The sequence below is a fragment of the Paenibacillus sp. WG02 genome (assembly GCF_055396115.1).
Genome location: NZ_AP036016.1, coordinates 8,401,030 through 8,451,396, shown reverse-complemented (window position 1 = coordinate 8,451,396; position 50,367 = coordinate 8,401,030). Strand labels below are relative to the sequence as shown.

The 50,367-nt window shown below is 44.8% G+C and carries 55 protein-coding genes and 1 tRNA gene (1 of these 56 only partly in view); 44 read left to right on the top strand and 12 right to left on the bottom strand.

The genetic code is table 11. The features are described from left to right. The first annotated feature begins 531 nt into the window (after positions 1–531). From rpmH to ACBP55_RS38235, 12 genes are all read left to right on the top strand, one after another. The gene (rpmH, locus tag ACBP55_RS38290) at positions 532–666 is read left to right on the top strand and encodes a 50S ribosomal protein L34 (protein WP_029196162.1); all 135 of its coding nucleotides are present in this window, start codon (positions 532–534) and stop codon (positions 664–666) included. A 146-nt stretch (positions 667–812) separates the two neighbouring features. Further along, the gene (rnpA, locus tag ACBP55_RS38285; RefSeq protein ID WP_173185094.1) at positions 813–1,172 is read left to right on the top strand and encodes a ribonuclease P protein component; all 360 of its coding nucleotides are present in this window, start codon (positions 813–815) and stop codon (positions 1,170–1,172) included. Positions 1,173–1,243: 71 nt separating this feature from the next. Continuing rightward, positions 1,244–2,011 (top strand): membrane protein insertase YidC, encoded by a 768-nt coding sequence (gene yidC / locus ACBP55_RS38280; RefSeq protein WP_029196160.1) that lies wholly within the window; start codon positions 1,244–1,246, stop codon positions 2,009–2,011. Further along, the gene (gene jag, locus ACBP55_RS38275; protein ID WP_464648869.1) at positions 2,008–2,625 is read left to right on the top strand and encodes an RNA-binding cell elongation regulator Jag/EloR; all 618 of its coding nucleotides are present in this window, start codon (positions 2,008–2,010) and stop codon (positions 2,623–2,625) included. Before yidC ends, jag begins: the two co-directional genes overlap by 4 nt. Positions 2,626–2,696: 71 nt before the next feature. After that, the gene (gene mnmE, locus ACBP55_RS38270) at positions 2,697–4,073 is read left to right on the top strand and encodes a tRNA uridine-5-carboxymethylaminomethyl(34) synthesis GTPase MnmE (protein ID WP_464648867.1); all 1,377 of its coding nucleotides are present in this window, start codon (positions 2,697–2,699) and stop codon (positions 4,071–4,073) included. Positions 4,074–4,118: 45 nt separating this feature from the next. Next, complete coding sequence (gene mnmG, locus ACBP55_RS38265; RefSeq protein ID WP_464648865.1) at positions 4,119–6,014, top strand: tRNA uridine-5-carboxymethylaminomethyl(34) synthesis enzyme MnmG; 1,896 nt, start codon at positions 4,119–4,121, stop codon at positions 6,012–6,014. Between the two features lie 3 nt (positions 6,015–6,017). Further along, positions 6,018–6,746, top strand: coding sequence for a 16S rRNA (guanine(527)-N(7))-methyltransferase RsmG (rsmG, locus tag ACBP55_RS38260; protein ID WP_464648863.1), 729 nt, complete (start codon positions 6,018–6,020; stop codon positions 6,744–6,746). A gap of 332 nt (positions 6,747–7,078) precedes the next feature. Then, positions 7,079–7,894, top strand: coding sequence for a nucleoid occlusion protein (gene noc, locus ACBP55_RS38255; protein ID WP_464648861.1), 816 nt, complete (start codon positions 7,079–7,081; stop codon positions 7,892–7,894). 161 nt (positions 7,895–8,055) lie between these two features. Beyond that, positions 8,056–8,814 (top strand): ParA family protein, encoded by a 759-nt coding sequence (locus ACBP55_RS38250; protein WP_029196154.1) that lies wholly within the window; start codon positions 8,056–8,058, stop codon positions 8,812–8,814. After that, entirely contained in the window at positions 8,811–9,683 is an 873-nt protein-coding gene (locus ACBP55_RS38245; protein WP_464648859.1) for a ParB/RepB/Spo0J family partition protein, read from the top strand. The genes ACBP55_RS38250 and ACBP55_RS38245 overlap by 4 nt, the downstream gene beginning before the upstream one ends. 171 nt (positions 9,684–9,854) lie before the next feature. After that, entirely contained in the window at positions 9,855–11,015 is a 1,161-nt protein-coding gene (locus ACBP55_RS38240) for an aminotransferase class V-fold PLP-dependent enzyme (protein ID WP_464648857.1), read from the top strand. Between the two features lie 15 nt (positions 11,016–11,030). Further along, complete coding sequence (locus tag ACBP55_RS38235; RefSeq protein WP_464648855.1) at positions 11,031–11,522, top strand: DUF4446 family protein; 492 nt, start codon at positions 11,031–11,033, stop codon at positions 11,520–11,522. Here ACBP55_RS38235 and yyaC read toward each other — a convergent pair. Next, complete coding sequence (gene yyaC / locus ACBP55_RS38230) at positions 11,497–12,120, bottom strand: spore protease YyaC (RefSeq protein WP_261303393.1); 624 nt, start codon at positions 12,118–12,120, stop codon at positions 11,497–11,499. The two genes, ACBP55_RS38235 and yyaC, sit on opposite strands and share 26 nt — an antisense overlap. 96 nt (positions 12,121–12,216) lie before the next feature. Here yyaC and ACBP55_RS38225 point away from each other — a divergent pair, with 96 nt between their 5' ends. The 6 genes from ACBP55_RS38225 to ACBP55_RS38200 all read left to right on the top strand — a co-directional run bounded on the left by ACBP55_RS38225 (position 12,217) and on the right by ACBP55_RS38200 (position 14,323). Next, a complete protein-coding gene (locus ACBP55_RS38225; RefSeq protein ID WP_082615209.1) occupies positions 12,217–12,453 on the top strand; it encodes a putative Se/S carrier protein in 237 nt (78 codons plus the stop codon). 18 nt (positions 12,454–12,471) lie between these two features. Continuing rightward, entirely contained in the window at positions 12,472–13,020 is a 549-nt protein-coding gene (locus ACBP55_RS38220; RefSeq protein WP_464648852.1) for a mechanosensitive ion channel family protein, read from the top strand. After that, positions 12,984–13,310, top strand: coding sequence for a hypothetical protein (locus tag ACBP55_RS38215; protein ID WP_464648850.1), 327 nt, complete (start codon positions 12,984–12,986; stop codon positions 13,308–13,310). Before ACBP55_RS38220 ends, ACBP55_RS38215 begins: the two co-directional genes overlap by 37 nt. A 47-nt stretch (positions 13,311–13,357) precedes the next feature. Continuing rightward, positions 13,358–13,573 carry a DUF951 domain-containing protein gene (locus ACBP55_RS38210; protein WP_029196148.1) on the top strand — a complete coding sequence of 72 codons (216 nt, stop codon included), beginning with the start codon at positions 13,358–13,360 and terminating at the stop codon, positions 13,571–13,573. Positions 13,574–13,642: 69 nt separating this feature from the next. Further along, positions 13,643–13,730 (top strand) — tRNA-Ser (locus ACBP55_RS38205). Positions 13,731–13,891: 161 nt separating this feature from the next. After that, entirely contained in the window at positions 13,892–14,323 is a 432-nt protein-coding gene (locus tag ACBP55_RS38200) for a hypothetical protein (protein ID WP_464648848.1), read from the top strand. A gap of 96 nt (positions 14,324–14,419) precedes the next feature. Here the strand turns inward: ACBP55_RS38200 and ACBP55_RS38195 are convergent, their stop codons facing one another. From ACBP55_RS38195 to ACBP55_RS38185, 3 genes are all read right to left on the bottom strand, one after another. Next, positions 14,420–15,790, bottom strand: coding sequence for a right-handed parallel beta-helix repeat-containing protein (locus ACBP55_RS38195; protein ID WP_464648847.1), 1,371 nt, complete (start codon positions 15,788–15,790; stop codon positions 14,420–14,422). Positions 15,791–15,932: 142 nt separating this feature from the next. Continuing rightward, a complete protein-coding gene (locus ACBP55_RS38190; RefSeq protein ID WP_173185084.1) occupies positions 15,933–16,205 on the bottom strand; it encodes a hypothetical protein in 273 nt (90 codons plus the stop codon). 33 nt (positions 16,206–16,238) lie between these two features. Then, positions 16,239–16,427 carry a YjzC family protein gene (locus ACBP55_RS38185; protein WP_464648845.1) on the bottom strand — a complete coding sequence of 63 codons (189 nt, stop codon included), beginning with the start codon at positions 16,425–16,427 and terminating at the stop codon, positions 16,239–16,241. 240 nt (positions 16,428–16,667) lie between these two features. Here ACBP55_RS38185 and rpsF point away from each other — a divergent pair, with 240 nt between their 5' ends. The 11 genes from rpsF (at position 16,668) to ACBP55_RS38130 (ending at position 26,656) form a co-directional block, all read left to right on the top strand. Beyond that, on the top strand, positions 16,668–16,955 hold the full coding sequence (gene rpsF / locus ACBP55_RS38180; RefSeq protein WP_029196141.1) for a 30S ribosomal protein S6: 288 nt from the start codon (positions 16,668–16,670) through the stop codon (positions 16,953–16,955). A 34-nt stretch (positions 16,956–16,989) separates the two neighbouring features. Next, positions 16,990–17,475, top strand: a complete 486-nt coding sequence (gene ssb / locus ACBP55_RS38175) for a single-stranded DNA-binding protein (protein WP_173185083.1) — start codon at positions 16,990–16,992, stop codon at positions 17,473–17,475. A 23-nt stretch (positions 17,476–17,498) separates the two neighbouring features. Then, positions 17,499–17,786, top strand: a complete 288-nt coding sequence (gene rpsR, locus ACBP55_RS38170; protein ID WP_029196139.1) for a 30S ribosomal protein S18 — start codon at positions 17,499–17,501, stop codon at positions 17,784–17,786. 81 nt (positions 17,787–17,867) lie between these two features. Further along, positions 17,868–18,206: a cupin domain-containing protein gene (locus ACBP55_RS38165; protein ID WP_464648843.1), complete on the top strand. Its 339-nt coding sequence runs from the start codon at positions 17,868–17,870 to the stop codon at positions 18,204–18,206. Between the two features lie 73 nt (positions 18,207–18,279). After that, positions 18,280–18,591 (top strand): MazG-like family protein, encoded by a 312-nt coding sequence (locus ACBP55_RS38160; protein WP_029196137.1) that lies wholly within the window; start codon positions 18,280–18,282, stop codon positions 18,589–18,591. A gap of 6 nt (positions 18,592–18,597) precedes the next feature. Next, on the top strand, positions 18,598–19,512 hold the full coding sequence (locus ACBP55_RS38155) for a DUF2232 domain-containing protein (RefSeq protein ID WP_464648840.1): 915 nt from the start codon (positions 18,598–18,600) through the stop codon (positions 19,510–19,512). An 18-nt stretch (positions 19,513–19,530) separates the two neighbouring features. Beyond that, the gene (locus ACBP55_RS38150; protein WP_464648838.1) at positions 19,531–21,501 is read left to right on the top strand and encodes a DHH family phosphoesterase; all 1,971 of its coding nucleotides are present in this window, start codon (positions 19,531–19,533) and stop codon (positions 21,499–21,501) included. Next, on the top strand, positions 21,498–21,947 hold the full coding sequence (gene rplI, locus ACBP55_RS38145; protein ID WP_056838752.1) for a 50S ribosomal protein L9: 450 nt from the start codon (positions 21,498–21,500) through the stop codon (positions 21,945–21,947). The genes ACBP55_RS38150 and rplI overlap by 4 nt, the downstream gene beginning before the upstream one ends. A gap of 793 nt (positions 21,948–22,740) precedes the next feature. Next, positions 22,741–24,105 carry a replicative DNA helicase gene (dnaB, locus tag ACBP55_RS38140; RefSeq protein WP_029196133.1) on the top strand — a complete coding sequence of 455 codons (1,365 nt, stop codon included), beginning with the start codon at positions 22,741–22,743 and terminating at the stop codon, positions 24,103–24,105. Positions 24,106–24,536: 431 nt separating this feature from the next. After that, entirely contained in the window at positions 24,537–25,823 is a 1,287-nt protein-coding gene (locus tag ACBP55_RS38135) for an adenylosuccinate synthase (RefSeq protein WP_029196132.1), read from the top strand. 170 nt (positions 25,824–25,993) lie between these two features. Beyond that, complete coding sequence (locus ACBP55_RS38130) at positions 25,994–26,656, top strand: hypothetical protein (protein WP_464648835.1); 663 nt, start codon at positions 25,994–25,996, stop codon at positions 26,654–26,656. Between the two features lie 21 nt (positions 26,657–26,677). Here the strand turns inward: ACBP55_RS38130 and ACBP55_RS38125 are convergent, their stop codons facing one another. Then, positions 26,678–26,938, bottom strand: a complete 261-nt coding sequence (locus ACBP55_RS38125) for a hypothetical protein (RefSeq protein ID WP_029196130.1) — start codon at positions 26,936–26,938, stop codon at positions 26,678–26,680. A gap of 270 nt (positions 26,939–27,208) precedes the next feature. Here ACBP55_RS38125 and ACBP55_RS38120 point away from each other — a divergent pair, with 270 nt between their 5' ends. From ACBP55_RS38120 to ACBP55_RS38095, 6 genes are all read left to right on the top strand, one after another. Continuing rightward, a complete protein-coding gene (locus ACBP55_RS38120) occupies positions 27,209–28,753 on the top strand; it encodes a peptidoglycan DD-metalloendopeptidase family protein (RefSeq protein WP_464648833.1) in 1,545 nt (514 codons plus the stop codon). Between the two features lie 219 nt (positions 28,754–28,972). Beyond that, complete coding sequence (gene yycF / locus ACBP55_RS38115; protein WP_464648831.1) at positions 28,973–29,692, top strand: response regulator YycF; 720 nt, start codon at positions 28,973–28,975, stop codon at positions 29,690–29,692. 2 nt (positions 29,693–29,694) lie between these two features. After that, positions 29,695–31,527 carry a cell wall metabolism sensor histidine kinase WalK gene (walK, locus tag ACBP55_RS38110; RefSeq protein ID WP_173185078.1) on the top strand — a complete coding sequence of 611 codons (1,833 nt, stop codon included), beginning with the start codon at positions 29,695–29,697 and terminating at the stop codon, positions 31,525–31,527. Continuing rightward, positions 31,524–32,813, top strand: a complete 1,290-nt coding sequence (locus ACBP55_RS38105) for a YycH family regulatory protein (RefSeq protein ID WP_464648829.1) — start codon at positions 31,524–31,526, stop codon at positions 32,811–32,813. The genes walK and ACBP55_RS38105 overlap by 4 nt, the downstream gene beginning before the upstream one ends. A gap of 35 nt (positions 32,814–32,848) precedes the next feature. Next, positions 32,849–33,676, top strand: coding sequence for a two-component system regulatory protein YycI (yycI, locus tag ACBP55_RS38100; protein ID WP_464648827.1), 828 nt, complete (start codon positions 32,849–32,851; stop codon positions 33,674–33,676). A 65-nt stretch (positions 33,677–33,741) separates the two neighbouring features. Continuing rightward, a complete protein-coding gene (locus tag ACBP55_RS38095) occupies positions 33,742–34,542 on the top strand; it encodes an MBL fold metallo-hydrolase (protein ID WP_464648825.1) in 801 nt (266 codons plus the stop codon). Here the strand turns inward: ACBP55_RS38095 and ACBP55_RS38090 are convergent. Next, positions 34,511–34,720: a hypothetical protein gene (locus tag ACBP55_RS38090; protein ID WP_029196124.1), complete on the bottom strand. Its 210-nt coding sequence runs from the start codon at positions 34,718–34,720 to the stop codon at positions 34,511–34,513. The two genes, ACBP55_RS38095 and ACBP55_RS38090, sit on opposite strands and share 32 nt — an antisense overlap. 332 nt (positions 34,721–35,052) lie before the next feature. On the opposite strand from ACBP55_RS38090, the gene ACBP55_RS38085 reads away from it, so the two are divergent. The 3 genes from ACBP55_RS38085 to rlmH all read left to right on the top strand — a co-directional run bounded on the left by ACBP55_RS38085 (position 35,053) and on the right by rlmH (position 37,364). Beyond that, positions 35,053–36,276 carry a S1C family serine protease gene (locus ACBP55_RS38085; RefSeq protein WP_464648823.1) on the top strand — a complete coding sequence of 408 codons (1,224 nt, stop codon included), beginning with the start codon at positions 35,053–35,055 and terminating at the stop codon, positions 36,274–36,276. Positions 36,277–36,437: 161 nt separating this feature from the next. Next, a complete protein-coding gene (locus ACBP55_RS38080) occupies positions 36,438–36,605 on the top strand; it encodes a CxxH/CxxC protein (protein ID WP_063860151.1) in 168 nt (55 codons plus the stop codon). A gap of 279 nt (positions 36,606–36,884) precedes the next feature. Beyond that, positions 36,885–37,364 carry a 23S rRNA (pseudouridine(1915)-N(3))-methyltransferase RlmH gene (rlmH, locus tag ACBP55_RS38075; protein WP_029196122.1) on the top strand — a complete coding sequence of 160 codons (480 nt, stop codon included), beginning with the start codon at positions 36,885–36,887 and terminating at the stop codon, positions 37,362–37,364. 94 nt (positions 37,365–37,458) lie between these two features. On the opposite strand, the gene ACBP55_RS38070 is transcribed toward rlmH, so the two are convergent. Together ACBP55_RS38070 and ACBP55_RS38065 are read right to left on the bottom strand one after the other, a co-directional pair. Beyond that, on the bottom strand, positions 37,459–37,845 hold the full coding sequence (locus tag ACBP55_RS38070) for a hypothetical protein (RefSeq protein ID WP_464648821.1): 387 nt from the start codon (positions 37,843–37,845) through the stop codon (positions 37,459–37,461). A gap of 35 nt (positions 37,846–37,880) precedes the next feature. Further along, the gene (locus ACBP55_RS38065) at positions 37,881–38,498 is read right to left on the bottom strand and encodes a TetR/AcrR family transcriptional regulator (RefSeq protein WP_464648820.1); all 618 of its coding nucleotides are present in this window, start codon (positions 38,496–38,498) and stop codon (positions 37,881–37,883) included. A gap of 316 nt (positions 38,499–38,814) precedes the next feature. On the opposite strand from ACBP55_RS38065, the gene ACBP55_RS38060 reads away from it, so the two are divergent. Then, on the top strand, positions 38,815–39,276 hold the full coding sequence (locus ACBP55_RS38060; RefSeq protein ID WP_464648818.1) for a phage tail protein: 462 nt from the start codon (positions 38,815–38,817) through the stop codon (positions 39,274–39,276). 149 nt (positions 39,277–39,425) lie between these two features. Here ACBP55_RS38060 and ACBP55_RS38055 read toward each other — a convergent pair whose 3' ends face one another. The 3 genes from ACBP55_RS38055 to ACBP55_RS38045 form a co-directional block, all read right to left on the bottom strand. Next, positions 39,426–40,337 (bottom strand): DUF6999 family protein, encoded by a 912-nt coding sequence (locus ACBP55_RS38055; RefSeq protein WP_464648816.1) that lies wholly within the window; start codon positions 40,335–40,337, stop codon positions 39,426–39,428. After that, positions 40,334–42,202, bottom strand: a complete 1,869-nt coding sequence (locus tag ACBP55_RS38050; RefSeq protein WP_464648814.1) for a 3-oxoacyl-[acyl-carrier-protein] synthase III C-terminal domain-containing protein — start codon at positions 42,200–42,202, stop codon at positions 40,334–40,336. The genes ACBP55_RS38055 and ACBP55_RS38050 overlap by 4 nt, the downstream gene beginning before the upstream one ends. Before the next feature lie 555 nt (positions 42,203–42,757). Continuing rightward, entirely contained in the window at positions 42,758–42,916 is a 159-nt protein-coding gene (locus ACBP55_RS38045) for a hypothetical protein (RefSeq protein WP_464648812.1), read from the bottom strand. Positions 42,917–43,178: 262 nt separating this feature from the next. Between ACBP55_RS38045 and ACBP55_RS38040 the strand changes: the two genes are divergently transcribed. The 3 genes from ACBP55_RS38040 to ACBP55_RS38030 are packed head-to-tail and all read left to right on the top strand — an operon-like array spanning position 43,179 to position 48,721. Further along, the gene (locus ACBP55_RS38040; RefSeq protein ID WP_464648811.1) at positions 43,179–45,140 is read left to right on the top strand and encodes a putative thiazole-containing bacteriocin maturation protein; all 1,962 of its coding nucleotides are present in this window, start codon (positions 43,179–43,181) and stop codon (positions 45,138–45,140) included. Positions 45,141–45,151: 11 nt separating this feature from the next. Then, complete coding sequence (locus ACBP55_RS38035) at positions 45,152–47,080, top strand: TOMM precursor leader peptide-binding protein (protein WP_464653572.1); 1,929 nt, start codon at positions 45,152–45,154, stop codon at positions 47,078–47,080. Positions 47,081–47,140: 60 nt separating this feature from the next. Continuing rightward, positions 47,141–48,721, top strand: a complete 1,581-nt coding sequence (locus tag ACBP55_RS38030) for a SagB family peptide dehydrogenase (protein ID WP_464648810.1) — start codon at positions 47,141–47,143, stop codon at positions 48,719–48,721. Between the two features lie 76 nt (positions 48,722–48,797). On the opposite strand, the gene ACBP55_RS38025 is transcribed toward ACBP55_RS38030, so the two are convergent. Then, positions 48,798–49,349 (bottom strand): helix-turn-helix domain-containing protein, encoded by a 552-nt coding sequence (locus tag ACBP55_RS38025; RefSeq protein ID WP_464648809.1) that lies wholly within the window; start codon positions 49,347–49,349, stop codon positions 48,798–48,800. Positions 49,350–49,493: 144 nt separating this feature from the next. Between ACBP55_RS38025 and ACBP55_RS38020 the strand changes: the two genes are divergently transcribed. Both ACBP55_RS38020 and ACBP55_RS38015 read left to right on the top strand, forming a co-directional pair. Continuing rightward, positions 49,494–49,898, top strand: coding sequence for a DoxX family protein (locus tag ACBP55_RS38020; RefSeq protein ID WP_464648808.1), 405 nt, complete (start codon positions 49,494–49,496; stop codon positions 49,896–49,898). 20 nt (positions 49,899–49,918) lie between these two features. Continuing rightward, on the top strand, positions 49,919–50,367 hold the 5' portion of the coding sequence (locus ACBP55_RS38015; RefSeq protein WP_464648806.1) for an alpha/beta hydrolase. 214 nt of this gene lie beyond the right edge of the window; only the first 449 of its 663 coding nucleotides appear in the window; the start codon lies at positions 49,919–49,921; its stop codon lies beyond the right edge, outside the window.

Below are 50,367 nucleotides of genomic sequence, written 5' to 3'. Positions count from 1 at the left end.
CATGAAAGGATGGGCTTATTCGAAATCTGCTTATAGTTTGCTCGATCAACAACGAAAAGAACCTTTATGTCTGATGCGGTCAAGAAAGGACGATTTTTGTCGATTTTATCCACACTATTAAGGATCGGTTGAAATGACTTATTCTTGTAGAGGGAAAATTGTTCACAATGTTATCCACAGGTTGTTGATAAGTCGGAGGGTTAGTGGTGTCTATCCACAACAGAAACATTATCATCTTATCAAAAGATTACTTGTTAATCAACGGATTGTTTGATATTATCCACATTTACAACAAGTTGTGCATAGATTTTGTTCACAACACAAGATATTGTTGATATTATGTTAATTTTCGACAAGCTTCTCTGTGGAGAGGTGAAATTTTATACACAGGTTATTCTTTTTTTGATTTTTACTGAATACATGTCTTCTTCACCTGAACACTCGGGTAGGTTGACTTTCTGCTGTGAAAATGATTTAATGAGTAGTAGAAATTTTGTAGGATGGATATCCTCAGGTAGGGAGGTGCTATAGATGGGTCCGACGTTTAACCCGAATACGAGAAAGCGTAAGAAGAATCATGGTTTCCGTAAAAGAATGAGCACGAAGAACGGTCGTAAAGTTCTACAAGCTCGTCGTCTTAAAGGAAGAAAAATTCTTAGCGCGTAAAAATGAGGCTCCGGAAGGGGCTTTTTTTTTTGCATTTTGAGGGAATGGTTTATATCGCGATAATTTTGTTAAAGCTATATAAGCTAACTAATTTTGTTTGGAACTTAATTTAATCTTGGAGTCATCTGTCTGGAGCGTACATAATCGTGGAAAAAATATATAGATTAGCTAAAAGAGAAGACTTCAATAAAGTATATCGGTATGGGAAATCGATGGCCAATCATCAATTCGTTCTCTATTATTTGCCTCAGCCTAAATTGGAACATTTTCGCCTAGGCGTGTCTGTGAGTAAAAAGGTGGGCAATGCTGTCGTACGAAATCGGCTCAGACGAATGATGAAGGAAATTATCCGGTTAAAAAAAGAGAATATGACGCCACATTATGACTACATCTTATTAGCTAGAAAACCAGTGGTTGAAATGGACTATGCCGAGATGGAGAAAAGTATCTGGCATGTGATTCGCAAAGCTTCTTTATTAAAAAGAAATGATGTCATTAAAAAGTAACGTAATATTTCCTTGCAAGCTGAAGATGTGTTATAGTTTATGATGGAAAAGATATTTAGGAGGATCTCATTTTGACTCGTCGAATTTATATGCTAGCTTCACTCTCAGCGTTGATCTTATTACTGTCCGGATGTAGTCCGTCAAGTTCAGCTATGGCGCCTATTGATCCGAATACCGCAGGTTTTTTCGTTAAATATTTTGTGTACCCGCTTTCCATGACGCTGGACTGGTTCGCTGATCATTTATGGGGTCAATACGGATTATCCATCTTGGTCGTTACCTTGATCATTCGTTTAATTATTTTGCCGCTTACACTTAAGCAGTACAAAAGTTCCAAAAGGATGCAGGATCTACAGCCAGAGATGAAGAAGCTCAAAGAAAAGTATAAAGATGATGCGAAGAAACAGCAGGAAGAAACAATGAAGCTGTTTCAGCAAAATGGTGTGAATCCATTAGCAGGATGTTTCCCAATCATTGTTCAAATGCCAATTCTAATTGCTCTCTATCAAGCGATTATGCGTAATGATCACATCCGTGAACATACTTTCTTGTGGATGAACCTTGGTAAACCGGATCACTTGTATATTCTTCCGTTGATTGCCGCGGCAACGACATTCGTTCAACAAATGTTTATGTCTTCCCAAATGAATCAACAAATGAAAAGCTTGCTATATATTTTCCCAGTTATGATTTTCGTGATGTCCATGAATTTCGCAGCTGCGCTTCCGCTTTACTGGATTTACGGTAACATCTTCACAATCATTCAGTCTTACTTTATTTATGGTTCTCCTGCATCGCAAAAAGCGGGGCAAAAAAATAAGGGTGGCCTGTCCAAATGAAAAAAATTGTGGTGACTGGAAAGACTATTGAGCTAGCGGTTAAATCCGGTTTATCTCAATGGCAAGTTTCCGAGGATCGTGTAAACATTCATATTTTGGAGCAACCCTCTCGAGGGTTTCTCGGGTTTATTGGTACCAAAGAAGCTAAAGTAGAGCTTGAATTGATTCCAGATCCACTTGAGGAAGCCATTGCTTTCTTACAAGATATGTTCGCAGCGATGCAGATTTCCATCACCATAGAAACGCGTAAAGATCGTGAAGGCTACATCTTGAATATGAGTGGCTCTGAATTAGGGATTTTGATCGGTAAAAGAGGACAAACACTGGATGCTTTGCAGTATTTGGTTAATATCGTTGCAAACCGGTATGCGAATTCTCATTTTCGTATTATCTTAGATGCGGAAAATTTCAGAGATAGACGTAAGAAGACGTTGGAGGAGCTCGCAGTTAGGCTTGCCAATCGTGTGATTAAGTCCAAAAAAGAAGTGATTCTCGAACCCATGAATTCTCAGGAACGAAAGATTATTCATGCTGAACTACAGGGACATCCAGTTGTAAAAACATACAGTAAAGGCGAAGAACCTAACCGTCGGGTGGTTATCGCTGTCAAATAACGTAACCGCAATGACTTTGATCATGTCATTGCTTTTTCTTTAAGATGAGGTAAATTCGAGGTGTTAATACTATGTTAAATGATACGATTGCTGCTATTTCTACACCGCTAGGTGAGGGTGGGATAGCGGTTATTCGTGTGAGCGGAGATGAAGCCGTCCCATTCGTGGAACGGATTTTTCGCTCCAAAACGAAATTATCTGTTGCTGAGACGCATACGGTACATTATGGATTCATAATAGAACCTGCTTCTGCCCAAAAGGTAGAGGAGGTTCTAGTTACGTTAATGAAAGCTCCGCGTTCATTTACGATGGAAGATGTCGTGGAGGTCAGCTGTCACGGTGGAATTGTTTCAGTTAAGAAAGTACTCGATTTGCTGCTGCAGCAGGGAGTTCGGTTGGCTGAGCCCGGTGAGTTCACGAAGCGAGCATTCTTGAATGGTCGGATTGATCTGACCCAAGCTGAAGCGGTGATCGATTTAATCCGGGCCAAATCGGATAGAGCTTTCAAGGTAGCTTTGAAACAAGTTGAAGGAAATTTGTCGAAGCAAATCAAGAATTTACGTCATACATTAGTGGAATTGATGGCTCACGTAGAAGTGAATATTGATTATCCTGAGCATGATGTGGAAGAAATGACGAACAGCTTCATAAAGAGCAAGTGTGATACGGTTATGTTTGAAATTGACCGTCTTTTGGTAACTGCGGAGCAAGGGAAGATATTGCGTGAGGGTATTGAAACGGCCATTGTCGGTAAGCCAAATGTCGGCAAATCATCGCTTCTCAACGAATTAGCGCAGGAGAATCGCGCAATTGTAACGGATATTCCAGGTACAACGAGGGATGTTATTGAGGAATTCGTGAATATTGGTGGTATTCCTTTGAAGCTGCTGGATACTGCGGGCATTAGGGAAACCTCAGATCTTGTTGAACAAATAGGGGTTGAGCGTTCGAAGACAGCTTTAGCTGAAGCTGATCTTATCTTGTTAGTCCTGAATAGCAATGAAGAGCTTGAATTCGATGAAATTGCGCTGATGAAGCAATTAGCGGATAAGCAAACGATTGTCATTTTGAATAAGACGGATTTAACAAGGAAGCTGAATGTCGAGCAAGTTCTGAGTTATTTTCCACAAGAACGTATTGTAGAGTTATCCCTGATTGAGAATAAAGGTATTGAAGATTTGGAAAAAGCGATCGCGGCAATTTTCTTTGAGGGTAAACTAGAATCAAGTGATTTGACGTATGTTAGTAATGTTCGTCATATTTCGCTATTGAAGCAAGCAAAACGCTCGTTACAAGATGCACTTGATGCTAATGAACAATATGTACCTATTGATATGATACAAATTGATATTCGAGCAGCCTGGGAACAGCTTGGTGAGATTATTGGTGATTCAGTCGGAGAATCATTGATTGATCAGATATTTACACAATTTTGCTTAGGAAAATGAAAACGACAGCATTTGCGTTTTCATAAAAGAGGGAGGGACGTTATTATGGGATATCATGCAGGTGATTATGATGTAATTGTCATCGGTGCTGGACACGCAGGTTGTGAATCTGCATTAGCCTCAGCACGCATGGGTTGTAATACGCTTTTATTAACGATTAATTTAGACATGGTCGCATTCATGCCTTGCAATCCATCAATTGGTGGTCCTGCGAAGGGCCACGTTGTTCGTGAGATTGACGCGCTTGGTGGCGAAATGGGTCGTAACATCGACAAAACGTATATTCAAATGCGAATGCTGAATACAGGGAAAGGCCCCGCGGTACATGCGCTGCGTGCTCAAGCGGATAAATTTTCGTATCAACATAAAATGAAGGAAACAATTGAGGCGACTCCAAACTTGACACTTCGTCAGGGTATGGCGGAAGAGCTTATTGTTGAAGGCGGCGTGTGTAAGGGTGTTATTACGAAAACAGGCGCTGAGTATTACTCAAAAGCAATCGTATTGACGACAGGGACTTATTTAAGAGGGAAAGTTATCATGGGCGAACTGATGTATGAGAGTGGACCTAATAATCAACAGCCTTCTGTTAAATTATCGGAATCCTTGCGTAAACTCGGTTTTGATCTTGTTCGATTCAAAACAGGAACGCCGCCTCGCGTTCATAAGGATACTATTGATTTTAGTAAAACGGAAATTCAACCGGGTGATGATGAACCTAAATTTTTCTCATTTGAGACTAAAGCAGAAACAAATGGGAGTGAGCAGCTTCCATGTTGGTTAACGTACACGTCTGAGGAAACGCACAACATTATTAATTCGAATTTACACCGTGCTCCGATGTTCTCAGGAGCTATTGAAGGAACAGGACCAAGATATTGTCCATCTATTGAGGATAAAATTGTTCGATTCGCTGATAAACCTAAGCATCAAATCTTTCTAGAACCAGAGGGACGCAATACTTCTGAATATTATGTTCAAGGGTTATCAACGAGCATGCCTGAAGATGTTCAATTGGGCATTTTGCGCTCAATCCCTGGGTTAGAGAAAGTGGAAATGATGCGTACCGGTTATGCCATTGAATATGATGCGGTTGTTCCTACTCAATTGAAACCTTCTTTGGAAACGAAATTGGTAAGTGGATTATTTACTGCTGGGCAAATTAATGGAACATCGGGATACGAGGAAGCTGCTGGTCAAGGGGTTATGGCTGGGATTAATGCGGCTCGTAAAGTGCAAGAGAAAGAAGCCATCGTTCTAGATAGATCGGAAGGATATATCGGCGTTTTAATTGATGATCTTGTAACGAAGGGTACGAGTGAACCTTATCGTCTATTAACATCACGCGCAGAGTATCGCTTACTTCTTCGTCACGATAATGCTGACCTAAGACTAACGCCAATTGGTCATGAAATTGGTCTTATTTCAGAAGAACGTTACGCTGCATTCTTAAATAAGAAAGCTTTGATTGATCAAGAAATTGAACGTTTGGCGGAGGTAAAGGTTAAGCCGGAACCTCATGTGCAGGAATTACTGGCGAGTTTGGAAAGTGTGCAGTTGAATAATTCTGTACCAGCTATTTCGCTGCTTCGTCGTCCTGAGATTGAATATAAGCATATTGAGCAAATGACTCCTTCTCCACTTGAGCTGGATGATGAAATGAAAGAACAAGTAGGCATTCAAGTGAAATATGCTGGCTACATCGAAAAACAAAGCAATCAAGTTGAACGGTTGCGTAAAATGGAAAAGAAAAAAATTCCGGATGACATCGAGTATAGTGAAATTCACGGGATTGCGACGGAAGCTAAGCAAAAATTAGCTAAAATTCGTCCGATATCTATTGGGCAAGCATCTCGTATCGGTGGCGTTACACCTTCGGATATTTCTATCCTGCTTGTTTATTTAGAACATTACAACAGAGTCATTGCGGCTAGAGGTTAATTCATGGATGCTATTCAACAACAATTTGTTCAATTATTAGAGAAACAACAAATTTCTCTTTCTACCCAACAGCTTGATCAATTTGAGTTGTATTACAAGATTCTTGTAGAGTGGAATGAGAAAATGAATTTAACGGGTATTACAGAGAGAGATCAGGTCTACTTAAAACATTTCTATGATTCTCTTTCTGTTTCTTTTAATTTTAATGTGGGACACGTGTCATCCGTTGCAGATATTGGATCTGGAGCTGGTTTTCCGAGTATCCCTTTGAAAATTGCTTTTCCACATCTTAAAATTACGATTGTCGATTCTTTGAATAAGCGTATTTTGTTTTTAAGAGAATTAGTTTCGCAACTTGGACTGACAGATACCGAATGTGTTCATGGTAGAGCAGAAGACGTTGCTAGATTACCTAAGTACCGGGATCAATTTGATTTGGTTACTGCAAGAGCTGTTGCGCGACTACAGGTTTTAAATGAATTTTGTCTTCCTTTCGTTAAGAAAGGTGGAACTTTCATTGCAATGAAAGGTTCAGAGATTGATGAGGAATTAAACGAGGCTTCTTTCAGTTTCGCAGAACTGAGAGGAAAGGTAGTCAAGGTGAATCGTATGCTGCTACCCATTGAGGAATCGATTCGCCATTTCGTAGAGATTCATAAACTAGCATCGACTCCAGCTAAGTATCCTAGAAAAGCAGGTATCCCGTTGAAAGAGCCTTTGGTCAAACTGTGAATTTGTTCCACGTGAAACATTTACATGGTTTGGACTGTCAAATAGAAGGAAATATCAACTCTATGTTGAATTAATAATAGAGTGGAATTAAGCTAATCTATAAGTATTTTAAGAGACTCTACTTGTCATACTTTGACGTAATAGTTGCAATTTTTTTCGTTCGTTGAAAAGAAAGATTAGTTTTAATACTGTGCTTCGCATCAACCTTGACAAACGCACTCGTCTCTAATGAACGAAGGTGCCGTTTATCCTTGTGTAGGACGAAGAGGTCGTCTATCTTTGGATCATTTTGGTCGCTTAAACTACGGGAAGAGTTGGTGGTAAGTTTTCCTATGAAAGAACAAATTTCAAAGCTATTTGGCCTAGCAGATCGATCAACGACTGACGAGGTCAAGAACATATCGGTGAATAGCATTATTCCAAGTCCGTATCAGCCAAGGTTATTGTTTGATGATGATCGTATTGATGAACTCATGCAAACAATTCGAACGCATGGCATCATTCAGCCGATCGTTGTCAGAGTTAAAAACAACACGTTTGAACTGATTGCCGGTGAACGACGTCTAAGAGCTGTTAAAAAGCTGGGTCTCGATACAATCCCTGCGATTGTACGTGATTTCAATGATTCTCAAGCAGCATCTATTGCTCTTATTGAAAATTTACAGCGCGAAGGACTTACTGCAATAGAAGAGGCTGCAGCTTACCAACAGTTAATAGAGATGCATGATTTAACACAAGAAAGCTTAGCGCAGCGTCTGGGTAAAAGCCAATCCACGATTGCTAATAAGATTCGTTTATTACATCTAAGCGAACCTGTTAAGATGGCATTAATGGAACGTAAGATTACGGAACGTCATGCGAGAGCGTTGTTGGCGCTTGATCAAGAAGAACTACAAGTTAAAGTGCTTGAAGAAGTTATCACTAAAGAGTTGAATGTAAAGCAAACAGAAATTAAAATTAATTTTTTGAAAGAAGCTACTAAGATTAAGAAATCTCGTCGCGTCTCTTTTACGAAAGATGTTCGGTTAGCTTTAAATACAATTCGCCAATCCGTTGAAATGGTTTCTAGTTCTGGTTTAAATATTAATACGTCTGAGCAAGATCATGATGATCATTACGAAATTATAATTAAGATTCCTAAACGATAATAAAGCATTTATTGCTACCTTAAACGGCGCAAGCCGTTTTTTTGCTTCTTATGGACATAAACTATCAAATATAGATAAGGTAACTAGTCCATAGATATGTTAAGATAGTAATACTGCTTTAGTATGGCATTTGGAACATAAGCGATTGAGGTGAAATGGTTTTGTCTAAAATAATAGCAATAACAAATCAGAAAGGTGGCGTCGGTAAGACGACAACTTCTGTAAATTTAGGTGCTTCTCTAGCCTCTTTAGGGAAAAGGGTGCTTCTCGTTGACATCGATCCACAAGGCAATACAACAAGTGGGATAGGTGTGAACAAAGCGGATGTTGTTAATTGTATCTATGACGTTCTTATTAATGATGTTCACCCCAAAGATGCAACGGTTGATACCAATGTTCCAAATCTCAAAATAGTACCTGCAACAATTCAGTTGGCAGGAGCTGAAATAGAACTTGTACCAACGATTTCAAGGGAAGTACGATTAAAGAAATCTCTCCAGTTAGTGAAACATTTATATGATTACATCCTTATTGATTGTCCTCCGTCACTAGGCCTTCTAACCATTAACTCATTAACTGCTGCCGATTCTGTCATTATCCCAATTCAATGTGAATACTATGCGCTTGAAGGATTAAGCCAACTGCTCAACACCGTTCGTTTAGTACAAAAGCATCTTAATACAGGGCTTCAAATTGAAGGCGTATTGTTGACTATGTTCGACGCAAGAACTAACCTTGGCATACAGGTTATTGAAGAAGTAAAGAAATACTTTCAAACAAAAGTATACCAAACGATTATTCCAAGAAATGTTCGCTTAAGTGAAGCGCCCAGTCATGGACAGTCCATTATTACTTATGATCCTAGATCAAAAGGCGCGGAAGTGTATTTAGAGCTTGCGAAGGAAGTGATCTCTGTATGACCAAAGGCCTTTCTAAAGGTTTAGGTAAGGGATTGGATGCTTTAATTACTTCTTTACATATTGATGAAAGTGATAAAGTCATCCAAATTCCATTATCCCAATTGAGAGCAAACCCTTATCAACCTAGAAAAAACTTTAATGAAGATAGTATTAGAGAACTAGCTGATTCAATCAAAGAACACGGTGTTATTCAACCAATTATCGTTCGTAAAGTTCTCAAAGGATTTGAGATCATTGCGGGGGAGCGAAGATTCCGTGCCTCTCAAGTAACGGGGATTGCGACAATTCCTGCTGTTGAAAGAAACTTCTCTGATCAGCAAGTTATGGAAATTGCGTTGATTGAGAACGTACAACGTGAAGATCTCAATGCGATGGAAATTGCCTTTGCGTATCAAGGAATCATTGACCAGTTTTCTCTCACACAAGAAGAGTTATCTGCAAAGGTCGGGAAGAGTAGATCGCATATTGCAAACTTTCTGAGATTGCTTCAACTGCCTGAATCCATTAAACAATATGTTTCACGTGGAACATTATCCATGGGACATGCTAGAGCTATTGTGGGTGTGAAGGACGATAAGCTGAAGAAAGAACTCGCCGAAACGACCATCAGCAAGCAATGGAGTGTACGTGAACTAGAAGAAGCTGTGAAAACGTTGGAAGAGACTCCAGGGCAAGAAAAGGAAAGAAGTAAGCAGAAAGAAAAAAATAGAGATCCATATATTAATCAAGCCGAGGATCAGTTGAGAGATATTTACCGAACGACGGTGAAAATCAAACATCAGCAGGATAAAGGTAAGATTGAACTTCTCTACTATTCCAAAGACGATTTAAACCGTCTGCTAGAATTGCTGCAAGGTAAAATCTCTTAAAATTAGATAGCATACCGATGGTTTTCTTTCGAACTGAAAGATCAAACTAAGGTATGCTATATTTATGATTTGATGAGTGAATTTACAATTTAGCGTGCTTCGCATCAACCTTATCGAGCGTGCTTGTCTGTCAGACGGCTTAGGCTTTTATCCATGAGAGAGGGTGACAAAATGAAGGGTGTTATGTATTTTGATCAAGCGGCATCTTCGTGGCCTAAACCGCCTGCTGTTATGGATGCCATGATGCAATGTATGCATGAGTTTGCAGCCAATCCAGGCAGAGGCAGTCATCAAATGGCAGTGAAAGCCAGTAGAGTATTATTTGAGACACGAAAAAATACGGCACGTTTATTCGGGATTAGAAACCCTAATGATATTTCGTTTGCATTAAATACAACCCATGCGTTGAATCAAGCAATCAAAGGCTACTTAAAAGCTGGGGACCACGTGATATGTACCAATATCGAGCATAACTCGGTGCGGAGACCGCTTGAATATTTGAGGGCCTCAGCTCAGGTTGAACTTACCTATATCCCTAGTGATGAACAAGGGAATATTCGATTAGATGAATTGAAACAGGCATTTCAATCCAACACAACACTTGTTGTTGTCAATCATAGTTCTAACCTTATGGGAACCATTATGCCAGTAGGAGAAATAGGAGAGATCTGTCGTGCTCAAGGCGTCAGGTTGCTCGTAGACGCGGCTCAGAGTGCCGGTATACTGCCTATTGATGTAGCGAGTATGAATATCGATATGTTGGCTTTTCCGGGCCACAAGGGGCTCCTGGGGCCTCAAGGGACAGGGGGGTTATACATTCATCCGGACATTGATTTAGAGCCGCTATTACATGGAGGTACGGGGAGTCAATCGGAGGCCATTCATCAACCCACTGTGCGACCAGATCGTTATGAAGCTGGAACGCAAAATACAGTTGGCATTGCGGGGCTAAATGAAGGTGTAAAATTTGTCTTGTCTGAAACCGTTGAAAAGATTCATGAGAAAGAGTGGCGCCAAACTCAGAACTTAATGGAAGGGTTACTGGGAATTGCAGGAGTCACGGTTCTTGGGCCAAGGCTTGGACAAAATAAAACAGGAATTGTTTCCTTTAATATCAGTGATGCGGATTCATCGGAAGTGGCCTTTATCCTGGATCAATCTTTTCAGATTGCCGTTCGTTCAGGCTATCACTGTACGCCACTGGCGCATGAAGCTGCTGGAACTTTAGCTAAAGGTGCGGTTAGAGCGAGTATTGGTTATTTCACAACGGATCATGAAGTGGAAGCCTTGATTGATGCTGTAAAAGAGATTCAAACGCAGTATGCGAAGTAGAAAGAGGGATAAATCATGGGGGAACTGTTTGGCCTTGATGGTGGGGTCATCGTATTAACTTGTTTCGCACTAATCATTGTGCTGTTTATTTTCATATTAATTGTTTCCATTAAATTAGCGTCTTTGCGTAAACGATATACACAAATGATAAATGGTTCAAAAGCAGAAAATATGGAACAGATCATTATTGATATGCAAAAAGGATTGAACGAGCAAAAGGCCGAATCAGCAGCGACTTCAGCCAAGGTTGAAACGATTCGTCAAGCATTAATGAAGACGAAGTCAAAAGTCGCCATCCATCGCTATAATGCCTTCAATGAAGGTGGAAGTGATTTAAGCTTTACAATTGCCATATTGGATGAATATCAAGATGGGATTATTCTGACGGGTATACATAGCCGCGAGCAAATGTATTTGTATGCGAAGCCAATTCAGAATGCACAATCAACTTATACGCTAAGCTCTGAAGAAAAAGAAGCGATTAATCAAACTTTAAAGCAGCCGTAGCATTAGGTGTATAAGATTGTGTGCGGCGCAATGCAGAATGAAGAGCGTCACCAATAATATTGGCCATATTCATGACTAAGCTAAGCCGCGTATTTTGCAGGACGAAATACTCCATAAATCCACCGACATTTACAATACCGGTAACATGGATGTCACCAACGGGAGGCAAATCTTTATTTACACCGGCGCCTGGTTTAAGAGGTCCGTCTGCAACCTGAATGCAACCGACACTGGATACTTGACCAAGGCAAGCATCGATGGCAACGATGAAAGGGTTTTGAAATTGGTTGTGGATTTTATCAACGGTTTCAGCTAAATTCATAGCATGGACAGGCTCATCTAATGTACCGAAAAGATGAAGGTTGCGGAGGTTGGTTGTTCGGTTCAAATGAGAGCCAACTAATGGTCCTAAGGAATCACCAGTAGAACGATCGGTTCCAACACATATGATGACGATAGGTTGATAGGTTGGTAGTTTGCTAAAGATGGTGTGTAAATGCTTTGAGAGAAGAAAAGGGGTATCGGCATCTGTATGTTGAATCTTTAGTGGTTCTAGAACCGCATTTTTCACGCCATCGAAACCAAATTGGAATTTCATCGTATCCCTCCAAATGTTGCTACTTTTTTACTAGTATATGGAGAGATAGGGACATTTATACGTAGAAGAGGGGGACTTTCCCTGAAACTTTCAATCATGTTGCTAGCGTTCGATTCTACTCAACAGGCACTGAGAGCAGAAATGCTGCTAGAGTACGCAGATATCGAGATCGACATTAGACCAACTCCGAAAGAAATCACGGCAGGCTGCGCATTGTCTATCGAATTCCCCGGAGAGAATTTAGAACAAGTAAGAGACATTATTCATTCTGAAAATGTGGAAATCAGAGGTATCTATTTTAAAAATGAGGATAAATATGTTACGATGGAATGAAATTAAGGGGGGCTGCACATGGCCTTTGTAACCAAATATTTTACGGATTTAAGTCAATGGGTACACAATCATGTAATGAAACCGGAAATGATAGCTTCGATATTTTGGATTATCGTTAAAATTATATTAATCTATGTAGTATCTAAAATATGCATAAAAATCGCGGATAAAACAATTGCTCATATGATGTCAGCTAGAGACAAGTCTCCGTTGAAGTTTGATAGAAGAAGAACAAACACAATAGGAAGTCTCATACATAACCTAATAGCTTACACGATCAATCTCATATGCATCATGCTGATACTAGGGCAAGTGGGACTAAATATAGGTCCTTTACTTGCTGGTGCAGGTGTACTCGGGCTAGCGATTGGTTTCGGGGCACAGAGTTTGGTGAAGGATGTAATAACAGGTTTTTTCATCATATTTGAAGATCAATTCGGAGTGGGGGACGTCATTCAGATTGATTCATTCAAAGGTACAGTAGAAGAAATCGGGATTAGAGTGACACGGATCAAGACTGGACCGGTGAAGTGCATATTATTCCGAATGGGAATATCAAACAAGTAACCAATTTTTCTACCTACAATTCACTTGCCGTAGTTGATGTAACGATTCCTCTCCATTTGGATATTGATAAAGCGACAGAAATCCTCAAGGAAACGGTGAAGCAAGTTCAGCTGCTTACCGATGATATTGTAAAAGAACCTGAGGTGCTTGGTGTCCAGATGGTGGGTTCGACGGATTTGAAAATCCGCATTATTGCGGAGTGCAAGCCGACAAGACAATTTAATGTCACTAGACTTTTGAATATCGAGATTAAGAAGCAGCTCAATATTACGCAAATAGAAGTGATATAACCCAAGAAGATCATGTCCATAAATTCGGAAAAGGCGGTGGCAGACGAATGGAGAAGAAGCAGTATCAGCTTGGCGATATTGTGCAAATGAAAAAGCCCCATCCGTGTGGCACCAATGAAATGGAAATCATTCGGATGGGCATGGATATTCGGATCAAATGTGTAGGATGTAAACACAGTGTATTAGTACCGAGAACAAAGTTCGAAAGTAAGCTAAAAAAAGTACTCCGATCGAATACAGAGATACAAGAAGAGTCCTCCTAAAGGGTTCAAGAAAAACACTTGCGAGAGCCTGACTTTTTTGATACAATAAGTCCTGTTCTCGCTTTTCATGGAAAGGTACCCAAGTGGTCCAAGGGGGCTGACTCGAAATCAGTTAGGCGTCGCGAGGCGTGCGTGGGTTCGACTCCCACTCTTTCCGTACTCTAGTGAAACCAACATTTGTGAAACAAATTAAGAGCCTTTTACGTCTATGAAGACGTAGAGGGCTCTTTTGCTTTTGCAGGTAGGGAATAAAAGGCAAGGCAAAGAAGCAAAATAACCCCATATCTAGGCATAGGTAAAATGAGGAGGTAGAATGATATGAGAATTTGGGTGATGATGCTTCTGGTGCTGGCTGTGGTCGTTACAGGGTGCTCCAAGAAGAATGTGGGAGGCACAGCTAGTCCAACTCCTGGAGTGACTGTACAGCCTTCTGCAGGGGCTTCTGCGACGCCAGGCGGGACAAGCAGTCCAGCGGGAGGAGCAGCTGCTACTGTGACACCAAAAGCCGGCGACAATGCGACGAAGGATGAGCCCCTTCCTAAGATAACGAAGGAACAGGCCGATAAGATAAGTATGACAGGCACCTATGATGACGTGGTGAAACTAACAGGAGCCAAAGGCAAGCTGGTGAAAGATGAGAATGGAAAGAAAACGTATGAGTACGAGATATCCAATCAATCTGGTTATTATGTTCAGCTTGTTTTCTTTGCGGATGGAAAGATATCAGAGAAGCGAGTTTATCAGAAATAACGATTGCAAAAAGGCCACACACCCAACTACACTGGGATGTGGCCTTTTCTTACCACATAAGAAAGTATAGGTTTTCGGATCACGAAAACCGCTTTCTTATAAGATAGAAGTGGTTGTGTTTGTGCCTTTATCGAAGATTTTCTCGCCATTTCCATAACCCACATTGCCAAAGAGGATGGTTTCTCGACAATTGGCATCTGAGATGCGAATGGGTGCTTTGGTACAGGTGTTTAGGCTATTACCCGTTAACTGATTGCTATCCGAGTAAGAACCGCTGTCTTTGCCATCAGAAGCGAGCACGATCCCATCTGCTTTGCAAGTACGAATAGAATTCTGACGAATCTGATTATCGTAAGCATTAATGAGGACAATACCGTTATTACCAATAGCTTGGAGCTGGTTATTAGCTATGATATTGTGGTGAGGGCGTTTTTGTTGGGTGTCCGCTTGCCCCACTAACTGAATGCCAATATCTTCGATATCATTTAGCGTATTAGCCGTAATCATATTGGAGATGCAGTGACCCTTGAGGCGGATGCCATAGGTGTACCCTTTATTTCCGCTTGAATTTATAAAATTCTCAATGATGTTATCGGAAAGGGTATTAAATTGACACGGTTCTTCTTTGGGACCGGATATAAGGTCAATGCCAGACTGATAGCATTTCTGCATGCGATTTCTCGCAATGACAGAATGACTGCTGCCATTGGTCAAAGTGATACATGGTTGAAACAGCATGTTGAATTGATTTTGCACCAAATGATGATTCTTAACATTACTGCACCAGATGCCATATCCCTGGGTATCGTAATCCAGCGTTCCGATGATGGAATCGAAGGTACAGTTCTCGACAACAACTCGGTTAGAATCAACGGATTTTATGCCATTGTCGATCATGGAAAAGGTGCAGTCAGTGATGGTAATGTCACTAGCTTGGTCGAGCGCAATTCCGCATTCAATTCGTGGAACCGAGGCGTTTCCGAAGGAACCAAATCCTTGGAAGGACAATCCTTGGATATGTATATGCTGAACCGCAGATAAATTAAGAAGACCGAATTTATGGGTGGATGACCGAAGGATGCTGCTGCTGCCGGCCCCCATTAAGGTAATGTTCGCGCTCACACGTAAAGGCATCTTGAGGAAGTACATACCTGGCGGGATGTAAACGATGCCACCTGATTGAGCAGCCGTGTCGATTGCACTTTGGATGTAAGGAGAATCGTCTTCATCATAGCGTCGGTTGCCGCGGGCTCCGAAATCTTTGACATTATAGAAGAGAGTAGAAGTGGCTGCCGCATGCGCTTTATGACTAGGCATGAATAAGTCACCGGCTGCCAAAGCTATGCCTGCTGCACCTAGTGTAGATAACAGCTTTCTACGGCTAAGGGATGATGCGGGTGAAGAAGGGAGATCACTAGCTAGATTACTAGTGTCAGTCTCGCGCTGAGTATGTCTATTTTCGTCCAAAAAGTTCACCTCATACATAGATTGGTAGATATAGTAAATTATAAAGCAAAGCAAGCTAGCCGGAAAGAGCAGCATATAAAAATACAAAATACCCCTGAACATATCGTTCAGAGGTACTTCCAATTTACAAGAGTCGGTGCGGTTAATGACTCCTATCCCGCCGTCTGTAACTGACAGAGAAGCGGTCAATGATATACCCAACCAAGGCCCATGAGGCGATCGTTAACGCATAAATGATGAGCATTTTAAACATGGAGATCTCATAGATGTTCGTAAATGTTGATGCAAACCATGCTGGTACACTGAGCGCGTAGAACAGCATATAAAAGGCATCATGATCATGAAATAAATAATGAACCAAGCACAAGGCAGCACCTAGGAAGGTAAACAGCCAGGTAAACGTGGTAGTTCTCATAGCTCATTCTCCTAGTCTTGGTGAACTCAGAACTTACTGCCGCAAATGTTTTCGGTGCCATTTTCGATTGTGGTTGCTCGTTTCAGGGAAGGTATCACCCTTTTTCAGTGTAACGATTTTGGGATTTCTAATCCCCATGTGAAAAGCATTTTCACCAACTTCGATATACTGACCGTCGTTAGGAACATGATCGCCAGCATTGAATTGTGTCCATTCACCCATGATGATCACCTCTTCTCAAGAATAACATCGTATTTAGATTACCCCTTTGGAGGGGAAGCATGTATGAATCCCATTACCAGCTTCCTCCTTCGCATTTTATTGGAGAAAAACTTGTAATCTGTCGCTCGATTTGCTATAGTATTCAGGTGCGAGTTTTGAATAAGAATCCTCGCTCCTTGCTCCTTTGCTTGTCTGACAAGCTTAAAAAGGAGCCGCTTAGTCCAAAAGGAGGTGAAATACATGCGCAAATATGAACTGATGTACATCATTCGTACAGACGTTGAACAAGAAGTTGTTCAATCTACGGTAGAAAAGTTCCAAGGCATCATCACGAACGGTGGGGGAGAAATCTCCAAACATGACCTGATGGGCAAACGCCGTCTTGCGTATGAGATCAATAAGTTCCGTGACGGGCACTATGTGCTGGTACACTTCAACGCAGAACCTGCTGTTGTAACTGAACTTGATCGCGTACTTAAGATTTCGGACGAAGTTATTCGTCACTTAATCGTAAACGACGTAGCTTAATTCATGCCAGTATTTTCGTCAGGAGGGTTGTTCCATGTTGAACCGTGTTATTCTTATCGGTCGATTGACCAAAGATCCAGAACTTCGTTATACGCCAGCTGGTGTAGCTGTCACACAATTTACACTTGCAGTAGACCGCCCTTTCACGAATTCACAGTCGAAAGAACGGGAAGCGGACTTTATCAATATCGTCACGTGGAGGCAGCTTGCTGAAACATGCGCGAACTATTTGCGTAAAGGTCGTTTAACAGCAGTGGAAGGACGTATTCAGGTACGGAATTACGACAACAATGAGGGCAAGCGCGTTTATGTGACCGAAGTTATTGCCGATAATGTACGTTTCCTTGAATCCAGCAACAGCGGCGCTAATCGCGAAGAAGGCGGATCGTCTAACGCAAACGCAAGCTACGGCGGCGGAAGCGGCAGTGGCAATCGTGGCGGTGGATCGCGCGAGCAGCAGGATCCTTTCATAGATGACGGAAAACCGATCGATATTTCCGATGATGATTTGCCATTCTAAAGTAGAAAGGACTGAACAAACTAATGGCTTTCCAAAAAAGAGATAACAACAGTGAAGATCGCGGCGACCGCAAATTTGCTCCTCGTGGTAAAGGCGGTAAAGGTAAACGTCGTAAGGTTTGTTACTTCACAGTAAACAAAATCAAGCACATTGACTATAAAGATATTGAAACTCTTAAAAAGTTCATCAGTGAGCGCGGGAAGATTCTTCCTAGACGTGTAACTGGTACTTCCGCTAAGTACCAACGTGCATTGACGATCGCTATCAAGCGCTCCCGTACAATCGCATTGTTGCCTTACACAACGGAATAGGGTTAAACCAAGAAGGCAGCTGTATCTAACGGCTGTCTTTTTTGCATGTCAAGAAGCAAACTAAAAGGGGAGAAACCCATCGTGAAAATCCACAAAGAGCAGGCAGAACACTACATATGGGGCGATGATTGCGACGGTTGGTTCCTGGAACGGGATGCGGATAGAACCATTATCCAAGAGCGAATGCCGGCGGGCGCGAGCGAAGTGAAGCATGTGCATCAAAAGGCGAAGCAGTTTTTCTTCATTTTAAGCGGAGAAGCAAAGATGTGGATCGATGGTACGGTCATCACCTTGAAGCCGCAGGAAGGCTGCACCATTTTGCCTAGTATTCCGCATCAAATTCGAAACGAATCTTTGGAAAGTGTCGAATTTTTAGTGATTTCAACACCATCCACGCAAGGAGATCGAACAGCTCTGTAGAGGCTTTCTTTTCTTGTGCCTATTTGTGGTATAATTGACACAATAGTCATTGCTGAATGAGGAGAGATGACGGTTGCTGAATAGGGAAAAGGATGTTGACCTAGCCAGACGGGCCAAAGTCATTGAATGGCTCAAGACAGAAGTCGTAGATCATGTAGCTCATCTGCTCAAAGGCATATGGGAAGGCAGCCACGTGAAAATTGTAGACGGATTAGCCAGCTTAATTTCGAGCGGTTATATCTTAGGCAGAAGACTAGGCATTTCCTTTCACAGTTTAGACGAAGCTATTGTAGAGAAAATGAAGAAGCACCGCCAAGAGGGCCATCAACTTGAGGATTGGTACGGCGACATTTCATCGCTAGAAGAACATTTACGTAAGAGGTGAGCCCGGTTGGGGAAACGAAGTTGGCAAAGCATCATATGGAGCGCAGTGACGATCGTCTCATTGCTATCTTTAATGACGCCTTTTATTATTTTCACATTTAGTTTTCTCATGATTCCAGTTCTGATGTTATATGTAAAATCAAGCACCAGGCGTTTCGTCATTAGCTATGTGCTCAGCTTGCTTGTTGTTTATATTCTTACCCAATGGCAGGGGATATTCCTTATGTCGGTATCCTTGTTCTTCTTACCGCCTGTGTTGGTCATGGGTAACTTATATAAACGCAAAGCAGCGGCAAGATCCGTGTTAACGGCAGGGATTATCACGATTTTGGCAGAGTCTCTAGTGAGTCTTGTCATCGGGTATGCGCTCGGATTTGATCCGATTGCCAGATTCAAACAATTCATGATGGAAAGCATAGCGGGAATGCCTCCTGGGATCCGCGATATTTTGCCGAAAGATCAGGATTGGTATGTCAATTTCATCGTGCAAGTGATTCCTTTATATCTAATTTTCGTTGCTCTATTCTATACGTTTGTCTCCCACGGCATCAGCCGCTGGCTGCTCAACAAAACAGGAGAAGGGATTCCAGGATTACGCCCGATGAGGGAGTGGATGCTGCAGAAATCGCTTGTCTGGATCTATTTAGTTGTATTTGTATTAGATTTATTTGTTAATCCAGCTTCCATTTCGATGATCTCTACGCTATTAATGAATGCGATGCCGCTGCTTATGCTGATCTTCGCTATTCAGGCGATTTGCTTTCTATTCTTTGTTGCTCATGCGAACAAGTGGAAGCCTATATTGCCTATTGTGGCGATTGTAATCCTTTGCTTCATGCCTCCTTTATTTATCGTATACAGCTTATTAGGGGTATTTGATGTTGCGTTTCCAATCCGAGAACGGTTCAAGAAAAATATATAGGATTAGGAGCTAGTTCGAATGCCGAAGTTCCTTTTAAAGCGGTGGCACGGTCAACATATCGTGTGGATTTTCGTCCTACTTATCATTTTGACAGCCATTATTTATATGTTCAAATGGTGGCTGGGCCTCACAGCCTTCCTGTTCTGCGGTGTATTGGCTTACTTTACGCTGCAAGCGGAGACTGCTTTTCGTAGAGAGTTAAATACGTACGTCGGAACGATTACACATCGGGTGAAAAAAGCGGGCAATGAAGTGATGAGCGGCCTTCCCATCGGAATTATTTTATATAATGAAGAGAAGCGCATCGAGTGGCACAACCCTTTTGTCGCAAAAATGCTGGAGAAGGATTCGGTCATTGGCGAGTCGCTATTCGAATTCTTCCCTGATTTGAAAAACAAAAAGGACAAAAACGACAAAAGTGACAAGTTGGAGCTGTCCATTGGAAAGTTTATCTATCAAGTATGGATTCGGCCTGAGGAGCGGCTGCTTTATTTCCGTGAAATCACGGAGCAGGCGATTTTGGCGAAGAAGTATGAAGATGAGAAGACGGCGATCGGCATCGTGATGATGGATAATCTGGAGGAGTCGACGCAAGGTCTCGATGATCAGACGCGCAGCATTATGCTGGCTAAGGTGACTGGTGAGATTACGGAATGGGCTCAGAAGTACCAGCTATATTTGCGCCGGACATCGTCGGATCGTTTTCTCATTCTGATGGATCAGAAGGCGTTGCGCCAACTGGAACAAACGCGTTTTGAAATCCTGGATGAAGTGCGGGATTTGACGATTGAAAATAAGCTTCCTTTGACGCTTAGTATTGGTATCGCGTCAGGAGCTGAACAGCTCATGGAGCTTGGTCAAATGGCGCAGATGGGACTGGATATGTCACTCGGCCGCGGCGGCGATCAGGTAACTGTCAAAGTCGGACAGCGACTTTCCTTCTATGGGGGAAGAACGAATGCGGTTGAGAAGCGTACGCGAGTTCGAGCTAGGGTCATTTCGCATGCTTTGCGTGATCTCATGAAGGATAGCGATAAAGTAATCATCATGGGTCATCGTTTCCCCGATATGGACTCCGTGGGTGCAGCGGTTGGTGTCTTGAAGGCTGTACAGGTTGTCGGCAAGGAAGGCTATATTGTACTTGAGGGCGTCAATCCTTCGATTCAGAAGGTGATGGAGACGATTGCTGCCGATGAGCGCCTGCATCGTTGGTTCGTTACGCCAGAGCAGGCGATGCAGATTACGACACAGCGATCGCTGGCGGTTGTTGTGGACACACATAAGGCGTCCATGGTGGCTGAACCTAAGCTGCTGCAGCAGACACACAGGGTCGTGGTGGTCGATCACCATCGACGTAGTGAGGAGTTCATTCATGATGCGACGCTCGTCTATATGGAGCCTTACGCGTCCTCAACGTGTGAGCTTGTGACGGAGCTGCTTCAATATATCAATGAAAAACTCACGATGGAAGTGTTGGAAGCAACCATGCTGCTGGCTGGCATCGTGGTGGATACGAAGAGTTTCAGCCTCCGTACAGGGGCAAGAACCTTTGAAGCTGCATCCTATTTGCGCCGAAATGGTGCAGATTCCGCCTTAATTCAGCGATTGCTGAAGGAAGATCTCGATTCGTATATCGAGAGAGCAGAAGTCATTAAACTAACAGAAACAATTTACGAACATATCGCATTGGCAGTTGCTGAGCCAAATCGCAAATATTCTCAGTTGATGATTGCGCAAGTAGCTGATACATTGTTGAATATGACGAATATTATGGCATCCTTTGTCATCGCCGAGCGACCGGACGGATTGATCGGGATTAGCGCAAGATCGCTGGGACAGATGAACGTTCAGATCGTTATGGAGCGTCTGGGTGGAGGCGGGCATTTAACGAATGCAGCCACGCAGATCGATGGCACCTTAGAGGAAGCAACGAATCGATTGAAGAAAGTATTAGAGGAAATGCAGGAAGAGGAGGGACTTTTCGAATGAAAGTAATTTTACTAAAAGACGTTAAAGGCCAAGGTAAAAAGGGCGAAGTAAAAGAAGTATCTGAGGGCTACGCACAGAATTTCCTAATCGCGCAGGGGCTTGCTGCTCCAGCTACACAAGGAACTGTAAAGGTGCTGGATAATCAGAAAAAAGCAGAGCAGCGCCGCAAGGATCAAGAGAAAGCCGATGCGCAGGCACTCGGTGAGAAGCTTGGTGAAATGACGGTGCAAATCAAGGCGAAAGCTGGTGAAGGCGGGCGTCTATTCGGAGCCATCCCTAGCAAGCAAATCGCAGAGATTCTAGAGAAGCAGTACAAAATCGTAATCGATAAGCGCAAAATCGTGCTGGAAGATCCAATTCGTACGCTTGGTGTGACGAAGGTTGCTGTGAAACTGCATAGTGAAGTAACGGCTAGCTTGAACGTACACGTGACGGAAGAGAAGTAGCGGAGAAGCGGGGTTGTGGAACGCAGGTTTGGCGTTCTGGAGCAAGGAGAAATAGCAATCCAGAGCAAGAGAAACAACGTTCCAGAACAGAGAGCAACGTTACGGAGAAAGAGAAGCAGCGTTGCTAAGAAAGAACATGTGCAGGTAAGAGTCCCTTGGAGGGACTCTTATCTATTGTGAGGTTAATCAGGGGTCGTTAATCCCTTTATTAGATGTCGGAAGAGATGGTTGTAGTTTGCGTAAGAGAGGTTAAGAGGGTTTGAGAGAGTTTGATTGTTTGATAGTGCTTTGAAATGATAGATTATTTGTTGTAACTCTTCAAGCACCAAGTTAGGTGCCCACTTTTGCAGCGATGATGTAAAAAGTGCAGCAAATTCAGTCCATCCCAGCACTTTCAAGCGATTTCATGCAAAAAGTGCAGCTAATTGTTCGAATACGAACCAATTAAGTCCGAATTATGGATAATTGATGCACTAAATGCATCAATTCTGCTCAAAATGTGAAATATACGGTGATTTACTGCACTTTTTGCATGTAGTTACTTTTAGCTCATAGAGTTGCAGCATGGATGAATGTTAGCAGAATGATAGAGTACTTGGAGTAGCTAACTATATGTTCCTTGTTCAGGAAACTGGGCGAGGGGTAAGAGTTCTAGAATGAAAGATTAGCCAAGTTTAAGTTGGAGAGTAAAGAAAAACCATGGATGATAGAATAAAGCGATTGAAGAGTTTCTCATCCATTTGTATGCAAGGCTAATAAACTAACTATCGAAAAGAAAGGCGGGTACAGCAGCATGAGCGGAGATAATATGTTTATGGATCGTGTACCCCCACAAAATATAGAAGCCGAGCAAGCCGTACTCGGTGCTATTTTGATTCACGGCGAAGCCTTGATTACCGCCATGGAGCGGATATCAAGCGACGACTTCTATCGTGGTACACATCAACGCATCTTCGAGGCGATCGTAGAACTCGCAGAAGAGCAGGAGCCTGTCGACCTGATCACGCTAACGTCGCGGCTGCAGAACAAGCAGCAGCTTGAAGAGATCGGCGGCGTGACGTATCTTTCTGAGTTGGCTAACGCAGTGCCAACAGCCGCAAACATTGACTACTACGCGGCTATCGTCGAGGAGAAGTCGATGTTGCGCCGCCTTATCCGCACAGCGACCCAAATCGTCTCCAATGGCTATGCCAATGAGGACGACGTAGGGTCGATGCTCAGCGAAGCGGAGGCGAAGATCCTTGAGATCTCGCAGCGCCGCAGCTCAAGCGGCTTCGTGGTAATTCGCGACGTGCTCATGGAAGTATTCGAGAAAGTTGAGCAGCTTTACTCGAATAAGGGAGGGTCAACGGGGATCCCTTCGGGCTTCATTGACCTCGACAAGATGACGTCCGGCTTCCAGCGCTCAGACCTTGTTATCTTGGCCGCCCGTCCTTCAGTCGGTAAGACCGCGTTCGCGCTGAACGTTGCGCAGAACGTGGGCGTTCGGGCCAAAGAAACCGTCGCCATCTTCTCTCTGGAGATGGGCGCCGCGCAGCTCGTACAGCGTATGATTTGCGCGGAAGCGAACGTCGACGCGAACCGCATGCGGACGGGTTATCTCGAGGGCGACGACTGGGAGAAGCTGACGATGGCGATTGGCGCCTTGTCCGAAGCGAACATCTACATCGATGATTCACCATCGATCACGGTTGCGGACATCCGCGCGAAGTGCCGTCGTCTGCAGCAGGAGAAGGGGCTCGGCATGATCCTCATCGACTACCTGCAGCTGATTGCCGGCCGCGGCAAAGGCGATAACCGTCAGCAGGAGGTCTCTGAGATCTCCCGTACGCTCAAGCAAATTGCGCGTGAGCTCAACGTTCCGGTCATCGCGCTCTCGCAGCTCAGCCGGGGTGTTGAGCAGCGGCAAGACAAGCGCCCGATGATGTCTGACCTTAGGGAATCGGGATCGATCGAGCAAGATGCCGACATCGTAGCGTTCCTCTACCGGGACGATTACTACGATAAGGAATCTGAGAAGAAGAACATTATCGAGATTATTATTGCTAAGCAGCGGAACGGTCCAGTTGGAACCGTAGAGCTTGCCTTTTTGAAGCAATTTAATAAGTTCGTGAATATGGATCGAAGTCATCAGGAAGCAGCAGCCGCGCAGTATTGACGGCTGTTTTTTTTATTTAACCTATTAGTTTGCACAATATCCGAACGATTATACGGGCACCTGTGTAATTGTTCGTTTTTAATTGACTTTGCTCAGGGGGACTGCTACACTAGAGACGGTGAAAAAACCTTGGTCGAATGCCTGCTTATCGCAAGGCAAGTTCGAAATAAGGTCGTTTTTCATGCCGTAAGGTAGGTTCCCTTCCTGCAGAAGTCTGCCGAAGAAACCTAGATGTTCCTTTGCGGTGAGTAAGCCCTCTGACCTGGTTCACTATTTGTGTAACGGTGTATAGAGGTATTTGCATCGCCAGAGGGAAAGTATGATGGACGCTAGACGCTTTAGCGCTTTAATGAAGTCCAACTTCGCTCTGTGGTACTAAAGCCATAACGGCTCATTATGGGTGATTCGTCACCGTACGGAGGTAAGTGCATATGTCAACGGTTGTTGTTGTCGGTACGCAATGGGGAGATGAAGGGAAAGGGAAAATCACGGATTTCTTAGCGGAATCTGCTGAGGTTGTTGCTCGTTATCAAGGTGGTAACAATGCAGGCCATACAATCATTATTAGCGGGAAGAAATATAAGCTAACGATGATACCTTCTGGTATTTTTTACAAAGATAAAGCTTGTGTAATCGGGAATGGCATGGTGATTAACCCGGCTGCGCTCATTGAAGAAATTAACTACATTCATGATAATGGTTTTACGACGACGAACCTGAACATCAGTGACCGCGCGCATGTTATTATGCCGTATCATTTGCTGATGGATGGTCTGGAAGAAGATCGCAAAGGTGATAGTAAAATTGGCACGACCCGCAAAGGGATCGGTCCTTGTTATATGGATAAAGCAGCTCGTAACGGCATTCGTATCGCTGATTTGATGGATGCGGAAGAGTTCGAATTGAAGCTTAGACGCATCGTTGCTGAGAAAAACGTTGTGATTGAGCAAGTATACGGTTCTCAAGGGCTTGATGTAGAGCCGATTCTTAAAGAGTACCTCGCGTACGCAGAAGTAATTCGTCCTTATGTTACGGATACATCTGTTGTCTTAAATCAATATATTGATCAAGGCCGCAGAGTGCTGTTCGAAGGCGCACAAGGTGTTATGCTGGATATCGACCAAGGTACATACCCGTATGTTACTTCTTCGAACCCAACAGCTGGCGGTGTATGTATTGGTTCCGGTGTAGGACCAACGAAGATCCACAATATCATTGGTGTGGCCAAAGCATATACGACGCGTGTCGGTGATGGCCCGTTCCCAACGGAACTGGACAATGAAATTGGTGCATGGATTCGTGAAAAAGGCTTTGAATACGGTACAGTAACGGGTCGTCCGCGTCGTGTTGGTTGGTTCGACAGCGTTGTTGTTCGTCACGCAAGACGCGTTAGCGGAATCACGGGCTTGTCCCTTAACTCCATTGATGTTCTGACAGGGCTTGAAACGGTAAAAATTTGCACAGGCTACATGTACCGCGGCGAGTTAATTGAGCACTACCCAGCTAGCCTGAAAGCTATCTCTGAGTGCGAAGCTGTATATGAAGAGCTTCCAGGTTGGACAGAAGACGTATCCGGCGCACGTACGCTGAGCGATCTGCCTGAGAATGCCAGACATTATGTGGAGCGTGTTTCCCAGCTGACAGGTATTCCAATCGCAATCTTCTCCGTAGGTCGTAACCGTGAACAAACAAACCTGGTTCGTCCAATCTACGCATAATCATAACGAAATAAGGCAAAATGTTCGCATTTTCCTGAATAACTTAAGAAATCCTCTGGGCTGTTTGCAGCTTAGAGGATTTCTTTTTTATCAAAAAGGGATTTAATGGAGATGATTTCGTCAATACTGGGAGGGAGGAACATGATTATGCGCCAGGAGTGATAGCGAGTATGAAATTAATAGCATGGTTAGGTAAGATCGTCATTGGAACAGTCTTGATTACATCGATAACGATGTTTACGACATGGTATGTCGTAAATATATACGTGGAGGATATATTTCGACAATATCAGATCCCAGCTTTGGGTAAAAAGGTTCAATTTAACGAATTTGCTGCAAGATTGGCGGGGGAGCTGAATATAGTTATGCGTAGAGACGGGGGGAAGCAAGCTGCCCCATCCGAAAGCCCTGCACCTACGAAGCCTGTTCCTAGTCTCAACCCGTCTGGAAGCATATCTAACCCGAGTTCAAACAATCAACTTCCCTCGAGTGGAGTTAGTTCAATTGACGGTGGAGATGCTTCCCAAGGAGCCAAGGATGATGCTATAGCCGTTATGGGAAGAGCGCGAAGTGAAGCGAATGATCAGAAAAAGGAACTCGTCATGTCGACGGAGGATTTTGCCAAAAAGAAAGAAGCACTGTCCAGCGACGATAAGATGAAAATATTTTCTCTAGTTGTTGCTAAGCTGCCGCAAGCTGAGGTGCAGAATCTATCCGGAATGCTCGAAGATGGGATTACTACAGAGGAGTTAAAGCAAGTCAATGACACACTTAAAAAGTACTTAAGCGAGAAGGAATTGAAGCAGCTTACAGATATCCTAAGCAAATATTAATCTTTTCCTTACTTGGATGGATTAGTGGAGTTGTCCGCCGTATTTGATAATCGTGTCCTCAGCTTGGCGATAACGTGACTTCTCAACACTTACTTTGAGTGCAAAGGAGGGCTCAGCAGCAAGGCTGCCTACGGATTGAATGAAGGTATCTGCCTGGTGATCGGAATTAGGCACAAAGCCATTATCGAATTTGATATCTAGCACACCTTGCAGTTTAAGTACTTCAGCCGCTTGCTCTAAATTATCCCTATTTTGGAATGTGGCCGCCAAATTAATTTCCATTGAGGATTTCCCCTTTCAATTTTTCATCAAATTCGTCAATCCTTGTAGCAGAGCGCAAAATCTCTTGGATTTTCATACAAAAAAATGGATCTTTATCGTCTTCTTTTGGTAATGGACACGAATCTATCACATGGATATCGAGTATTTTGTTGAAATAGGCAGAGAAAGTGTGTTAAATTTAACAAAAGGAAGACATCCTTATGGATATTATGTCTAATCAAGGTTTATTTATGTATCTATGGATGCAAAACCGTTCAAAGGGAGAAGATCATGACAGGTTTCAGGGGTATGCGCTTTGTCATGGATCTCATCAAGAGATTCACGCCTAAGCGAGAAAGCTTGACCGGAAATGAATCAATATCAGACAAGCAGCTGGAAGAATCAACGACAACTACGACACTAACGGTTATGAAACGACATAAATGGTCTCTTGCTCTGGGAGTTAGTGCGATTGCTCTAACTGGGGTAATTACGTTTACCGGTCATCAATATGTAGAGGCAGGCATGGTGAATGTGTATCATGTGAAGCTGGATGGCCAAGAAATAGGTATCGTAAGCGACAATAAGATTATCGATGAATATAAGCAAAGAAAACCGCAAGAAGTGCAACAAAAATTCCCAGATGTACATGTCGTTCTGAAAACAAACGGAGTTACCTACGAGCCTGAAAGGGCTTACAATTTAAAATCAGATGATTCAACTGTTTTAACAACACTTGATGAGCTGCTTGTGCCGCAACCGGTCGGCATTGAATTGAAGGTAGATGGGAAAACCATCGCAATTGTGAAGGATCAACAGACGGCTGATCGGATTCTTGAACAGGTAAGTGCGCCCTTCGCGCCTAAAGCCAAGGAAACAGCTAAGGTAGCTGCCCTATCAACAGGGATGGGTGAGGATATCACAACAGCACCATCCGAACTCGAGAAAGTAGAGTTTGTTCAGAAGGTAGATACCAATGAGGTTCCTATCCAACCAAATGACTTGGCTAAGCCGGAAGATGTCGTTAAAAAGCTTAAGACCGGCGATGTACAGCCTGCTAAGTATACGGTTGTCGAAGGAGATTGCGTCTCCTGTATCGCGAAGAAACTAGGGATTACGAAGCAATTCATTTATGATAAGAACCCCGGACTTCAAGATGATAAGCTGAAAATCGGCAACCAACTTGATGTGACGGTGCTCAAACCAACGCTCTCAGTTAAGACAACAGAACGGGTTGTACAGAATCAGGAGATTCAATACGACACCGAGTATGTGAAAGATGATTCCCTTCGTGTAGGTGTTGTTCAACCGATATCAGCTGGTAAGAATGGGCTGAAGAAGGTTACGATTCAAGTGACGAAGGTCGACGGTCTAATGACCGAAGAGAAGCTTGTGAATGAAGAAATCATTGATAACCCTGTTATGGCTAAGGTGAAAAAAGGAACGAAAGTGATTCAAGGCGAAGGCTCAGGGAAGTTCGCGTGGCCTGTCGTTTCCCCAAGTATTTCAAGTACGTTCGGCATGCGTTGGGGCAAGCTCCACAAAGGTATTGATATCACAGGCAACAAGAATATCATGACGGCCGATAACGGCAAAGTCACGGAAACCGGTTATAAATCTGATTACGGCAATTATATCATTATTAATCATTTGAACGGTTACGAGACGTTATATGGCCATTTGAGCCAAATCACCACCACCCAAGGTACAATCGTCGAAAAGGGCGATAAAATCGGGATTATGGGAAGTACAGGCGACTCCACGGGTGTTCACTTGCATTTTGAGATTCACAAAAGTGGTAGTTTAGAAAACCCATTAAAGTATTTAAATCGCTAATTTTAGAAAATAGATAGAGGCAAGGTCGAACCGGACAAATCGGGGGGGCCTTGTCTCTTTTTTCCACAATAGAAAGAATAAGTTTCGATTTGCATCGGGTAGAGGGTTTCTCACTTGAATGTATGATAAAATAGAGGGTAGTATGCAGAAAATAGACTGACTTTACATGCTCGTCCCTGTAGGACGAAGTCATTTATCCTTGAGTAGGCGGTGGTAGGTTTGTTTGGTAAAATTCTCGTGGTGGATGACGAACAACCGATTGCAGATATTTTGAAATTTAATTTGGAAAAAGAGGGCTACCAGGTCATCTGTGCGTATGACGGCGGAAGCGCTGTAGAGTTTGCTTTCTCTGAGCAGCCGGATCTGATATTGCTGGATCTCATGCTGCCTGTGAAGGATGGAATGGATGTATGCCGAGAGGTTCGCTCGAAGCTGAATACTCCTATCATTATGCTCACAGCGAAAGATACAGAACTGGATAAAGTGCTTGGCCTAGAAATGGGCGCAGACGACTATGTGACCAAGCCTTTCGGTACAAGGGAGCTGCTTGCAAGGGTGAAGGCGCACCTGCGCAGACAGACGAAAGCGCAGTCAGCTCCAAGCGAGTCTGACACGCAGCGGAATGGGATGCGTATTCATGCTCTGTTTATCGATAACGACATGTACATGGTGTATAAAGATGGCACACCACTCGATTTGACGCATCGGGAGTTCGAGCTTATTCAGTATTTGGCCAAAAATTCAGGCAAAGTGATGACACGCGAGCACCTGCTGCAGGCTGTGTGGGGCTTTGAATATTTCGGCGACGTACGAACAGTCGATGTAACGATTCGGCGCTTACGCGAGAAGCTGGAGACGGACCCGAGCCGTCCGGAGTATATTATGACGCGCAGGGGCCTAGGCTACTTAATGCGCAGTCCTAAGGCCGGAGGCTTCTGAGCATGAAGGGCATCCGCTTCTTTCAATCGATTCAAGCGAAGCTGATTATTATTTATGTCTTACTCATTCTGATTGCGATGCAGCTGATTGGCGTGTATTTCTATAAGACGGTGGAGACGTATTTCAAGAATGACTTTTTGGCTTCACGCAACAGTCAGGTGACGCTGCTGGCCGGCTTTGTGGGGTCGTACCTCACAGGGGATCAGGACAGCAAGAACGCTGCCGAAGGCAAGAAGACGTATGCGGATTTGAACGAGTTCGTCAGCAACTTATTTTCGATTAATAATGCGGAAATTCAAATTATAGATGCGAACGGGAATGTGATTAGCACATCGGTTCCCAATCATTTAAAACAGAAGAACACGCAGCCGGAGGTCATCAGGGCACTGCAGGGGATTAAGGATAACCAACGGATCTTCACGGATGGGGATGGTTATCGGAAGGTGATTATCGCCAAGCCGGTAGGCAGCGGTGCCCGTGTCCTGGGTGCGGTATACATTATTGCTTCCATGGAAGATGTGTATAAAACGATCCGATCGATTAACCGCATCCTCATCTCGGGAACCTTGATCGCTCTAGGGCTAACCGCGATTCTGGGTGTGCTGCTTACCAGTACGATTACAAATCCGATCAAAGAGATTACGAAGCAGGCGACGGCTGTTGCAGAGGGTAACTTTGATCAACAGGTTATTATTCAGGGGACCGATGAGATTGGGCAGCTCGGTCAAACCTTTAATTTTATGATGAATAGGCTCAAAGAAGCGCTCTCGCTGAATGAAGAAGAGAAGGAGAAGCTCGCTTCGATCTTAACGAATATGAATGACGGGATCATTGCTACGGACGATAGAGGGCATGTCATTGTGCTTAATCGCAGGGCGAAGCAAATTCTACAAACGGAAGAGGAAACGACGCTCGGTCTGGACATATCCGAGGTGCTCGGTATTCCGATGGATACGATTCGCGGTTTCCTTCAAGGGCAGGTTAGTACAACGCTGCTGGATATTCATATCCCCGATGACGATGAGCAGCTGTCCGTACGTATCACGTTCACGCCGATTCACCGTCGAGGTGAAGGACAGAACGGGATTATTGCGGTTCTGCAGGACGTAACGGACCAGGAGAAGCTGGAGCAGGCGAGGCGCGAGTTCGTAGCGAACGTTTCGCATGAGCTGCGTACACCGTTGACGACGATCAAGAGCTATCTGGAAGCGCTCGATGATGGCGCGATAGAGGAGCCGCAGCTTGCTTCACGCTTCATTAGCGTAACGCGCAGCGAGACGGAGCGGATGATCCGCTTAGTGACGGATCTCTTGCATTTATCTAGGCTTGATTCCAAGCAATCGATGATGAGCAAATCCTCGACGCTTGTGAGCGAAATGCTGGAGGAAGTAGCGGACCGCTTCTCTTTCCAGCTGCAGCAGCGGAAGATTCAAATTCTAATTCAAGTAGAGCCCGGCGTGACCAGATTACTGCTCGATCGGGATAAAATTGATCAAGTACTCGACAATCTCGTGTCGAATGCGATTAAGTATACGGGCGATGAGGGAGCCATTCGGCTGGAAGCGAGAAAGATCGAGAAGGATGTACTGGAAATTTCGGTGCAGGATAACGGAATTGGCATCCCGAAGAAGGATCTGTCCCGCATTTTTGACCGATTCTACCGTGTGGACAAGGCGCGTTCCCGCAATATGGGCGGTACTGGGCTGGGTTTATCTATTGCCCGGGAAATAGTAAAAGCACATGGCGGCTCGATCAGTTTGGAATCGGAATTGGGACAAGGAACTCGTGTTGTATTTACATTGCCGATTCAGCAAGAGGAGGAAGATGAGCTATGATCGAGAGTCTGAAATCCATCCTACTTGTCGTTCTGATTGGAACAAGCTTGTACCAAAGCTTCTATTTAGCTTCGTACACCCCGCCTAAGATCGAGCCTATTCAGCAAAGTAATTATGTTCAGACTGAGACATTAGGGAAGCAATCGGAGCTGCATGACATGCTGTTCCCTGATCAAATTATCGTGCATTTAGGCAATCAACAGCACTCTGTTCTATATCCTAACAATTACTACTACACACGATTGCTTGATAATATTAAGCAGCGAAGCTTTAAAGGCTTTCGCAAAACTTCGATGTATTTGGTCAATGTGAATTGGGAAGAAGTTCGTACGAAACAGCAAGGGGTTGAGATTCGATTCCGTGACGGGATTCCTTTTACGATTCTGCAGCAGCTGCTGCGGATTGAAGGCGAAATGCCGATTGATAATGATAAAATCACGCGAATTTGGATTTATTCGAAGGGCAATAACGAGGATGTGCGTGCTTTCTTCTTTACGGATTCCCCTGGCGTTGGGTACGAAGTCATCTCGGCCGATTTTACAAGTAAAGATGTGGAAAATTTCGCGGCATTTGGTGACCTGACGAATCTATACAAAACGACAAACAGCGGGGATTACTATCTCCCAATAAAGCCGCTGCGACTGCCGAACTATATATTTAGCTATAGCTTGTTGACGGCAGATCAATTGAAACAAAGCCTGTTCGTTGATCCGGGTATTACACGCTATCTCAAAGAGCGCGACGGTTCTGAAATATATACGGACAGCAAGCGCGGTTTTCAGCTAAATCGAGATCTGCGGTGGGTCACATATTCGGATCCAGTTGCACCTGTAGAAAGTAAAACGGATGTATTAGATGACTTGCAGGCGGGTATCAAATTTATTAATCAGCATATCGGCTGGGATGGGAAATATATGGTTTCCCGAACACCGCAGAAGCAGTTAATCGATAATCACACGTTCACGTTCCGACAGTACTATGAATCTTTGCCGATTATTACACCGCAGCCTGAAGGCTTTGGCTCCATGAAAATGCAGGTTCAGAAGGGAATTATTTCTGGATTCGAGCGGTCAATGATTATTCCTGATTTGAAGACGGTACAGCGGCGTGATTTCGAAATTATGTCTGGCGACGCTTTGGAAGAAAGGCTGCAGTATTATCAGAAGCGTTCTAGTATTTTGTCTATTTTCCCAGCGTATCGTCCGGTAGTAACGGATAAGACGCTTGTATTGACGGCAACGTGGGCTATTGAGCTGCGAGATGGCACGTATGATTTTATGGAGTAGACATGTTTCATTTCTGAGGAAAGGTTGGTGGGATCATGAATTGGAGTCGAGCTAAAACGATTTTGATTTGTTCCTTTTTGATGTTGAATTTAATTCTTGGTTTCCAACTTTGGTCCACCAATCGTTCCAATCAGACGGAAATCGCTTTGGACACATCCGGTACCGTGGAAGAGCTGAATAACGCGCTCCGCAACAAAAATATACGGCTAATGGATGAGTTACCGACGGATCAACCGAAGATGAAAGTCATAACGGTGAAGTATGACGACAATATGAAGCCCAGTGAACTGAAGACGCTGAAAACGCCCATTAATATGGGCAACCTGCTTGGTAAAGGGGCTAGCAAAGAAATTCAAGCTCAGTCGGAGATACCGAATTTTGGCTTATACCAATTGGATTCAGCGATTAGTCGAAAAGGCGTATATGTGTTCACGCAGCTATATGGCAAGATTCCTCTCTTCGATGTAAGAGTGGAACTGAGTGAGAATAATGGAGAAATTACCAGTTACCGTCAAGTTTATGTTGAAGTAGAATCAGGAGTAGAGCAAATAGAGCAAAAGCTGATCCCGGCTCAGTTAGCTGTTCGCAGCTTAGTGGACAATTATTTGAGTGATGGTGCCATTATTACGGAAGTTAGACTAGGGTATCACGGACAGCCGTATAATTCAGAAACACAACCGATGTTTCCGCATTGGCGAATTAGGATCGATAACGGAGATATTTATTATGTGCAAGCTTTCAATGGAGCGGTTGAGTCTCCGCAGAAAGAGTCTGAATTGGCTCCATTTGGTACGCAAGTAGATGGTGCGAAATCAACAGAGAACCCTGCAAATAGTGGAGAGAAGAGCAAGGATAAGAAGTAGGCAATTGGGATAGTCAACAATGGACGGCTAGATGGATGACATGTAAGCATAGAGGAGTAGGGAAGATGGGTATGAGGTTTACGGTACTGTCGAGCGGTTCGACGGGTAATGCGACGGTGGTTGACAATGGTGAAATCAAGGTGCTGATAGATGTGGGTTTTAGCGCCAAGAAGATGGAGCTGTTAATGAAGGAACGTGAGCTCGAGGCGAGCAGTATTGATGCCATTCTGGTCACACACGAGCATTCGGATCATATTAAAGGGCTGGGAGCGCTGGCTCGCAAATATGATTTGCCTATATATGCGAATGAGAAGACTTGGGAAGAACTCGACCGTCAAATCGGTGTGATCGCGGAAGGCAACAAGAGGGTCATGGAAACCGGAGGTATCGAGGAATTCGGTACGCTGCGCGTGGAGTCATTCGGAATATCACATGATGCAGCGGAGCCGGTGGGGTACTGCTTTTATGAAGGAGATCAGAAGTTAAGCGTTGTAACGGATTTGGGCTACATGAGTGAGAAGGTCAAAGAAAAGATTACCGATTCAGATAGCTTGGTACTCGAGACGAATCACGACGTGGACATGCTGCGCGTGGGGCACTATCCATGGAGTATTAAGCGCCGTATCCTTGGGGACAAGGGTCATTTATCCAATGAAGCTGCAGGGGAAGCGCTCTGTGACGTGTTGACGCACAAGACGAAGTCGGTCTATATGGCGCATTTAAGCCGTGACCATAATTTAATGGATTTGGCCAGGCTAACGGTGAATAACATAGTACAAGAGCGTGCCCCTGAAGCTAAACAGCTGCGGCTGATGGATACATATTTTGACCGCTCTACGAAATGGGATGTATTGGATTCGGAGTAAGCGCGGCGTCGAGCTCTTTGGATTTGAGCTGGATCTCCTGCGCGGTGATAAGACCCTTATCGATCAGAACTTGAATGAGAGATGAGAGGACGAGAGACTGGTGGTAGTGGCTATCTTTGAGGTCAGCGAGCTTACCAATCATATTAATTTCATCAAAATGAGAAGGAATACGGTTCATTCTGAGCATTCTCCTTTATTTGTCTGATTTAAAATTGCAGATAACTCTAGTATTTCGTTAAGAGATTTGGTTTACTATTATTGTAGGCAAGAAGTGAAGGAAACATTCCTATTTTTTGAAAATAACCATTTATGGCGAGATCGAAAAACAAACTAAGGAAAACGTTAAAATAATCCGAGGTTAGATCGAAGACGATTCAAGATTAGATCGAAATGCAAACCAAGATGAAATAAACAATTCAAGATTAGATCGAAATGCAAACCAAAGATATAAATAAAAGATCAAGGCGAGAGCGGCACAGCTTAACCCCCATCAGCGAGGAGGGACCCGATATGAGTTTGTTTGATGATGATTTTTATTCCACCAAAAGGTCCAAACAGCGCGAGGATACTTGGCGTCCCAAAGGGACTGGGGCATTCATAAGCTTCGCGGGTCGCAGACGGAATGTGGCCCTCATTGCTGGAGTTGGCGGAGCGTTAGCCATGCTTTTGCTAGTCGGATTAGTAGCCGGCTTCGGGAAAAGTAATACCTCTGGGGCTGCACTAGCGATACCAGCTTCTGTGGCAAAAGCCGAGGCGCATCCGATGAACAGCAACGATTCCGTCGTGGCGGCAACGGAAAAAATAAAACCTGCTGTGGTCAGCGTTATTTCCTCGAAGAAGGATGACAAAGGCCAAGAGACCGGACTGGGGATTGGCTCGGGTGTTATTTTCGCACGGAATGGTGATAAGGTTCGAATTGTGACGAATAGTCACGTTGTTGAGAGCGGGAACCAGTTCGAAATCGTTAATTTCCAAGGTGAGCATCGCAAAGCAACCCTAATCGGACGTGATCGGATTACGGATCTAGCCTTACTGGAAGCAGATGGAAAAGACATCAAAGTGCTTGCTGAATTCGGTGACTCCGAATCGCTGCGAGCAGGGGAGATGGCGATTGCGGTAGGCAACCCGCTTGGACTCGGATTTTCGCCAACGGTTACCCAAGGCATTATATCTTCGCCAAAACGAACGATACCTGTTTCGCTGGCACGTGAAGGCACGGATTACGACTGGGAGATGGACGTTATCCAAACGGATGCGGCTATCAACCAAGGGAACAGCGGCGGACCGCTGGTGAATATCGAAGGCAAGGTTGTCGGAATCAATTCCATGAAGATATCGGATACGGGTGTGGAAGGGTTAGGTTTTGCCATTCCGATTAATAGTGTGAAGCCGATTATGGATAGTTTGATCAAGGATCATAAGGTGAAGAGACCGCTCATGGGTGTTTCGACGCAGGAACTGCAAGCTTTTAAAGGGACGGATGTATTAAAGCTCCCTGCAGATGTTAAGACTGGAGTTATCGTCTTCGATGTGTCCGGACCTGCCAAAGAAGCGGGCCTCAAAGCGCAGGATGTTATTGTTCAATTGGATGACCGCAAGATTGACAGTACGATCTCGCTGCGGAAATATTTGTACAACGAGAAGAAGATTGGCGATAAGGTCAACGTGGTGTACTACCGCGGCGGTAAGAAGTTGAATGCGGTGGTTACGTTGGTTGAGGCGATGGATAAGTGATCAAAGATGATTAATGATTGATGAATGATGAATGATAGTGATAAATGATGAATGATAGTGATAAATGATGAATGATAGTGATAAATGATGAATGATAAGAGATTTTTGAAGAGACACAAGATATGCGTGGATAGAAACATTGGCGGATGAGAGGTACTTGCATGCATGTAGTTTGTAAAGATCATGTGGAAATCGCGATTGATGAGTTTGTTGATGAGTATGAGGAGGCTCCGGACATTGTGGATCTGCAGAAGACCCACTTCGCTAGTTGGGAGCCACCGACGCACTGCGAGCATTGCAAGGAGTTAGCGCGATTTCTAGTTGTATGAGGGAGGCGGAGGCCTTCCTTTTTTGTTTGGGTTGGGAGGAAAGTAGAAAAACCTAAACTGGATGAATTTGATTGGATGACATCCAATGATATCTCATGACATCGGCGGTTGGGGTTAGTTCCATTGGATTTATGCAGTGGAATATGTCGAAATGGCTTAAAAGAGCTGAATTTAGAGCATTCTGTTGGATTTACTCCAATGAAAACGGGCAAATAAGGTGTACGAGCTCGATTTGATTGTATTTTATCCAATGGAGCAAATGAGGGGAGATTGTCGGTTATGCATATACAGATATTAACCGTAGGGAAATTGAAAGAGCGCTATCTCGTGGACGGGATCGCGGAGTATGTGAAGCGCCTTGGGCCGTATGCCAAGGTGCAGATGATAGAGGTGCCTGACGAGAAGGCACCGGAGAACATGAGCCCTGCTGAGGAGCAGCAGGTGCGTGTGAAGGAAGGCGAGCGGCTGTTGGCCAAGCTCGCTGCGGACGTGTACGTCGTGGCGCTGGCCATCGACGGCGAAATGTGGACGAGCGAGCAGTTGGCAGGCTCGCTCGATAAGTTGGCCACCTATGGGCGGAGCCAGGTGGCCTTCGTGATCGGCGGCTCGCTGGGGCTATCTAGCGAGGTGCTGCGCCGTGCGGATATGCGGCTGTCTTTTGGCCGCATGACGCTGCCGCACCAGCTGATGCGGCTGGTGCTGGTGGAGCAGATTTATCGCGCGATGCGGATAAATCGGGGGGAACCTTATCACAAGTAAAGGTAAGTTTTTTTGCGGAATTCCTTGCGGCGCATGGGGTTGAAATGTGTGTAGGCTACGCGCTAAGGAAATGCGAATCACGTTCGATTAGCCCTTAGCTTTGCTGGCTGAGGCATGGGTTGAATCTGAAATACAATGCATGACCGAGGAGGAGGCCCCCGATGGCGTAGACGATGGACAGGTAGATGCCGCTATTACTCGTCGCAAGATAAGACGGGATGAAGACGTTTATGGCAACTTTTACAATGACAAGCACAACAATGACGCCGATAATCCATAGTCTCTTCTTGCCCGGTGTGATGAGCCCGAGACTTTGTCTGGCGACTGCCCAGCGTTGAACGAGACCCGCAATAATCCCTAGGACGATTCCTGACAGCAACAATAACCATTCGCGCATTCCGATCCCGTCCAATAGCAGACCCCACGCTATCCCAATCAGGATCAAGATGATACCGACCACATATGTTTTATTCAACCTCACCAACTCCTTTGCTTAATGGTAATGGATAAAGCGGTTCAAACCTTGCGTGCAGCCATTTGAAATATAGTAACGAGCTCTTTAGCATAAGCGTCCAGGTCAAGATCAAGACTCGCTGCTAACTGAAAGCTGAGTCCATCAATGGCCGATCGGATCGTGGCCGCCACGACACGAGCGGAGAAATCGGTAAATTCCCGAAAATCCCCTTCCATAGTGCCCCTGTGCAACATCTTCACAAGCACATTGATTGTCGCATCAGTATCGATGTTCCTGAAATGGCGAGGCTTTCCCTCCTCGTCCCTTGCATGAAATATAATCTCCGTTACGGCAATAACATGCTTCCGATGCGATTTCATGAACAACACATTCTTCTCGATATATGTGTTAATCCAACCCAATGCTGTCATCTGCGCCGCAAGATAAGGTGTCATGAACGTGGAGCCGGATTCGTATAAGTCGGACACAATCTGTTCGATCAGATCGTCCTTGCTGGAGAAATGGTAGGAAATCACCCCTTTGCTGATCCCAGCCTCTTTGGCGATTTGTGCCAATGAGGCTTGTGCATAACCTCTCGAGGAAATAATCTCGATTGCGCATGTCATGATTTGGTTTCGCCTTGCTTCTTCGATGAATGAAAACTTTTTTTGGTTGTTCATTTTGGTTTTTATCCTCACGATTTAATATTAGTACTAATGAGTAAATTTTAGTACGGTCGGTCAAAAAAATCAAGAGCACTTCGAAGGTTTCATCAACCTGAACAACATCGTTAGGGTTATGTGGAAAACTTGCCGTTATAGATAGTGCGGAGAACCTTATCATAAATGAGGCAAATTTTTTTGGAGGGAAACAACGTGGTTTATCATATCCAAAACGTAAACGTTTATATTGAATCATTTTTGGTATAATATTTGGTAGATAAAGAAGATTAAATTTTTGTTTATAAGAAATAATGAGAGAAAATGAGGGATGGAAATGTCGTATATCGTTGATTTTAAAAATGTGTCTATGGTAGGTTTAGAGTCTTCACCTGTAGCAGAAGCGCTTGCTGGGTTACGTGCTAATGAAGCCCGTTACTTTATGAACAAATACAAGCATGAATTTACGGTTGTACCAGCTAGCGAAAGTCAGGAGAGTCTTGATTATGTGAACCGCATTTTAGAAGAACGAGGTATTGCGTTTGCGGCAAAACCTTTAGAAACGTCGCGTTTTCAAGTGGAAAATATCCTATTTACCTACGTCTTTTATGAGGATGGTCTTGCGCTCAATGTCATGTATACGGTGGATGACCCTAAGAAGCGGGCCGTTGGTTTTAAGCTTTCTGAGGGGATGGAGGTACCAAAGGAGTTAGAAGCGAAGTTTAAGTTTGCTAGGCAGAAGTCTAAGCTAGCCGGAACAATTCGGGGCTCGTTTTTTGTAATTAAAGGACAATATTAAAGTCAGGAAAAGCGCAGGTGGAGGAATCCAGCCATTATGGTCTGTGTCATCTACGCTGGGATCCTGCCAATATGGATGCGAGGATAATCGGGTACATGATGGTGGACTCTCAGAGAAATCTTCAGGCTGACAATATTAAATATAAGCCCCTATTCCGAGTTGCGGAATAGAGGCTTTATTTGTTTGCTAGCAGCCTGTTTGTGTTTTAACTCCACTATTAATGCATGGAGCTGTTCTGTGGCTAGCCCATGAAGCACTAGTCGAAATCCGGCGCGAAGCGTAGAGAGCGGGACCATCGGGTGCTTATTGTTGATCAATGCCAGCCTGTCATTGCTGCCGATCACTTTGGAGGCTAGGATCCCAATCGTTTCATCGAGTTGCAAGGAATTCGTAGCCCGCCAAAAATCGTTATCTGTCAGAAAAAACTGGTAGACTGGGGTAAAACACTCGATAGCTGTCATGAGATCGAGAAAATTGGACCATCGGTTAGGCATCTGTTCAATTGGGAGGGGGCTTGAAGTAATGGCATCAAAATTAAGCCGCTCCTGCTTGGTCACTTCGATGTTTTTCTCGCGAATTTGTTTATTTAAATTTATTACAAAATTGTATAAATTGAGGTCATGAATGAGAAACAAATCGTCTTTAACCGGTTCAAGATTCATCGGTTTCAGAGGATTCATCTCTACATGGACACCCGGAATGTTATCGCGGATGAATTGCAGTACTTCAGAACCAAGATAAAAATGCCGAAGAATCATATAATTGGCGTCCGGACTAACAAACGTTTTCATACCCCAATACAAGAAACGATGCAGCATTTTAGATGAAGTAAATGCTTTCGGGAAAATGATTTTGTATAGCTGGAAGAGTATAATCAGCAACCGAGAAAGCGGCCTCAAAACCGGAAGCAGAAATTGTCTGGATTTACTCGAGCAGTCCTTTAAATATGAGGCCTTCGCTTCTTCGTTAAATGGAATGCTTTGATCAAGGTAGATGGCAAGGAACGGATTAGGGTCTTGCTTATCATGCGGCATGTTCTTAAAATAATCGGCCTGGCTCATATGTTCCCCAACTCCTCTAATTGTAATAAATACAATCGTGCTGTGGTTTTTGCAGTCTTCACAATCCGCTCGGCAATTTCCATCGTAAGCATTGGGTGTTGAATACCAGCTTCTAGACGCTCAAAATGTTTTTCATCCGAGTCGCTATGATATAGTAAAAATGATACTTGGTCGTCGTTTAAGCTGAGTTGATCACGGATAGCCTCTCCCCAGTACCTCGCCATACGACAACCAAGACCTTCAATAATCCACATCGCACCCATCAGATCAACAGGATTTTCTCGGCTTGCCCGCTGAAACAGATAGGCGGACAGTGCTTCGCTGCCGATATTTTTCTCACCGGATTGAATATCTGCAAGATTTCCTCCAACAGCCACGTAATTGCGTTCCAATATTTGAAAGTCACGGTGTTCGTCGCGGGCATGGGCGATAAACATGGAGCGCAGCTCGATATGCTCAATAGCAATGTAAGAGGCTGCGCGTGCAATCCACTGCGACCCGTCAATCACCTGTTGCCGAATATTTTCCATGAGCAGCATGTAATCTTCAAGCGTAAATTTGCCCCTGTATAGTTTATGAATGATCGGAACGTTAGCAAGCTTTTGTTCAAAATCAATCCATATATTGACTAACTGCCGTACTAAATGAGACTGAACCAAATTGGAATTGTCAAATTCCAAATGTGGCGCTACTGGCTGTCGCTCCATGTATTCGGTGACCACCCTGTTACCTGTACCAACTACAGTTAATAACATATACGAGGTCTGAAATCTTCCGCTCTCAGGAACCATGCAAAGCACTTTTTCGCCCGGTTTCAGATGCCCTTCGTTGAACAGTTCCTCCAGCATAATATAGATAGAGGCGGCTCCTGTGTTGCCTTTCGTATATAGGTTTGTAAACCATTTCTGTGCAGGAATGGTCATCCCGCCAAGCTGCATGAGACGGAAAATTTCGTCACGAAAATAATGGGAGGAGTAGTGACACACCATCCAATCGATAGCAGAAGGATTCACTTTTCCTTCGTCCACGAGTTCAAAAAAACGTTTCACACCGACTTTCGGCATTTCGCCCACAAGGCGAATGTCCTGTTTCAAATTGATTGCCCCAACATCTGCCGCTTCATGGATGGAAGAATAGTCAAGCCAACTGGTTTGATTTTCCTTAGAACTCTCTTTATTAATGCCTGCATACATACAAGTGTCGTATAGATTTGCATAAGATTTATTATCAATCCATTCAATTTTCAGGGACAAACCATGATCGCTTGGCTTATGCTGAAGCACTGCGGCACCCGCGCCATCAGACAACATGAACCGAAGGAAATCAGTATCAAAAGGAATCGGATGATCCATGAATTTGGCCTGGGCTTCAAAGCGAGTATGTTTGAATACACGGCTTGGAAACTCGCTGGCACAGGAGATGGCGGCTTTCTTCTCACCAGATTGTACCTGCAGGAAAGCATTCTTGATCGCTTGCATACCGCTGCCGCAGACGCCATGATGTGTCGCAATTTCCATGACGGGCAGGCCGGCTTCGGCATGAACCATACTGGCAAAACCGGGAACCAACAAGTCGCCCTGGGTCGTGCCAACAGCTAGAAAGTCTACTTGGTTAAATAAATCGTCGTGATTCCGCTCAAGCGCATCGCGAATCGCGTTGGTAGCCATTTCTGCATTAGAATAAAGGCTTTTTTGATCTTTATCTATGGCGTAATGACGATATCGAATTTTGTTTTGATCAAGAATGCGCCGCATAGATTTTGAGCTTTTTCCGCCTATTCTTCCGAGGTATTCCTCCATTTTCTCGTTATCGATGGGCGTACCCGGCAAGAACTTCCCGATACTTGTTATATAAACGGAATTCATGGGAACTCTCCTTTGTGGTAAATTTTTGTAATATAATCTATCATCGTCTATATCAGTTCAATTTTATAGTACTAAGTTATCCTAGTACCAAGTTAACAGTGAGGAATTGAATATGAAGATGCAGAGTTTTTTCAAAGGAGATAAGCCAGTGAACTGGCTGGCTCCTTTTTGTTATTCAGGGAGATGCAATTAACCGTGCCGTAAGTAACTGTTTCAGCTGGCGAAGAGAAGCAGGTTGCCGATAAAGGCCGCCTTATAAAGTTTTAGGAAGAGCAATAAAATATAGGCATTTAGAGCAGTAACAAGAGCGGAACTGGGTTCATATGTTGTCATGGGGTACTCGAATAAATTGGCGGATTTCGCAGGGGAATTTCCTGATTATCTTGGTTCTGTTCTTCTTACCAGTGACAGAGTATGCTGCCAGCATAACAATTTATTTAATCGGAGGTTTGTAAAATGAATGATTTCAAAAATGATCTACAGAAGTTAAATGTTTCCGAGTTCAAAGCGAGCGAGGCGACACCTTGGAACGCTCAAAGCCAGCAAGATGCTCGTTTATGCTTCGTTTGCTTCAGTTGCGTCAACTTGAATTGCTTCAATTGCTCCAATTGCTCCAATTGCTTCAATTGCTCCAATTGCTCCAATTGCACCAATTGTTTCAATTGCCACCGATGCCACAACTGTTTTAACTGCCATAACTGCCACAATTGTCACAACTGCCACCGTTGAGGACAATGAGGTGGTTTTTGCTGATAAGCCAACGTCTACGCCCGTTGTTTCTAGCTTCCAGACGGAAATAGCGGCTACTTAATGAAGAGGAAAGCCCCTGTAGCCCAGGGGCTTTTTCATACCTATTTTAAGGGCTGCTTCACTACATTAGCTGCAGGGACTTTCCTTAAGAATAAGACATGAGGGACAAATAGCTTTACATAAGATTACTTGTGAAGAGTTGGGGTAGATCGGGAGGAGGAATAGAATGACAAATTTGAACCCATCGATGCGACTAAAGGTGAAAAGGGATACGTTTTTTCTCCCTAATCCAAACGGTAGTGTATATTTTCGAAACAATGTAAGCTCGTTCCGCATGGAAGGAGAACTGATCGATCAGTGGATTGAAAAACTGATGCCAATATTCAACGGGGAGCATAGGTTGGAGGATTTGACAGACGGATTGCCGGACCAACATAGGAGCCAGGTAAATAGGATTGCAGAAATGTTGTATAAAAATGGATTTGTAAGGGATGTGAGCCAAGACACTCCACATCGATTGCCGGAAGAGGTTCTCCAAAAGTATGCTTCTCAAATTGAATTCCTGGACAATTTCGGTAATTCGGGTGCGTATCGGTTTCAGTCTTATCGTCAGGCCAAAGTATTAGCGGTCGGCTCTGGTCCATTATTGATATCGGTAGTTTCTGCGCTGCTTGCATCCGGATTGCCCAAGGTTCATGTGCTGGTCTCGGGCTCAGAACCAACAGATCGGGGGCGGATGCATGAACTGGCGGCACATGCTCGTAAAACGGATCCCGAGGTGGCAATAGAGGAGGTTACCCTGCAGAAGAAGGGAGTTAGTAGTTGGCGGGAGGCTGTGAGGCCGTTCGATTCGATTTTGTTTGTGTCACGAGAGGGTGATATCGAGGAACTGCGGGTTCTACATGCGGTTTGCAGGGAGGAGAAGAAGATGTTTCTTCCCGCAGTAATTCTGCAACAGGTAGGTCTAGCGGGTCCGTTAGTGCATCCGGACTTTGAAGGATGCTGGGAGTCAGCATGGCGCAGCATACATGAATCCGCGATTTGTAAGGACCCTCAGCTTCACACCTTTTCTTCTACAGCCGGAGCGATGTTAGCGAATGTGATTGTCTTTGAATTATTTAAAAAGATTACGGGAGCGAACGATTCGGGGCAAGGTAATCAATTCTTCCAGCTTAATCTGGAAACTTTAGAAGGAAAATGGCATTGGTTCAAGCCCCATCCGCTTGTGACCGGACGTACCGGGGCGGAATGGATTCACGATTTCGATCAGCAGCTCGAACGAAGATCAAGCAAAAGTGAGAACGGATTGCTTCCTTATTTCAGTCGGTTGACATCGGCAGAATCAGGGGTTTTTCATATTTGGGAGGAAGGGGACTTAAAGCAGCTACCTCTCGCTCAGTGTCGCGTTCAGGCAATCGATCTGCTATCTGAAGGGCCGGCTAGGCTGCTTCCTGACATTGTTTGTAACGATTTGACGCATGAGGGAGCTAGGCGGGAAGCGGGGCTGGCAGGGATTGAAGCGTATTTGTCGCGAATGGCAGGACTGCTCATTTCGACGCTTCCATCCTATAAGGAATCAGAGGGCAGCAGGATAGAGCCGCAGGAATTTATCGGCGTCGGAGCGGGAGAAACGGTTGCGGAAGGCGTTGGCCGAGCGTTGCAAAAGTGTTTGGCCGAGGTACTGTGTAAGCAAATGGCATATCAGTTACCCTCTGTCATTCGAGTGCAGTTGTCTGCGATAGAAGATAAACACTGCCAGTTTTATTTACAGGCTTTGACGACGATGGCGGGAGCACCAATGATTGGCTTGGGAGAGGAAGTTTCCGGTTTCCCTGTGATGTGGGTCGGTACGAGTGATCGCTGGTATGGCGGTGTAGGCTTGAATGTGACCCTGGCGTTGCGGGATGCTCTGCAACAGGCTCTGTTGGAGGTACAAAACCAACCGGCTAACCTCACATCGCAAGTGTTGGAGGTCTCGTCCGTACGTCTGGCAGAACAATTGCCGCTAAGTCTTAAGATCCCTTCATGTGAAATGACGGCAAAATCGGAGGTTTTACAGTCCGCTTTGCAGGTCTTGGAACGGAACCGTAAGCGTCTCTTGGTTTTCGATTTGGCAGTAGAACCGTTTTTGAAAGAAGAAATGGCAGGGGTATTTGGCGTGCTGTTGCGAGAGGAGGGATCCCGGTGAGCGCTACCGTTATGATTGTGGGAGATGGGGTGTTGGCGGACTGCGTGTACGAAGAACTTTCAGCCCAATTCGAGGTCGTACGTCAGATCGATTTCAGGGCAGGAGTGCCGGAAATGGTGAATTTAGCGCTGGTGCTGCACGATGCTTGGCATCCTGCCGTTCATCGACAGGCAGAAGAGCTGCTGCAGCCAGCTGGCATCCCTTGGCTGCGCGGCTTCGTTTCATTCGGCGAGGGCGTGATCGGGCCTCTGGTTCGTCCGGGTACACGGGGGTGCTCTCAGTGTGCAGACACCCGGCGTCTTATGGCGGGACGCGAGCGCAGGGAGATGAGGGAACTGCAGATGAGGCTGGTGTCGCACGAGAGAATGCCGAGTGATGCTTGGGCGTCGCGTACGGGACTTTTACAGGCAGCTCACCTTCTGGTGGCGGAGACACAGAGGATGTTCAAAGGCAAACGGGTGCATTCGGAAGGGAATGTGTTTTTGATTAACCTGAAATCGCTGGAGAGCACACTTCACTTCTTTCTCCCTGACCCGCTGTGTCCGGTTTGTAGTCGACTGCCTGACGATTCATCGATAGCAGCCCAAATTTCACTGCAACCAAGTCCGAAGATCAGCTCAGACAGTTATCGCTCCCGCAGGATGGATGACCTAAATAAAGTCCTGACCAAAGACTATCTGGATTACCGGACCGGCTTTTTGAATGGAAAAATGGTTGACCTTGATTCGCCATTTGCCGATGTGAGTGTGAATCTGCCGTTGTTCACAGAGGACGTGGGAACGGCAGGTCGGACTAATTCCTATGCGGTGAGCGAGTTGACCGCCATTTTGGAGGGATTGGAGCGGTACTGCGGTCTGGCCCCCCGAGGCAAACGGACGGTAGTCCATGGCAGCTTCCGGAATCTGGAAGATCAAGCGCTCGACCCCGTCAAGGTAGGGATGCACACGAAGGAACAGTATGCTCAGTCGGGGTTTCCGTTCACACCGTTCGATCCTGACCAGCCAATCAATTGGGTATGGGGCTATTCGTTTTTACAAGAGCGTCCGATTCTGGTTCCGGAACAGCTCGCCTATTACAGCATGGGCTGCGGGCATGGTTTCGTATCCGAGTCTTCCAACGGCTGCGCGTTAGGAGGAAGTTTGGAGGAGGCTATTTTTTACGGCATATTGGAAGTGGTGGAGCGAGATTCGTTTCTGATGGCTTGGTACGCACAGCTGTCTCTCCCGCGCCTTGACCCTTATTCCATTAACGACCAAGAATTGCGTTTGATGATCGATCGTTTGCGAGCCGTGGCGGGGTTTGATGTGTATTTCTTTAACTCAACGATGGAGCACGGGATTCCAAGCGTATGGGGGATAGCGAAAAACAGGAAGCAAACAGGAGTGAATCTCATCTGTGCGGCAGGAGCTCATCCTGATCCTGTACGGGCGGTGAAAGGCGCGGTTCACGAGTTGGCCGGCATGGTACTGAATCTTGATAAGAAATTTGAGGCAAATCAGGAGGAGTATGTTCGGATGTTTCACGATTCCTCCCTGGTGCAGCAGATGGAGGATCATTCATTGCTGTACGGTTTGCCGCAAGCGCAGGAGCGCCTGCAATTTCTGCTGGATGAAAATCGCCCGTTGCGAAAGTTTGAAGAGGAATTCAAACAGGAGGCAAGGCATGCTGATTTAACGGACGATCTGAAGGACATTCTTAAGGCGTTTCGCCGATTGAATCTCGATGTGATCGTAGTAGATCTAACAGCGCCGGAAATTAGTCGAAATGGACTGCACTGCGTGAAAGTACTGATCCCAGGAATGCTGCCGATGACATTCGGGCATCACTTTACCCGCGTGACCGGGTTGGAGCGGGTATTGAGGGTACCGGTGGAACTCGGGTATGCGAAGAAGCCGCTCCGGCTAGAGAATCTCAATCCATACCCGCATCCGTTTCCATAGGTCTTAACTATAATATCAATTATTGAAACTGCATCCTTGTTCATATCAGGAGGGAGAAGCATGAGTCTGGAGGCGTTTCTGCACAATCTGCATTATGACATTGACAAGACCAAACCGCCGGACTCGGTGGTGGATTGGGAAGACGGACCGCTTGCGTATAAGCTATACCGCGGTTTGCCTGTGGTTCCGTTATCTCCGGAAGTACCGCTGACGCTCGTAGGCGGTGATGCGTCGGTGAAACCCGACCTTCGCCATATGGGTCATTTTCTCTGGTACATATTCGGTCTCACTCAATTGTCACAGTCCGTTCCTGCTTCAAATTCTATGGTACAAAACATGGGTCTGATGCAGTTATACCGGCGGTTTGTTCCCTCCGGGGGAGCGTTATATCCGAATGAAGTATACGTGTATCTGAAGCTAGAGGATTTGCCTGCTGGGGTATATCATTATGATGTGGCGCACCACCGTTTGGTGTTGCTGCGCGAAGGCAACTTCGATTCCTATTTAGCTCGGGTACTTGGTAATCGCTGTGACGTGTCGGCTTGCTTAGGTGCTGTCTTTGTATCGTCCCTGTTTTGGAAAAACTTCTTTAAATACAATAACTTTTCCTACCGCCTGCAAGGACTGGATGCGGGTGCGTTGATCGGGCAGCTCTTGGAAGTGGCGAAACGGTTCGACTTTGCGTCGGGCGTGTATTTCCAGTTCCTAGATCGGGCCGTGAATCATCTCCTCGGATTATCGGAACAAGAGGAGAGTGTGTATGCGGTGATTCCGCTATCGGTGGAGCCTGCGACCTCTTGGTTGGCCAATAGAAATGAGGGAGAGGTGGGAAGTACCGCCAGCGAATTATGCCGGGAGCTGACAATGGTTCATCATGATCACTACGTCCGATCTCGGAGGGTCAAGGAGTTTCCGATGCTAATCAAAATGAATGAAGCATCCCTAATGGAATCGTTTCGACCGTTACTGCGAATGGGGGAAGAGAAGATCGTTCACTGCGAGGATCAAGTGGTGGCTCTGCCCCGCGTGAAGCGGTCATTGTATGATCTAGCGTCAGTAAGCCGAGAGCGGTTTTCGCCGGATGGTGATTTTGTTATGGGTAAGGTAAGCCAAGAGCAGCTGGCCTTGCTGCTCCAGGAGGCAACGGCTTCCTTCAGGTATCGGAATGATTTGGATGGCGCACAGGAGGACCCCGTTTCACGCGTCTCACTGTATGGCTGCTTCTATAACGTTGATGGCATTCCGGACGGTGCTTACCAGTATGACAGCGCTGCTCATACGCTACGGCGCGTACGTCTTGGAGATCATAGGCTCAGGCTGCAGCAGGGAATGCCTTCCGACAACGTGAACCTCTTCCAAGTTCCGCTATGCTTTCATGTTGCAGGGGTTAAGGATCATCTCGCAACAGCCCTGGGGTTTAGGGGATATCGCATTCAACAGATGGAAGCGGGGATGCTCGTGCAGCGTTTACTGTTGGCGGCATCTGCCATCGGGATAGGGGGACATCCGCTCCTCGGATTTGATGCCAGATTGTGTGATGAGATCTACAAGATGACTTCACAAGGAATAACCAGCCTGATCCAAATCCCGGTTGGACCCTATCGTCCTTGCCCCCGATTGGTAGGAGGCTTGCACGGCTAGAAAAGGCTTGAGTGAAAGCGAAAGGTATAGCAGAACCCACAACCGCATCAGGTTGTGGGTTCTTGCTATTTCGCATTTATAGGAATTCCTTTGAATGATCGCTTTCAGTGTAGATGGATATGAGAACAATTGCCGTTTCCTCGCCTATATTTCTCACTAAATGGGGTGTGCAGGCATTCCAACTGAAGGAGTCGCCCTCTCCAAATTCAGCCTGATCTTCTCCCTGCTCAGCGAAGATTCTCCCTTTTACGACAAAATGAACTTCTTCACCCTCGTGGGCATGTGGAACCTCCCCAGTCGAACCACCGGGGGGGAACTCGACGAGCATCATCCGTACGTTCTTTGTAGAACTTAGGTGCTCCACTTTTATATGTTCAATCCCGCTTTTCGTGATCCTTCGTTCTTCTTTGCGGACAATATTCATGCGTTCCTCTTGTTGCAGCAGCAAGTAAGCCAAGGGCACCTTCAAAGCCTTAGCGATACTTTCCAACGTTGCGATAGACGGCGAGGTTTTATTGGTTTCGACCTGGCTCATGAAGCCTTGAGATAAGCCGGTTTCTTCGCATATTTGAGCGATGGTAATGTTTTTACGTTTACGGATTGTCCGTATGGTGGAGCCAATATTCATCCAATGTTCACCCCACAGAATATTTGTAATACGAAATATAAATTAATAATAACAATATTTTTATTGACACGCTACACTATTGCGATTAATATTAGTCACATGAAATAAATATTCTTATTACTTATATAAAGGAGAAGGAAACGAATGACGAAAGTAACAGTGGTGGCGACTTTAATGCGTGTGGTTTTGGGAATAATATTTCTAGCCCACGGAATCAGTAAATTGCAAATGGGACTAAGTAATGTTGCGGCTTGGTTCAGTTCCATGGGTGTTCCTGGCATATTGGCTTATGTCGTTGTAGTTCTCGAGGTGGTCGGAGGTATTTTGCTGATTGTAGGTCTCTTTACCCGCTATGTATCGGCTTTATTTATTATTATGCTCATTGGCGCGATTTTTACGATGAAACTATCCGCCGGATTGCTTGGGAACAGCCAGATGGCCGGTTATGAGTTGGATCTAGGCTTTATGTTAGTAGCGATTTATCTATTTGTTTCTGACACTTCGCCGCTATCAATCGATCAAGCATTGTTTAGAAAACGCGGAGTTTAACACATAGGAGGAGAGATCTTATGAACCCAACTTATAAGTATGACATTCAACTGCCACCCCATATGGATCCGGAGAAAAAATACCCGACGATCTTCACGCTTCATGGAAAAGGGTCTAACGAGAAAAATATGTTTGGTTTGGTGGCGCCTGTGTCCGACGACTTTATTATTGTCAGTATTCGCGGAAATCTGACATTAGGTGCTGGGTATCAATATTACGAGTTGAAAAGCCTGGGTAATCCCATTCGGGAAATGTTCGACCAAGCGATTCAGCAGTTGGAAGCATTCATTCATTATGCGACGGAGAAGTACCCGATTGATGCGGCCAAGCGCTATTTGCTCGGCTTTAGCCAAGGCGCGATTTTATCCATGACGCTTGCGCTTACGATGGGTGAGCAATTGAAGGGAATCGTTGCGTTAAATGGGTATGTGCCTGATTTTGTGAAAACAGAGTATCCTCTGAAAAGTGT

Excerpts from the sequence above, each read along its gene's own strand:
- rpmH (WP_029196162.1), top strand. The coding sequence starts at position 532 with ATGGGTCCGACGTTTAACCCGAATACGAGAAAGCGTAAGAAGAATCAT.
- jag (WP_464648869.1), top strand. The coding sequence starts at position 2,008 with ATGAAAAAAATTGTGGTGACTGGAAAGACTATTGAGCTAGCGGTTAAA.
- mnmE (WP_464648867.1), top strand. The coding sequence starts at position 2,697 with ATGTTAAATGATACGATTGCTGCTATTTCTACACCGCTAGGTGAGGGT.
- mnmG (WP_464648865.1), top strand. The coding sequence starts at position 4,119 with ATGGGATATCATGCAGGTGATTATGATGTAATTGTCATCGGTGCTGGA.
- rsmG (WP_464648863.1), top strand. The coding sequence starts at position 6,018 with ATGGATGCTATTCAACAACAATTTGTTCAATTATTAGAGAAACAACAA.
- noc (WP_464648861.1), top strand. The coding sequence starts at position 7,079 with ATGAAAGAACAAATTTCAAAGCTATTTGGCCTAGCAGATCGATCAACG.
- ACBP55_RS38245 (WP_464648859.1), top strand. The coding sequence starts at position 8,811 with ATGACCAAAGGCCTTTCTAAAGGTTTAGGTAAGGGATTGGATGCTTTA.
- ACBP55_RS38240 (WP_464648857.1), top strand. The coding sequence starts at position 9,855 with ATGAAGGGTGTTATGTATTTTGATCAAGCGGCATCTTCGTGGCCTAAA.
- ACBP55_RS38235 (WP_464648855.1), top strand. The coding sequence starts at position 11,031 with ATGGGGGAACTGTTTGGCCTTGATGGTGGGGTCATCGTATTAACTTGT.
- yyaC (WP_261303393.1), bottom strand. The coding sequence starts at position 12,120 with ATGAAATTCCAATTTGGTTTCGATGGCGTGAAAAATGCGGTTCTAGAA.
- ACBP55_RS38225 (WP_082615209.1), top strand. The coding sequence starts at position 12,217 with ATGTTGCTAGCGTTCGATTCTACTCAACAGGCACTGAGAGCAGAAATG.
- ACBP55_RS38220 (WP_464648852.1), top strand. The coding sequence starts at position 12,472 with ATGGCCTTTGTAACCAAATATTTTACGGATTTAAGTCAATGGGTACAC.
- ACBP55_RS38210 (WP_029196148.1), top strand. The coding sequence starts at position 13,358 with ATGGAGAAGAAGCAGTATCAGCTTGGCGATATTGTGCAAATGAAAAAG.
- ACBP55_RS38200 (WP_464648848.1), top strand. The coding sequence starts at position 13,892 with ATGAGAATTTGGGTGATGATGCTTCTGGTGCTGGCTGTGGTCGTTACA.
- ACBP55_RS38190 (WP_173185084.1), bottom strand. The coding sequence starts at position 16,205 with ATGAGAACTACCACGTTTACCTGGCTGTTTACCTTCCTAGGTGCTGCC.
- ACBP55_RS38185 (WP_464648845.1), bottom strand. The coding sequence starts at position 16,427 with ATGGGTGAATGGACACAATTCAATGCTGGCGATCATGTTCCTAACGAC.
- rpsF (WP_029196141.1), top strand. The coding sequence starts at position 16,668 with ATGCGCAAATATGAACTGATGTACATCATTCGTACAGACGTTGAACAA.
- ssb (WP_173185083.1), top strand. The coding sequence starts at position 16,990 with ATGTTGAACCGTGTTATTCTTATCGGTCGATTGACCAAAGATCCAGAA.
- rpsR (WP_029196139.1), top strand. The coding sequence starts at position 17,499 with ATGGCTTTCCAAAAAAGAGATAACAACAGTGAAGATCGCGGCGACCGC.
- ACBP55_RS38150 (WP_464648838.1), top strand. The coding sequence starts at position 19,531 with ATGCCGAAGTTCCTTTTAAAGCGGTGGCACGGTCAACATATCGTGTGG.
- rplI (WP_056838752.1), top strand. The coding sequence starts at position 21,498 with ATGAAAGTAATTTTACTAAAAGACGTTAAAGGCCAAGGTAAAAAGGGC.
- dnaB (WP_029196133.1), top strand. The coding sequence starts at position 22,741 with ATGAGCGGAGATAATATGTTTATGGATCGTGTACCCCCACAAAATATA.
- ACBP55_RS38135 (WP_029196132.1), top strand. The coding sequence starts at position 24,537 with ATGTCAACGGTTGTTGTTGTCGGTACGCAATGGGGAGATGAAGGGAAA.
- ACBP55_RS38130 (WP_464648835.1), top strand. The coding sequence starts at position 25,994 with ATGAAATTAATAGCATGGTTAGGTAAGATCGTCATTGGAACAGTCTTG.
- ACBP55_RS38125 (WP_029196130.1), bottom strand. The coding sequence starts at position 26,938 with ATGGAAATTAATTTGGCGGCCACATTCCAAAATAGGGATAATTTAGAG.
- ACBP55_RS38120 (WP_464648833.1), top strand. The coding sequence starts at position 27,209 with ATGACAGGTTTCAGGGGTATGCGCTTTGTCATGGATCTCATCAAGAGA.
- walK (WP_173185078.1), top strand. The coding sequence starts at position 29,695 with ATGAAGGGCATCCGCTTCTTTCAATCGATTCAAGCGAAGCTGATTATT.
- ACBP55_RS38105 (WP_464648829.1), top strand. The coding sequence starts at position 31,524 with ATGATCGAGAGTCTGAAATCCATCCTACTTGTCGTTCTGATTGGAACA.
- yycI (WP_464648827.1), top strand. The coding sequence starts at position 32,849 with ATGAATTGGAGTCGAGCTAAAACGATTTTGATTTGTTCCTTTTTGATG.
- ACBP55_RS38095 (WP_464648825.1), top strand. The coding sequence starts at position 33,742 with ATGGGTATGAGGTTTACGGTACTGTCGAGCGGTTCGACGGGTAATGCG.
- ACBP55_RS38090 (WP_029196124.1), bottom strand. The coding sequence starts at position 34,720 with ATGAACCGTATTCCTTCTCATTTTGATGAAATTAATATGATTGGTAAG.
- ACBP55_RS38085 (WP_464648823.1), top strand. The coding sequence starts at position 35,053 with ATGAGTTTGTTTGATGATGATTTTTATTCCACCAAAAGGTCCAAACAG.
- ACBP55_RS38080 (WP_063860151.1), top strand. The coding sequence starts at position 36,438 with ATGCATGTAGTTTGTAAAGATCATGTGGAAATCGCGATTGATGAGTTT.
- rlmH (WP_029196122.1), top strand. The coding sequence starts at position 36,885 with ATGCATATACAGATATTAACCGTAGGGAAATTGAAAGAGCGCTATCTC.
- ACBP55_RS38065 (WP_464648820.1), bottom strand. The coding sequence starts at position 38,498 with ATGAACAACCAAAAAAAGTTTTCATTCATCGAAGAAGCAAGGCGAAAC.
- ACBP55_RS38060 (WP_464648818.1), top strand. The coding sequence starts at position 38,815 with ATGTCGTATATCGTTGATTTTAAAAATGTGTCTATGGTAGGTTTAGAG.
- ACBP55_RS38055 (WP_464648816.1), bottom strand. The coding sequence starts at position 40,337 with ATGAGCCAGGCCGATTATTTTAAGAACATGCCGCATGATAAGCAAGAC.
- ACBP55_RS38050 (WP_464648814.1), bottom strand. The coding sequence starts at position 42,202 with ATGAATTCCGTTTATATAACAAGTATCGGGAAGTTCTTGCCGGGTACG.
- ACBP55_RS38040 (WP_464648811.1), top strand. The coding sequence starts at position 43,179 with ATGACAAATTTGAACCCATCGATGCGACTAAAGGTGAAAAGGGATACG.
- ACBP55_RS38035 (WP_464653572.1), top strand. The coding sequence starts at position 45,152 with ATGATTGTGGGAGATGGGGTGTTGGCGGACTGCGTGTACGAAGAACTT.
- ACBP55_RS38030 (WP_464648810.1), top strand. The coding sequence starts at position 47,141 with ATGAGTCTGGAGGCGTTTCTGCACAATCTGCATTATGACATTGACAAG.
- ACBP55_RS38025 (WP_464648809.1), bottom strand. The coding sequence starts at position 49,349 with ATGAATATTGGCTCCACCATACGGACAATCCGTAAACGTAAAAACATT.
- ACBP55_RS38020 (WP_464648808.1), top strand. The coding sequence starts at position 49,494 with ATGACGAAAGTAACAGTGGTGGCGACTTTAATGCGTGTGGTTTTGGGA.